Annotated in this window: 55 protein-coding genes and 1 pseudogene (1 of these 56 only partly in view); 29 read left to right on the top strand and 27 right to left on the bottom strand. The window is 70.1% G+C overall.

Annotated elements, in window-relative coordinates; genetic code table 11:
* Both Q8S40_RS08320 and Q8S40_RS08325 read left to right on the top strand, forming a co-directional pair.
* Positions 1 to 148: pseudogene (locus Q8S40_RS08320) on the top strand (IS256 family transposase); the annotation flags it as partial.
* A gap of 679 nt (positions 149 to 827) precedes the next feature.
* Positions 828 to 2279, top strand: a complete 1452-nt coding sequence (locus Q8S40_RS08325) for an FAD-binding oxidoreductase (RefSeq protein WP_305670019.1) — start codon at positions 828 to 830, stop codon at positions 2277 to 2279.
* A 169-nt stretch (positions 2280 to 2448) separates the two neighbouring features.
* On the opposite strand, the gene Q8S40_RS08330 is transcribed toward Q8S40_RS08325, so the two are convergent.
* The 4 genes from Q8S40_RS08330 to fabI all read right to left on the bottom strand — a co-directional run bounded on the left by Q8S40_RS08330 (position 2449) and on the right by fabI (position 6580).
* A complete protein-coding gene (locus Q8S40_RS08330) occupies positions 2449 to 3135 on the bottom strand; it encodes a GntR family transcriptional regulator (RefSeq protein ID WP_304810601.1) in 687 nt (228 codons plus the stop codon).
* Positions 3136 to 3267: 132 nt separating this feature from the next.
* Entirely contained in the window at positions 3268 to 4470 is a 1203-nt protein-coding gene (locus tag Q8S40_RS08335; RefSeq protein WP_305670020.1) for a hypothetical protein, read from the bottom strand.
* 112 nt (positions 4471 to 4582) lie between these two features.
* Positions 4583 to 5686, bottom strand: a complete 1104-nt coding sequence (aroC, locus tag Q8S40_RS08340; protein ID WP_305670021.1) for a chorismate synthase — start codon at positions 5684 to 5686, stop codon at positions 4583 to 4585.
* 45 nt (positions 5687 to 5731) lie between these two features.
* The gene (gene fabI, locus Q8S40_RS08345; protein ID WP_305670022.1) at positions 5732 to 6580 is read right to left on the bottom strand and encodes an enoyl-ACP reductase FabI; all 849 of its coding nucleotides are present in this window, start codon (positions 6578 to 6580) and stop codon (positions 5732 to 5734) included.
* Positions 6581 to 6693: 113 nt separating this feature from the next.
* Here fabI and pdxH point away from each other — a divergent pair, with 113 nt between their 5' ends.
* The 5 genes from pdxH to Q8S40_RS08370 all read left to right on the top strand — a co-directional run bounded on the left by pdxH (position 6694) and on the right by Q8S40_RS08370 (position 12132).
* Complete coding sequence (pdxH, locus tag Q8S40_RS08350; RefSeq protein ID WP_305670023.1) at positions 6694 to 7284, top strand: pyridoxamine 5'-phosphate oxidase; 591 nt, start codon at positions 6694 to 6696, stop codon at positions 7282 to 7284.
* Between the two features lie 10 nt (positions 7285 to 7294).
* Entirely contained in the window at positions 7295 to 8779 is a 1485-nt protein-coding gene (locus Q8S40_RS08355; RefSeq protein ID WP_305670024.1) for an AAA family ATPase, read from the top strand.
* A gap of 51 nt (positions 8780 to 8830) precedes the next feature.
* The gene (locus tag Q8S40_RS08360) at positions 8831 to 9709 is read left to right on the top strand and encodes a universal stress protein (RefSeq protein ID WP_305670025.1); all 879 of its coding nucleotides are present in this window, start codon (positions 8831 to 8833) and stop codon (positions 9707 to 9709) included.
* 136 nt (positions 9710 to 9845) lie between these two features.
* Positions 9846 to 10556: a pirin family protein gene (locus Q8S40_RS08365; RefSeq protein ID WP_304810590.1), complete on the top strand. Its 711-nt coding sequence runs from the start codon at positions 9846 to 9848 to the stop codon at positions 10554 to 10556.
* 142 nt (positions 10557 to 10698) lie between these two features.
* Positions 10699 to 12132 (top strand): calcium-binding protein, encoded by a 1434-nt coding sequence (locus Q8S40_RS08370; RefSeq protein WP_305670026.1) that lies wholly within the window; start codon positions 10699 to 10701, stop codon positions 12130 to 12132.
* Between the two features lie 10 nt (positions 12133 to 12142).
* Here the strand turns inward: Q8S40_RS08370 and Q8S40_RS08375 are convergent, their stop codons facing one another.
* The 4 genes from Q8S40_RS08375 to Q8S40_RS08390 all read right to left on the bottom strand — a co-directional run bounded on the left by Q8S40_RS08375 (position 12143) and on the right by Q8S40_RS08390 (position 16455).
* Entirely contained in the window at positions 12143 to 12928 is a 786-nt protein-coding gene (locus Q8S40_RS08375; RefSeq protein ID WP_305670027.1) for a hypothetical protein, read from the bottom strand.
* 1 nt (position 12929) lies between these two features.
* Positions 12930 to 13943 carry an NADP-dependent oxidoreductase gene (locus tag Q8S40_RS08380; RefSeq protein WP_305670028.1) on the bottom strand — a complete coding sequence of 338 codons (1014 nt, stop codon included), beginning with the start codon at positions 13941 to 13943 and terminating at the stop codon, positions 12930 to 12932.
* A gap of 24 nt (positions 13944 to 13967) precedes the next feature.
* A complete protein-coding gene (locus Q8S40_RS08385; protein WP_305670029.1) occupies positions 13968 to 14285 on the bottom strand; it encodes a CcdB family protein in 318 nt (105 codons plus the stop codon).
* A gap of 121 nt (positions 14286 to 14406) precedes the next feature.
* Entirely contained in the window at positions 14407 to 16455 is a 2049-nt protein-coding gene (locus tag Q8S40_RS08390; RefSeq protein WP_305670030.1) for a 4Fe-4S binding protein, read from the bottom strand.
* Positions 16456 to 16567: 112 nt separating this feature from the next.
* On the opposite strand from Q8S40_RS08390, the gene Q8S40_RS08395 reads away from it, so the two are divergent.
* The 12 genes from Q8S40_RS08395 (at position 16568) to glp (ending at position 27615) form a co-directional block, all read left to right on the top strand.
* The gene (locus tag Q8S40_RS08395) at positions 16568 to 17290 is read left to right on the top strand and encodes a biotin/lipoate--protein ligase family protein (protein ID WP_305670031.1); all 723 of its coding nucleotides are present in this window, start codon (positions 16568 to 16570) and stop codon (positions 17288 to 17290) included.
* Positions 17287 to 17832, top strand: a complete 546-nt coding sequence (locus Q8S40_RS08400) for a DUF6505 family protein (RefSeq protein WP_305670032.1) — start codon at positions 17287 to 17289, stop codon at positions 17830 to 17832. Before Q8S40_RS08395 ends, Q8S40_RS08400 begins: the two co-directional genes overlap by 4 nt.
* Positions 17829 to 18875 carry a DUF6352 family protein gene (locus Q8S40_RS08405; protein ID WP_305670033.1) on the top strand — a complete coding sequence of 349 codons (1047 nt, stop codon included), beginning with the start codon at positions 17829 to 17831 and terminating at the stop codon, positions 18873 to 18875. Before Q8S40_RS08400 ends, Q8S40_RS08405 begins: the two co-directional genes overlap by 4 nt.
* Positions 18876 to 18897: 22 nt before the next feature.
* A complete protein-coding gene (locus Q8S40_RS08410) occupies positions 18898 to 19419 on the top strand; it encodes a DUF3305 domain-containing protein (RefSeq protein WP_305670034.1) in 522 nt (173 codons plus the stop codon).
* The gene (locus tag Q8S40_RS08415; protein ID WP_305670035.1) at positions 19416 to 20042 is read left to right on the top strand and encodes a DUF3306 domain-containing protein; all 627 of its coding nucleotides are present in this window, start codon (positions 19416 to 19418) and stop codon (positions 20040 to 20042) included. Before Q8S40_RS08410 ends, Q8S40_RS08415 begins: the two co-directional genes overlap by 4 nt.
* Positions 20043 to 20203: 161 nt before the next feature.
* Entirely contained in the window at positions 20204 to 20803 is a 600-nt protein-coding gene (locus tag Q8S40_RS08420) for a molecular chaperone (protein ID WP_304810568.1), read from the top strand.
* A gap of 16 nt (positions 20804 to 20819) precedes the next feature.
* Positions 20820 to 21035 (top strand): twin-arginine translocation signal domain-containing protein, encoded by a 216-nt coding sequence (locus Q8S40_RS08425; protein ID WP_304810567.1) that lies wholly within the window; start codon positions 20820 to 20822, stop codon positions 21033 to 21035.
* Positions 21036 to 21053: 18 nt separating this feature from the next.
* The gene (locus Q8S40_RS08430; RefSeq protein ID WP_305670036.1) at positions 21054 to 23978 is read left to right on the top strand and encodes a formate dehydrogenase subunit alpha; all 2925 of its coding nucleotides are present in this window, start codon (positions 21054 to 21056) and stop codon (positions 23976 to 23978) included.
* A gap of 2 nt (positions 23979 to 23980) precedes the next feature.
* Positions 23981 to 24577 (top strand): formate dehydrogenase FDH3 subunit beta, encoded by a 597-nt coding sequence (fdh3B, locus tag Q8S40_RS08435; RefSeq protein WP_305670037.1) that lies wholly within the window; start codon positions 23981 to 23983, stop codon positions 24575 to 24577.
* On the top strand, positions 24574 to 25773 hold the full coding sequence (locus Q8S40_RS08440) for a formate dehydrogenase subunit gamma (RefSeq protein ID WP_305670038.1): 1200 nt from the start codon (positions 24574 to 24576) through the stop codon (positions 25771 to 25773). The genes fdh3B and Q8S40_RS08440 overlap by 4 nt, the downstream gene beginning before the upstream one ends.
* Positions 25774 to 25852: 79 nt before the next feature.
* The gene (gene mobB / locus Q8S40_RS08445) at positions 25853 to 26356 is read left to right on the top strand and encodes a molybdopterin-guanine dinucleotide biosynthesis protein B (RefSeq protein WP_304810561.1); all 504 of its coding nucleotides are present in this window, start codon (positions 25853 to 25855) and stop codon (positions 26354 to 26356) included.
* A gap of 11 nt (positions 26357 to 26367) precedes the next feature.
* A complete protein-coding gene (gene glp, locus Q8S40_RS08450) occupies positions 26368 to 27615 on the top strand; it encodes a gephyrin-like molybdotransferase Glp (protein WP_305670039.1) in 1248 nt (415 codons plus the stop codon).
* Between the two features lie 6 nt (positions 27616 to 27621).
* Here the strand turns inward: glp and Q8S40_RS08455 are convergent, their stop codons facing one another.
* The 3 genes from Q8S40_RS08455 to fdhD are packed head-to-tail and all read right to left on the bottom strand — an operon-like array spanning position 27622 to position 29325.
* Positions 27622 to 27747 carry a hypothetical protein gene (locus Q8S40_RS08455; RefSeq protein WP_304810558.1) on the bottom strand — a complete coding sequence of 42 codons (126 nt, stop codon included), beginning with the start codon at positions 27745 to 27747 and terminating at the stop codon, positions 27622 to 27624.
* A gap of 41 nt (positions 27748 to 27788) precedes the next feature.
* Positions 27789 to 28439 carry a molybdenum cofactor guanylyltransferase MobA gene (gene mobA, locus Q8S40_RS08460; RefSeq protein ID WP_305670040.1) on the bottom strand — a complete coding sequence of 217 codons (651 nt, stop codon included), beginning with the start codon at positions 28437 to 28439 and terminating at the stop codon, positions 27789 to 27791.
* A complete protein-coding gene (fdhD, locus tag Q8S40_RS08465; RefSeq protein WP_305670041.1) occupies positions 28429 to 29325 on the bottom strand; it encodes a formate dehydrogenase accessory sulfurtransferase FdhD in 897 nt (298 codons plus the stop codon). The genes mobA and fdhD overlap by 11 nt, the downstream gene beginning before the upstream one ends.
* A gap of 105 nt (positions 29326 to 29430) precedes the next feature.
* Between fdhD and Q8S40_RS08470 the strand changes: the two genes are divergently transcribed.
* Positions 29431 to 30582, top strand: coding sequence for a hypothetical protein (locus Q8S40_RS08470; RefSeq protein ID WP_305670042.1), 1152 nt, complete (start codon positions 29431 to 29433; stop codon positions 30580 to 30582).
* 9 nt (positions 30583 to 30591) lie between these two features.
* On the opposite strand, the gene Q8S40_RS08475 is transcribed toward Q8S40_RS08470, so the two are convergent.
* On the bottom strand, positions 30592 to 31050 hold the full coding sequence (locus Q8S40_RS08475) for a hypothetical protein (protein ID WP_305670043.1): 459 nt from the start codon (positions 31048 to 31050) through the stop codon (positions 30592 to 30594).
* Between the two features lie 65 nt (positions 31051 to 31115).
* On the bottom strand, positions 31116 to 33368 hold the full coding sequence (locus Q8S40_RS08480) for a fused MFS/spermidine synthase (protein WP_305670044.1): 2253 nt from the start codon (positions 33366 to 33368) through the stop codon (positions 31116 to 31118).
* A 191-nt stretch (positions 33369 to 33559) separates the two neighbouring features.
* On the opposite strand from Q8S40_RS08480, the gene Q8S40_RS08485 reads away from it, so the two are divergent.
* The 3 genes from Q8S40_RS08485 to Q8S40_RS08495 all read left to right on the top strand — a co-directional run bounded on the left by Q8S40_RS08485 (position 33560) and on the right by Q8S40_RS08495 (position 38325).
* Complete coding sequence (locus Q8S40_RS08485; RefSeq protein WP_304810545.1) at positions 33560 to 35101, top strand: acetolactate synthase large subunit; 1542 nt, start codon at positions 33560 to 33562, stop codon at positions 35099 to 35101.
* Between the two features lie 11 nt (positions 35102 to 35112).
* Complete coding sequence (locus tag Q8S40_RS08490; RefSeq protein ID WP_305670045.1) at positions 35113 to 35877, top strand: short-chain dehydrogenase/reductase; 765 nt, start codon at positions 35113 to 35115, stop codon at positions 35875 to 35877.
* Between the two features lie 213 nt (positions 35878 to 36090).
* Positions 36091 to 38325, top strand: coding sequence for an ATP-binding protein (locus Q8S40_RS08495; protein WP_305670046.1), 2235 nt, complete (start codon positions 36091 to 36093; stop codon positions 38323 to 38325).
* Here the strand turns inward: Q8S40_RS08495 and murA are convergent, their stop codons facing one another.
* The 4 genes from murA to Q8S40_RS08515 all read right to left on the bottom strand — a co-directional run bounded on the left by murA (position 38326) and on the right by Q8S40_RS08515 (position 41583).
* The gene (gene murA, locus Q8S40_RS08500) at positions 38326 to 39579 is read right to left on the bottom strand and encodes a UDP-N-acetylglucosamine 1-carboxyvinyltransferase (RefSeq protein ID WP_305670047.1); all 1254 of its coding nucleotides are present in this window, start codon (positions 39577 to 39579) and stop codon (positions 38326 to 38328) included. It lies immediately after the preceding gene.
* 163 nt (positions 39580 to 39742) lie between these two features.
* Positions 39743 to 40297 carry a dCTP deaminase gene (gene dcd / locus Q8S40_RS08505; protein ID WP_304810538.1) on the bottom strand — a complete coding sequence of 185 codons (555 nt, stop codon included), beginning with the start codon at positions 40295 to 40297 and terminating at the stop codon, positions 39743 to 39745.
* 65 nt (positions 40298 to 40362) lie between these two features.
* The gene (locus Q8S40_RS08510; RefSeq protein WP_304810536.1) at positions 40363 to 40560 is read right to left on the bottom strand and encodes a hypothetical protein; all 198 of its coding nucleotides are present in this window, start codon (positions 40558 to 40560) and stop codon (positions 40363 to 40365) included.
* 51 nt (positions 40561 to 40611) lie between these two features.
* Positions 40612 to 41583: a tripartite tricarboxylate transporter substrate binding protein gene (locus tag Q8S40_RS08515; protein ID WP_305670048.1), complete on the bottom strand. Its 972-nt coding sequence runs from the start codon at positions 41581 to 41583 to the stop codon at positions 40612 to 40614.
* Between the two features lie 107 nt (positions 41584 to 41690).
* Between Q8S40_RS08515 and Q8S40_RS08520 the strand changes: the two genes are divergently transcribed.
* Entirely contained in the window at positions 41691 to 42461 is a 771-nt protein-coding gene (locus Q8S40_RS08520; protein ID WP_305670049.1) for a hypothetical protein, read from the top strand.
* 157 nt (positions 42462 to 42618) lie between these two features.
* Here Q8S40_RS08520 and Q8S40_RS08525 read toward each other — a convergent pair whose 3' ends face one another.
* The 3 genes from Q8S40_RS08525 to Q8S40_RS08535 all read right to left on the bottom strand — a co-directional run bounded on the left by Q8S40_RS08525 (position 42619) and on the right by Q8S40_RS08535 (position 45052).
* Positions 42619 to 42984, bottom strand: a complete 366-nt coding sequence (locus Q8S40_RS08525) for a DUF3597 domain-containing protein (protein WP_305670050.1) — start codon at positions 42982 to 42984, stop codon at positions 42619 to 42621.
* Positions 42985 to 43053: 69 nt separating this feature from the next.
* Entirely contained in the window at positions 43054 to 43881 is an 828-nt protein-coding gene (locus Q8S40_RS08530; RefSeq protein ID WP_305670051.1) for an alpha/beta fold hydrolase, read from the bottom strand.
* Between the two features lie 4 nt (positions 43882 to 43885).
* Positions 43886 to 45052: an acyl-CoA dehydrogenase family protein gene (locus Q8S40_RS08535; protein WP_305670052.1), complete on the bottom strand. Its 1167-nt coding sequence runs from the start codon at positions 45050 to 45052 to the stop codon at positions 43886 to 43888.
* A 66-nt stretch (positions 45053 to 45118) separates the two neighbouring features.
* Between Q8S40_RS08535 and Q8S40_RS08540 the strand changes: the two genes are divergently transcribed.
* Together Q8S40_RS08540 and Q8S40_RS08545 are read left to right on the top strand one after the other, a co-directional pair.
* A complete protein-coding gene (locus Q8S40_RS08540; protein WP_305670053.1) occupies positions 45119 to 46219 on the top strand; it encodes an aminotransferase class V-fold PLP-dependent enzyme in 1101 nt (366 codons plus the stop codon).
* A gap of 14 nt (positions 46220 to 46233) precedes the next feature.
* Positions 46234 to 47343: a DSD1 family PLP-dependent enzyme gene (locus tag Q8S40_RS08545; RefSeq protein ID WP_305670054.1), complete on the top strand. Its 1110-nt coding sequence runs from the start codon at positions 46234 to 46236 to the stop codon at positions 47341 to 47343.
* A gap of 79 nt (positions 47344 to 47422) precedes the next feature.
* Here the strand turns inward: Q8S40_RS08545 and Q8S40_RS08550 are convergent, their stop codons facing one another.
* The 7 genes from Q8S40_RS08550 to rfaD form a co-directional block, all read right to left on the bottom strand.
* Positions 47423 to 47740, bottom strand: coding sequence for a hypothetical protein (locus tag Q8S40_RS08550; protein ID WP_305670055.1), 318 nt, complete (start codon positions 47738 to 47740; stop codon positions 47423 to 47425).
* Positions 47741 to 47843: 103 nt separating this feature from the next.
* On the bottom strand, positions 47844 to 48776 hold the full coding sequence (locus Q8S40_RS08555; RefSeq protein WP_304810518.1) for a ribose-phosphate pyrophosphokinase: 933 nt from the start codon (positions 48774 to 48776) through the stop codon (positions 47844 to 47846).
* Positions 48777 to 48922: 146 nt separating this feature from the next.
* Positions 48923 to 49858: a hypothetical protein gene (locus tag Q8S40_RS08560; protein ID WP_304810516.1), complete on the bottom strand. Its 936-nt coding sequence runs from the start codon at positions 49856 to 49858 to the stop codon at positions 48923 to 48925.
* A gap of 59 nt (positions 49859 to 49917) precedes the next feature.
* On the bottom strand, positions 49918 to 50676 hold the full coding sequence (gene pgeF / locus Q8S40_RS08565; protein ID WP_305670056.1) for a peptidoglycan editing factor PgeF: 759 nt from the start codon (positions 50674 to 50676) through the stop codon (positions 49918 to 49920).
* Complete coding sequence (locus Q8S40_RS08570; RefSeq protein ID WP_305670057.1) at positions 50673 to 51668, bottom strand: class I SAM-dependent methyltransferase; 996 nt, start codon at positions 51666 to 51668, stop codon at positions 50673 to 50675. The genes pgeF and Q8S40_RS08570 overlap by 4 nt, the downstream gene beginning before the upstream one ends.
* A complete protein-coding gene (lgt, locus tag Q8S40_RS08575; RefSeq protein WP_305670058.1) occupies positions 51668 to 52459 on the bottom strand; it encodes a prolipoprotein diacylglyceryl transferase in 792 nt (263 codons plus the stop codon). The genes Q8S40_RS08570 and lgt overlap by 1 nt, the downstream gene beginning before the upstream one ends.
* Before the next feature lie 160 nt (positions 52460 to 52619).
* Positions 52620 to 53600, bottom strand: a complete 981-nt coding sequence (rfaD, locus tag Q8S40_RS08580; protein WP_305670059.1) for an ADP-glyceromanno-heptose 6-epimerase — start codon at positions 53598 to 53600, stop codon at positions 52620 to 52622.
* 105 nt (positions 53601 to 53705) lie between these two features.
* On the opposite strand from rfaD, the gene Q8S40_RS08585 reads away from it, so the two are divergent.
* The 3 genes from Q8S40_RS08585 to proC form a co-directional block, all read left to right on the top strand.
* Entirely contained in the window at positions 53706 to 54089 is a 384-nt protein-coding gene (locus Q8S40_RS08585) for an accessory factor UbiK family protein (protein ID WP_304810506.1), read from the top strand.
* Between the two features lie 166 nt (positions 54090 to 54255).
* A complete protein-coding gene (locus Q8S40_RS08590; RefSeq protein WP_304810504.1) occupies positions 54256 to 54762 on the top strand; it encodes a YbjN domain-containing protein in 507 nt (168 codons plus the stop codon).
* A gap of 42 nt (positions 54763 to 54804) precedes the next feature.
* On the top strand, positions 54805 to 54885 hold the 5' end (the start) of the coding sequence (proC, locus tag Q8S40_RS08595; protein WP_305670060.1) for a pyrroline-5-carboxylate reductase. 735 nt of this gene lie beyond the right edge of the window; only the first 81 of its 816 coding nucleotides appear in the window; its start codon is at positions 54805 to 54807; the stop codon falls past the right edge of the window.

Below are 54885 nucleotides of genomic sequence, written 5' to 3' on the forward strand. Positions count from 1 at the left end.
TGAGGCCGCCGTCGTGCGCCTCGTCGGTGCCATCCTGCTCGAGCAGTCCGACGAGTGGGCCACCCAGCGCGCCCGCTATATGACCCTGGAAGCCATCAGCACCGTCAGCGATAATGCCACCGTCAGGCTCTCGGCCGTGCCCGCCTGATATGGCGGCCCAGCCCGCCAAAGATCATCGCGCTCCTACACCACGCGATGGGACACAATCGCGCCATGCGCACACGCCCCGCCTTCTCGGCATCGGCGTACGGGTTCGACGGTCGGGTGTGCCAGCCCTCAAAATCTCCCCGTGAGACGCCAAGGCCGGGCACTGCCATGCGCCTGGCCGCACTGTCGGCGTGGCCGGTGACGGCAACCTTCCCAACTCCGGGCCCCGCCTGATCAGCGGGCCAGGCGGCCAGAACGGCACGGAGGTTGTGATTGAAGCCCCCATGCGGCTGGACCCCCTACGCGCTGGCTGCCCGTGTGCGGTCTGGCGCCTGCAGCGCGCCTGCAGCGCGCCGGCAGCGGGATCGGCGTGCCAGGATCGCCAGGATGGCCTCCAAGCACCGCCTCCGTTCCCTCAGCACCAACCGTCCTGACGTGCGGCACGCTCGTCTTGGTGTCGCCCGCTGGTGGTTTCGTCACACACTGAAAAGTGTTCGCCGAGGCCCGCGGCTAGGCGCATAAGCAGCTACCGCACCCTGCCAGGCCGCGGGTTTGTGCCGTAGGGCGGACGCACCCCGGCCCGGTTACAACCGGGCGCCCTTGTTCAAGGAGGTTGCGATGAACCGGATGCATGCGCAGACCTTGCAGCTCTGCCGCCGGGTAGGTCCGGAAGCGTCGCGATGAGTAGCCTTGCCGCAGCTCTGGCGCAGCGGATCGGCGCCGCGCATGTCGCGACCGATGCCTCCAGTTGCGCGCTGGCGACCTCCGACCTGTTCGACTGGCCCGACGCAGCGCCGGCCGAGATCGTCATCCGCCCGGGCAGCACGGCGGATACCGCAACGGCGCTGCGCCTGCTGGCGGAATTCGGGCGCAGCATCGTGCCGCGGGGCGCTGGCATGTCCTACAGTGCCGGGGTGGTGCCGCGGGCGCCAGCGGTGGTGGTGGACACCACGCGGCTGAACGACATCTCGATTGACGCCGGGAACCTGACAGCCGTGGTCGGCGCCGGCACCACTTGGCAGGCGCTGGCCGCCGCGCTGGCCCCGCACGGGCTGCGCGCGGCGCAGGCCTCCCCGGTCTCCGGCTCGGTCAGCACGGTGGGCGGTACCGTGGCGCAGAACCTCCCCGGCGGCATGGATGGCATTCTTGGCCTGACCGTGGTGCTGGCGGATGGCAACGCGGTCTGCACCGGCGCACTGGCGCTGCGCGGTGCGCCGCCCTTCTGGCGCCATATGGGGCCGGACCTCACCGGGCTGTTCCTGGGCGATTGCGGCGCCTTCGGGGTGAAGACGGAAGTGGCGCTGCGCCTCGCGCCCGATCGCCCCGGCGCCTTCGGGTCGTTTGCCTTCGAAAGCAGCGCCGCGATGATGGCGGCGATGGTGGAGGTCGCGCAGGCCAGCATCGTCAGCCGCGCCTTCGCACTCGACCCGGTTCGCACGTCCACCCCGGGCCCGGCCGCCGCGCCGCGGCGCCGCGAGGCCCGGCCCGAGCCCGCCTGGACCCTGCACCTGACCGCCGAGGGCGCCACCGTGCCCGCGGCGGAGGCAGCGGTGGAAGTGGCGCGCGGCATCACCACCCGCCATGGCGCGGAGGAGGTTCCGGCCACCATCCCCAAGGCGCTGCGCGCCCGGCCCTATTCCATCCGCGGCCTTGTCGGGCCGGAGGGGGAGCGCTGGGTGCCGGTGCATGGCATGCTGCCGCTTGCCAATGCCCGCGCCTGCCTGGCGGCCGTGGAAGCGCAGCATGCGGCGATGGCGGCGGAAATGGCCGCGGCTGGGGTCAGCACCAGCCACATCATCTCCTCGCTCGGCGCCTACATAACGATCGAGCCGATGTTCTACTGGCGCGACGCACTGGATGCGCTGCACCTGCAGCATCTGTCAGAGGCCAACCGCGCCCGCTTCGGCAGCCAGGCGCCCAACCAGGCGGCGCGCGACCTGGTGCGGCGGGCGAGGGAGGTGCTGTCCGCCATCATGGACCAGCATGGCGCCGTGCATGCCCAGCTCGGCCGTTTCTACCGGCTCGGCTCCCGCATGGAGCCGGGGGCGGCGCAGTTGCTGCACAGTGTGAAGGCCATGCTGGACCCGCGCGGCCGCATGAATCCCGGCGCGCTGGAGGGCGTGCAGGCGTAAGTGACCGTTTGAGAATGCCGGCGGCTGAGGACCCGCAGGTGATTTTTCGTTTCTGCAAGGCGCCGGATGCCGCCGATGCTGGTTGCATCGGCAAATCCGGCAACACAGCAGGGGCGCAAAAGCACCGCGGGACCGACCCGCTGGTGTTCTCAACCGGTCACCAAGGGTTTCAGGCCGTCAGTTCGGGCTGCATCACCCCGGCCGGCAACACCACGCGCAGCGCCAGGTCGCGGTCGGCACGCAGATGCTGGCGCATCAGGCTTTCCGCATCCTCCGGCCGGTTGGCGATCAGCGCCGCGATGATCTGGCCGTGCTCGGCCAGCGCCCGCTCCACCCGCCCATGCCGCAGCGTCAGCAGGCCGAAGCGATGCACCTGGTCGCCGAGTTGCGCCATGAACTGCCGCAGCCGTGAATTGCCCGCCAGTTCCAGGATGCGGCTGTGCATGAGGACGGAGCTGTCATAGGCGGCGCGCAGCGCGCCGGCCTGCATATGGGCCACGGCATCCCGGTGGTCTGCCAGCAGCCCTTCGGCATCCGCCGGCCCCAGCCGTTCCGCCGCCACCCGCACCGCGAAGCCCTCCAGCTGTTCGCGAAGCTGATAGACCTCGACGATGTCATGCACCGAGAGTTCGGACACCACGATGCCCCGCTGCGGCAGGATCCGCACCAGCCCGCCGCCGGCCAATTCGCGCAGCGCCTCCCGGATCGGGGTGCGGCTGATCTGCAACTCCTCGGCAAGCTGGTTTTCGGACAGCAGGGCGCCCGGGGCATAGCGGGAATCGAGGATGCCCCGCTTGATCGCCTCATAGGCCTGCTCCCGCAGGCTGCGGGGCGGGTCGGTCTTGTCCGGTGTCATCGGCGCGTGGGGTCCCTGTGCATCCGGATCCGCGCGCGCGCATCCAGCTTGACAAGGTGTATACCGGCCTCTCAACGCCACCGCAAACCGAGGGCGGGCGGGCTGGCCATGTGGCCATCGCCCGCCGCCGGGTCAGAGCGAGGAGGCGACCGCCGGAGCCAGGGCCGGGTTCTTCCCCGCCGGGTGCCCAGGGTTGCGGAAGCGCAGCTCGCCATCCGGCGCGCCATCGGGCGGCGCCACGCCGAACAGCTCCATCCGGCTGGTGCAGGCCACGGCCACCACGCGCCGCGCCGCCGGTTCCGTCATCCAGCGGCGGGCGGCGCCTTCCAGCTCCAGCCTTTCGCGCAGGGCGCGCCATTCCGCGCGGTCCACATCATCCACGAACATCGCCAGCAGGCCGGGGCGGCTGCCGCTGAGGCGGCTTTCGGCCACCAGGGCGCAGCGGCGGGTTACGGCGGTGGCGATCGAATTCTCCCGCCCCGCGCGCGCCGCCATGACGAAGACGGAGCCAGCGCCCGGGCCGGCGGTGACAGCCAGATGCGCTTCCTCCCCGAACTGGGCACGCAGCTGGGCGGGCAGGCCCTGCACGCTGGCCTGGGCGCCGGCCAGCACCAGCGGGTCCAGCTTCAGCACGGCATCCGCGCTGGTATCCTGGCGCTTCTGCGCGGTCAGCAGGGCGGCGATGCGGGCATGCAGGTCCGCCACCTGGGCATCGGTGGCCATGCCGCCGGGCAGCGTCATCTTCAGCAGGTAGCGGCCGGGATGGGAGGCGAGCCAAGTCTGGAGTTCCGGGTTGACCTTGTCGACCAGCGCGCACCAGTCGCCCCGATGCACTTCCCGCCCTTCCTCGGCGGAGACGGTCTCGCACACCACTTCGGCTTCCACACCGTCGCGGCGGATCAGCAGGTCGAAAGGGGCTTCCTCGGCCAGGCCGCTGAAGGTCACCTCGAAGCCGCGGCTGCGGTGCAGGGCTGCGGTCCGCAGCAGGTGGAACAGCGGCATCAGCGTGGCTGCGCCGGTCAGGCCGGCGGCGATCTCGGCCCGCAGCCGGGCGCGCTGCGGCGTGGGCAATTGAGCGGCAAGCTTCACCGCCTCCCGCGCAAAGGCCAGGGCGTGCCGCTCGGCGGGCGTGGCGCGGGCCAGCGCCTTCGGGTCCGTCAGCCGTGCCAGCACCAGCTCCAGCGCATGGCGCTGCTGCGCGGCGCGGCCGGATAGGGAAGGGGCGGCGGCAAGCTGGGCAATATCGCCGAGCCGCTTCGCCCAGAGCCGGGCGCCGCAAAGGGCACGAAAACGATCGAGATCGGCCGGGTCCGGCCGATGGTCGGCGAAAGGCATGACTTTGGCCCGATCACGTTGATGCGTATCCCTAACGCCTTTTGCAGGGGCAGCGTCAAGCAGCAGATGCGTGATAGGCGACTAAATTTGTCGGATATACGCAATGCAACCCTTAGTTGCGGGGCAGGCGGGCCACCTCGGGCGCATCCGGGTTCTGCGCGCGGTGCCGCAGCAGGGCATCGGCGAGCACCAAAGCGAGCATCGCTTCCCCCACCGGCACGGCCCGGATGCCGACGCAGGGGTCGTGGCGGCCCTTGGTCAGCACCTCCACATCCTGCCCGAAGCGGTCCACCGATTGCCGGGGCGTGAGGATGGAGGAGGTGGGCTTCACCACGAAGCGGGCCACGATCGGCTGGCCGGTGGAGATGCCGCCCAGGATGCCGCCGGCATGGTTGGAGCCGAAGACCACCTGGCCATCCGCGCCCATCCGCATCTCATCCGCATTGCCCTCGCCGGACAGGGCGGCGGCGGCGAAGCCATCGCCGATCTCAACCCCCTTCACCGCATTGATGCTCATCAGCGCACTGGCGAGTTCGGCATCCAGCTTGCCATAGATCGGCGCGCCAAGCCCGGGGGGCACACCCTCGGCCACCACTTCCACAACGGCGCCGAGGGAGGAGCCGGATTTGCGGGCGGCGGTAAGCCGGGCTTCCCAGCGGCCGGCCGCGACCGGGTCCGGGCAGAAGAAGGGGTTCTGCTCCACCTGCGCCCAGTCGAAGCGGGCGCGGTCGATCTCGTCGCCACCCATGTTCACCAGCGCGCCGCGGATGGTGACACCCTCCAGCACGCGGCGCGCGATGGCCCCGGCGGCGACCCGCATCGCCGTCTCCCGCGCGCTGGACCTGCCGCCGCCGCGATAGTCCCGCACGCCGTATTTCAGCTCATAGGTCAGGTCGGCATGGCCCGGGCGGAAGCGGTCCTTGATCTCGCCGTAGTCCTTCGATCGCTGGTCCGTATTCTCGATGTGCAGCGCGATGGGGGTGCCGGTGGTGACGCCCTCGAAGGTGCCGGACAGGATGCGGACGGCATCGGCTTCCTGGCGCTGCGTGACGAATTTGGACTGGCCGGGGCGGCGGCGGTCCAGGAAGGGCTGGATATCCGCCTCGGTCAGCGCCAGGCGCGGCGGGCAGCCATCCACGACGCAGCCGATGGCGGCGCCGTGGGATTCGCCCCAGGTGGTGACGCGGAAGAGGTGGCCGAAGGTGTTGTGGCTCATGGTCCGCCCCGCTTAGCGCAACGAGCGGAGAGAGGCACCCCCCGTTCAGACCGTCGCGATATCCGGCGCATCCGGGTTCTTCATGCCCACCACGTGGTAGCCGCAATCCACATGGTGCACTTCGCCGGTGACGCCGGAGGCGAGATCGGACAGCAGGTACAGACCCGCCCCGCCCACATCCTCGATCGTCACGTTCCGCTCCAGCGGCGCGTTGTACTGGTTCCACTTCAGGATGTAGCGGAAGTCGCCGATGCCGCTCGCGGCCAAGGTCTTGATCGGCCCGGCCGAGATCGCATTCACCCGGATGCCGGACTTGCCGAGATCGGCCGCCATGTAGCGCACGCTGGCTTCCAGCGCCGCCTTGGCCACGCCCATCACGTTGTAATGCGGCGTCACCCGTTCCGCGCCGAGATAGGACATGGTCAGCAGCGACCCGCCCGGCTTCATCAGCGGCACCGCGCGCTGCGCCACAGAGACGAAGGAGTAGACGGAAATATCCATCGCCTGCAGGAAGGCCGGCCGCGGCGTGTCCATGTAGCGGCCGCGCAGGAACTGCTTGTCGGCGAAGCCGATGGCGTGGACCACGAAATCCAGCCCGCCCCATTCCCGGCCGAGCGTTTCGAACACCGCATCCACGCTGGCATCGTCGGTCACGTCGCAGGGCAGCACGTGCTGGCTGCCGATGCTCTCGGCCAGCGGCCGCACCCGGCGCTCCAGCGCCTCACCCTGGTAGGTGAAGGCGATTTCGGCGCCCTGGGCGGCCAGGTACTGCGCGATGCCCCAGGCGATCGATCGGTCATTCGCCACGCCCATGATGACGCCGCGCTTGCCCGCCATCAGCGTCCCGGTGGGGATCCCTGCGCTGGCGGTCTCGGACGGGACATCATTCGGCATGGGGCAGGGGCACCGGAGGCTGGTTGCGAGAGGCCCCCGGTGGTGGCACATGCCCTTGTCACGGGCAAGGGGCCTCACACCTGTCTGGCCCCGCCCGCCAGGAGTGTGCCCCCTTGGATTCGCCCACGACCGAAGACCCGATCGCCATCTTCGAGGCATGGATGGCGGAGGCGGCGAAGACCGAGCCGAACGACCCGAACGCGGTCTGCCTGGCCACCGCCACGCCGGAAGGCCGCCCCTCCGCCCGCATGGTGCTGCTGAAGGGCGTCGATCCGGATGGGTTCGTCTTCTACACCAACCTCGAAAGCCGCAAGGGTGGCGAACTCGCCGCCAACCCCTTCGCCGCCCTGTGCTTCCACTGGAAGACCCTGCAACGGTCGGTGCGTGTGGAGGGCGCGGTGCAGCCGGTGACCGCGGCGGAGGCCGATGCCTACTACGCCTCCCGCGCCCGCGGCTCGCGCATCGGCGCCTGGGCCAGCAGGCAGTCCCGGCCGCTCGAATCCCGCTTCGCGCTGGAGAAGGCGGTGGCGGAGCAGACAATGCGCTTCGGACTGGGCGAGATCCCCCGGCCGGCGCATTGGTCCGGCTTCCGCCTGGTGCCGGACCGCATGGAATTGTGGCGCGACATGCCCTTCCGCCTGCATGAACGCCGCGTCTTCCACCGTGACGGCGCCGGCTGGCGGATCGAGATGCTTTACCCATGACCCCCTGGCCATGACCGTCCCGGCCGATCAGGCCCCGGTGGCGGCGCTGTTGCGGCGCCTGGCGGGGGCGGATCCGGTGGAGACGCATATCTCGGCCGTCTTCATCGGGCCGGATACGGTGTGGAAGCTGAAGAAGGCGGTGCGCCTCGGCTTCCTGGATTTCTCGGAACTGGCGTCCCGGCAGCACTTCGTGCGGCACGAACTGGCGCTGAACCAGCCCCACGCGCCTGGGCTGTACCGGGATGTGGTGCCAGTGACCCGCGCGCCGGATGGCACCCTGGCGCTGGATGGGGCGGGGGAACCGGTGGAGTGGGTGCTCCGCATGGCGCCGGTGCCGCCGGGCGACTTCCTCGACGTGATCGCCCGCAGCGGCGGGCTGACGCCGGAATTGCTGGATGCCACGGCCGACGCGGTGGTTGCGCTGCACGAAGCGGCCCTCCCGGCGCCGCCCGGCTTCGATGCGCCGGCCGCGATGGCCCGCGTGCTGGCCGGCAACATCCGCGACTGCCACGAAACCGGCCTGCCGGAGGCGCGCGTCGCGGCACTCGGCGCGGCGATGCAGGCGCGGCTTTCCGCGCTCACCCCGCACATGGCGGCACGCGAGGCGGCGGGGCGGGTGCGGCGCTGCCATGGCGACCTGCATCTCGGCAATCTGTGCCTGTGGGAGGGCCGGCCGACGCCGTTCGACGCGCTGGAATTCGACGAGGCGATGGCGACCACGGATACCGGCTACGACCTCGCCTTCCTGCTGATGGATCTCTGCGCGCAGGGCCACCGCGCGGCGGCCAACCGGCTGATGAACCGCTACCTCGCGCGCACCGGGGATTTCGGCCTGCTGCCGCCGCTTGGCTTCTGGATGGCGCTGCGGGCCATGGTGCGCGCCCATGTCGCGGCGCGGCGGGGCGAGGACGGGTTGGGCTACCTGGCGGCGGCGGAGGCGCATATCCGCCCGGTGCCGCAACGCCTGGTCGCGGTGGGCGGGTTGCAGGGCACCGGCAAGACCTGGCTTGCCCGGCAGATCGCCCCCGATCTCGGCGCCGCCCCCGGTGCGCTGCATCTGCGGACGGATGAGACCCGCAAGCGCCGGGCCGGGGTGGCACCGGAGGCACGCCTGCCGCCGGCGGCCTATGCCGAGGCGGAAAGCCAGGCCGTTCATGCCGAGATATTCGCCGCGGCGCGCGCGGCGCTGGGCGCCGGGCACAGCGTGGTGCTGGATGCCGTGTTCCTGGACCCGGCGCAGCGCCAGGCGGCGGAAGCGGCCGCCGCGCCATATCCTTTCAAGGGTTTCTGGCTGGCCGCGCCGCTGGATCTGCTGCGCCGCCGCGTCGCGGAACGCAGCGCGGCGGGGCGCGATGCCTCGGATGCCACGGTGGCGGTGCTGGACCAGGCGGCCACTGCCGATCCGGGCGCCATCACCTGGCAGCAGGTGGATGCCGGTGCGCCGTTGGAGCCGGTACGGGCTGCGCTGGCCTTGACCCCGGTAACTGGGGCATAACGTCTCCGGGAAGGCTTTCCGCACCCAAAATCTGGATAAAGGAGAGGCGCGATGGCTTATCGCCGCCTGTTGCTGCCGTTGACCGGTACCGCGGCCGGGGAAGCCGCGCTTGCCACAGGACTGATGGTCGCGCGAATCTGGAGCGCGCATCTGCACTGTCTGCATGTGCGCGTCGATGCGCGCGATGTCGCGCCGCTGGCCGGCGAGGGCCTGTCTGGCGCCATGATCGAGGAGATGATGGCGGCCACCGAGCGCGAATCCGGCGAACGCGCCGGACGCGTCCGCGCCATGTTCGAGAAATTCACCGCCATCCATGGCGACCTGACCATGGCCGCCGACCCCAACACCGCGCTGAAGGTGCCGGGCGTGACCCTGTCCTTCGAGGCGATCGCGGGGCGGGAGGAGGATGTCGTGGCGCAGCAATCGCGCCTGTACGACATGGCCGTGGTACCGCATCCGGAGGCGGATGAGGATGTCTCCTCCTCCGACGCGCTGCATGCCGTGCTGTTCGACAGCGGCCGCCCGGTGCTGATCGCGCCGCGCACCGCGCCGGATGTGATGGGCGCGCGGGTCTGCATCGCCTGGAATGGCAGCGCCGAAAGCGCCGCCGCGGTCGCCGCCGCGCTGCCCTGGCTGCACCGCGCCCAGGCCGTCCGCATCCTGCATTCCGAGGACTACCAGCGCCGCGGCCCGGCGGCGGAGGGCATCCAGGCCTATCTGCGCTGGCATGAGATCGAGGCGGAGCTGGTGCCCTTCAAGTCGCAGACCCGCGAAGTCGGCGCCGGGCTGCTGGGCGCGGCGCGGGATTTCGGCGCCGACCTGATGTGCCAGGGCGCCTACAGCCATTCCCGCCTGCGCCAGCTCATCCTGGGCGGCGTGACGCGGCATGTGCTGGAGAATTCGGAAATCCCGATCCTGATGTGCCGGTAGGCTCCGGGGGGTCATTCACCCGCTGAATGGCCCCCATCCCGGCCACTTTGCTGTGCCGGCAGGGCTTCGAGCCTATCTCTCCGTCCAACAGAAGCGCCGCGGGCCTGGGCCCGGGCGCAGGACCGGAGAGAAACCGATGATCGATGTCCGCCCCTTCGCCAGCCTCGGCGGTGCCAACCATGGCTGGCTCAAGGCGAAGCACCACTTCTCCTTCGCCAATTACCGTGACCCGGACCGGATGAGCTGGGGCAAGCTGCGCGTCTGGAACGATGACGAGATCGCGCCCGGCACCGGCTTCGATGCTCACCCGCATCGCGACATGGAAATCATCACCTATGTCCGCGAAGGCGCCATCACGCACCGGGACAATCTGGGCAATGAGGGTCGCACCGCGGCGGGTGATGTGCAGATCATGTCCGCTGGCACCGGCGTGACGCATGCCGAATACAACCTCGAGCCGGATGTGACGAAGATCTTCCAGATCTGGATCATGCCGGATGTGCGGGGCGCCAAGCCGAATTGGGGCGCCAAGGAGTTTCCCAAGGCGGCGCGTGAGGCAGGCTTCGAGGTCCTGGCCTCCGGCCGCCCCGGTGACGCCGGCACCGGCGCGTTGCCGCTCAACGTCAACGGCGCGGTGCTCGCGGCGACGCTGGCCAAGGGACAGACGCTGACCCAGGCGCTGGCGCCGGGCCGCGCTGCCTATCTGGTGGTGGCCAAGGGCGCTGCCACGGTGAATGGCGCGGCCCTGGCCATGCGGGATGGCGCCGGCATCGTCGATGAGCCGGCCATCCACATCACGGCCGAGGAGGATGCGGAGCTGGTGATGGTGGAAGTGGCCAAGGAATGAGGCTGGGCCCGGGGCGCGGGACGCGCCCCGGGCTGTGGGATGCAGCGAGTCTCAGCTTCGTCAAATTTTAACGCTTGCATTCATTTTGGTGCCGCTTCTTTATCGGCTTGAGTTCGAACCCTGGCCGTACCGGAGCGCCGGCATGCTCATCAACACCGTATTCCTCGCTCGCGGCTTCCAGAATGGCTTCGTCACGCTGCAGCCATTCTGGCTGTTTACCGCAGGTCCCCAACAAACCGTTTCGCTCAATGTGCTGGATTGGGGCGACGGCACCAGCGAGATCTTCACCCCCGAGGTGCCCTCCTTCGCCTTCACCCATTCCTACGTCTATGCGGGCGCGCCCGGCCAGCCGCTCGAAATCGACAGCATCGCCCGCTTCAACCTGACCATCCTCGATGTGCCGGAGATTTCCGTCCAGGAAGTTTCGATCTTCCTGGCGCCGGACGCGGTGGCGGGCGTCTCGTTGAATATGGAGCCGGAACGCCGCAGCCTGGTCGTCCTGGGCGCCGGCAGCAATACGGTTGTCGGCGGCGCGCAGGAAGATACGGTCTTGGGCGGCTCAGGCAACGACCTGATCTTCGGCCACAACGGAAGTGATCAGATCGACGGTGGGGATGGCAATGACACGCTCCTGGGCGGCGCGGGCAATGACACCTTGAGTGCTGGGGGTGGCAATAATCGCCTGATTGGCGGTTTCGGCAACGATGTCCTCTGGGGTGCAGGGGGCAACGATACCCTGAACGGTGGTGACGGCGACGATGTGATGTATGCCGGTCTGGGCGCGGGCATCCTGATCGGCGGCGCCGGCAACGACCAGATATTTGGTGGTGCCGGTGACGACAGGATCCGCGGCGACGCTGGTAACGACGTGATTTTCGGCGGTGACGGCCATGATCGCATCCAGGGCAATGACGGCGACGACGTGATCGAGGGTAACGACGGTGACGACCTGCTGAACGGCGGCGCCGGCGCCGATACGCTTGATGGCGGCGATGGCAACGATACGCTGCTGGGCGGCGCAGGCGACGATGTGCTGTTTGGCGGCCTGGGCAACGACCTGCTGAATGGCGGCACCGGCAACGACACGCTTCGTGGCACGGATGGCGAGAACACGCTGCTGGGCGGCGAAGGCGACGACATCCTGATCGGCGGCTGGGGCAACGACTTGATCAATGGCGGCGCAGGCAACGACTATCTCATTGGCGGCACCGGCGATGACACGCTGATCGGCGGTGCGGGCGCCGATACGTTCTATGGCGGAACCGGCGCCGATCTGCTGCAGACCCAGGCCGATGGCGCGCAGGATGTCTTCATTTTCGTCGACCGGGCGGATGGCGGCGATACCATCCGCGGCTTCGTGAGCGGGGAGGATGTGATCCGCATCTTCTTCGGCGTCGCCGGGCCGTTGGTGCAGGGCAGCGCGCCAGTGGCCGGCGCGGAATCCACCCTGCTGTTCAACACCACCAATGGCGAGCTGAGCTTCGACATGGATGGTCTGGGTGGAGATGACCCGGTGCTGATCGCGACGCTGCGCGGCGTCACCTCCCTGGCGGAAGGTGACGTGATCTTCGGCTGAGACGGCAGGCTCAAGCCGCGGCCAGCATCAGCCCAAGCGCCATCCGCAACACCCCCACCGGGTCCCGCCCCGGGCCACGCGCGACCAGCGCGCGGTGGCCGCCAGGCAGCACCGCCTGCTGCGCGCCGGGCAGCAGGGCGGAGGCGACCGGCACCAGCCCATCATTCGGCCCGGCGCCCTGCGCCAGCATCCAGCGCGCCAGCGGACGGTAGATCCCGTCCCGCCAGTCGCCACCCTCCGCGGCGAGGTCCGTCGCCAGCGTCACAACCGGCAGCCGCGCAGTCAGCGCCGCCAGCTGCGTGGCGTTGCCGCGCATCCAGGCCTGCCGCACCGGCGTCGTCAAATCCCGCAGCCCGCGTCCGGTGCCGAGGCGCGACAACCTGGCCACATGATGCACCGCCATCAGCACCGGCCGCCGCGCCAGGATCAGATCCGCGACCGGCGAGCCGAAGAAGGGCGCCTGTAGCGCGATGAGGCCGCAGCAGCGTTCCGCCATGCCGGGCCGCAGCAGCGCCGCCAGCGCTTCCAGCCCGCCCTTGGAATGGCCGACCAGGATGGCCGGGCGCGGGTCGGCCAGCATGGCGGCGGCGATCCGTCCGGCATTGACACCAACCGGCGCGGCGGTCGGCAGCTTCACCACCTGCACGGCGACGCCCAGCCCGCTGAGCCAGGCCAATTGCGCGCCCATATAGTCCATGCCCACCGGGGCGAGGCCGGCGATCACCTCCCCCAGCAAGCCGTAGCACAGCAATACCCGGGTGCCGGCCAGCCGGTCGGCCAGCGCGGCATCCTCCATCTCAGTCGAGGGCGACGATCTGCTTGCCGAAATTGCGCCCCTCCAGCATGCCCATGAAGGCGGCCGGCGCATTGGCCAGGCCGTGCGCCACATCTTCCCGATACTGGAGGCGCCCGGCCTGGAGATGGCTGAGCATTTCCTTGCGGAACTGGGCATAGCGCGGCCAGCCGGTGTCCGAGACGATGAAGCCCTGGATGCGGAGCCGCTTGCGCACCACCGGCCCGAGATTCGGCCCCGCCGGCGCCCCGGCGGCCGCGGCACCCGAGGCGGTGTTGTACTGCGAGATCATGCCGCACATCACCATGCGGCCGAAATCGCGGAAGCGCGGGAACACGGCGGCCTGCACCGCGCCGCCGACATTCTCCCAGTACACATCCACGCCGTCCGGGCAGGCGGCATCGAGCTGCGCGTTCAGGTCGCCGCGATGGTCCAGCGCCGCATCGAAATGCAGCTTGTCCTTCACGAAGGCGCATTTCTCCGCTCCGCCGGCAATGCCCACCACCTTCGCACCGCGGATCTTGCCGAGCTGCCCCACCACCTGGCCGACGGCACCGGAGGCGGCGGAGACCACCAGCATCTCGCCTGCTTTCGGCTGGCCGATATCCTCCAGCCCGACCCACGCGGTCAGCCCGGGCATGCCGAGCACGCCAAGTGCGGTGGACGGCGGCGCCTCATTCGGATCGATCGCGATCAATGACTTGGCGGGCCGCACCGAATAGCCCTGCCAGCCGAAGCCGCCGAGCACCCAATCCCCCTCCCGGAACCTGGCATCACCGCTGGCCGCCACCTGTCCCACCGCCTGGCATTCCATGACGCCGCCGATGGCAACCGGGGCGGAGTAGGATTTCACGTCATCCATCCGGCCGCGCTGGTAGGGGTCCAGCGAGATGAAACGGTGCTGGACCAGCACCTCCCCGGGGCCGGGGTCCGGGATGGGTGTTTCCACCGTCCGGAAATCCTCGGCCACGGGGGCGCCCTGGGGGCGGCGGGCGAGCAGGATCTGCGGGTTCGTCATCGCGATGTCCTCCGGTTGCTGCGTTCAGCCATGGACGCGCGAGATCGCCTCGTCCACCGCCGCGACGATGCGTGTCGCGCTGTTGTCATCAGCGAGCGAACCGACCAGCGGGCCGGGCGCGTCGCGCGGGAAGGCGGTGGCCTGCAGGATATCGAGGGTCAGGTCGCGTCCGGCCAAGGTGAAGCGCGGTGTTCGCGTCGGGTATCCGGCCGCCGCGGCATCGGCGGAATCGATCAGTGGTGCGACCAGGCGGGTCCGGAGATGGTCGAAGGCGGCGGATTGCGGAACCACGACGAAGGGCACCGCCCGGCTCCTCGTGCGGTGCGCGTCGTATTGCGGCATCAGGCGCGGCCAATGAGAACCGGGCGTATTCTTCGGCCCAAAAGCCGTGCTTCTCGATGAAGGCAGCGGGGGGCTCCGGCCTGCGCAGGCTGCAACTAGTCATGCGCCGGCGCGGCCGCAATCACGTCGCGTCCCGCTTCGCCCGCTTCGCCCGCTCCGCCTCCCGCAGCCAATCCTCCGTGGTCTTGGCGATCGGGCGGTCAGGGCCGGCATAGGGGTCGAGCGCCGCATCCGTCGCGGCGAAGGGGCGGCAATCCTCGCACAGCCGCAGCAGGGCCAGCTGCTTCGGGTCGCGGAACATCCAGTGGCCGCTTTCGGTCAGCTTGGCCGTGACCCGGTCGATCTGCGACTTCACGCCGAAGGGCTTGGCGCAGCGTTCGCAGCAGAACGGCGCTTCCTCCTTCACCACCTGCATCCGCGCAGCCTCGGGGGCCAGGTTCAGGCGAGGTTCCAGGGTGATGACCTGCTCCGGGCAGGTGGTGGCGCACAGGCCGCACTGCACGCAGGCATCCTCCAGGAAGCGGAGCTGTGGCGTCTCGGGGTTCGCGGTGAAGGCGGCGGTCGGGCAGACCATGGTGCAGGCCAGGCACAGGGTGCAGCCGTTCACATCCACCTTGGCCAGGCCGAAGGGGGCCAGCGCCGGCATCGGCAGCACCGCCTCCCGCCGGCTCATCCCCTCCGCCAGCGCGCGCCCGGCCTGGCGCAGCATCTCCCGTGGCGTGCCGATCGCCAGGAAGGTGGCGGGCGGGAAGGGCAGGCCGCGGCGGGGCAGGGCGGCCAGCGCCTCGCCCAGCGTGAAGGGATCATCCGTCTCGATGGTGCCGGCGCGCGGCGCGCCGTGCTCCGGCACGGCGAGGCCCGAGAGGATTTCCGCGGTGAAACCCAGGTTCCGCAGCACACCCTCCACCCCATGCGCGCGGCGGCCGCGCAGCAGCAGGCGGATCTGCGCCGCACCCCAGGCGAAGCCGGCCAGGAAGAAGGCAAGGTCGAGCTGGGAGACCTCGTTCACCCGCAGCGGCAGCACGCGGGCGGGCAGGCCGCTGCCATGCCGGGCGAGCGCATCGATCAGCGCCTCGCCATGCTCGGCATCATGCACCAGCACCACCGGCGCCTCGCCGCCCGCCTCGCGATAGGTCAGCAGCAGGGCGCGCAGCCGGCGCAGCAGATTGTCGGAGGCCGGCAGGGCGTAGCTGGCGGCACCGGTCGGGCAGACCGCGGCGCAGGCGCCGCAGCCGGCGCAGATCTCGGCCGAGATCATCACGGAATCGCGCCCCGGTGTGATGGCGCCGGTCGGGCAGAGATCGAGGCAGCGGGTGCAGGCCACGCGCTTGTTGCGCGAATGGGCGCAGAGCCCGGCATCGAAGGTGATGAAGCGCGGCTTGTCGAATTCGCCCACCAGATCCTTCGCCGCGCCGATCGCGCGTTCCACCGCGGCGGCGTCGGCCGGGTCGGCGCGCAGATAGCCCTGGCGCACCTCGGCCGCCGGAAACAGGGGTGCGCCGCCGGTCAGGTCCAGCAGCACGTCGCAGCGGCTGACCGCGCCATCGCGCTTCGGGCCCCACTCATAGGCGGTGCGGGAGGAGGGGCGCGGCATGGCGTGGCCATCCACCACCACCTCGAAGGTGCCGAGCCAGCCGGTCGCGGCGCGGGCCCGGCCGCGCACGACCGGAAACTCCGCCGCCCGCAGCGGCGCGACCGGCGCGCTGCCATCCAATAGCACCGTCACATCCAGCGCGCCGGCCAGGCGTTCCGCCGCGCGCAGCGCCACCTCGTCGCGGCCCAGGATCAGCGTGATGCCCTCGCTTTTCAGCGGCACCAGCGGGGTGGCCGGCATCGGCACGGCGGCGGCGGCGATCAGGGCGGCCATCTTCGGGCCGGCGGCCTTGGCCTCCGCGGACCAGCCGGCCGTCTCCCGCACATTCACGAAATTCAGCGCCCGCGCGAAGCCGGCATCCTCCGCAACCTCCGCGAACAGCGGCGCCTGGGCGGTGCAGGCCACCGTCACCGGCACATCCTCCGCCAGCGCGGCCAGGAAGCGGTCGAGCTGCGATTGGCAGAGTTGTTCCGCCAGGCGCGGCGCCCCGCCGGCGCAGCCGCGCGCGATGGCGCGGGCATCCAGCGGCATCGTATCCTCGCAGCTGCAGACGAAGGTGATCGGGGTGCGTGTCATGCGGGCGCCGGGCGTCCTCGTGCCTGCCCAGGCCCTAGGCCCGGGGGTAAGCCCGCCATATATGCCGGGCCTCGCGCCGTTGCGAGGGATCGCCAAGGAAGACACCGCCGCCGTGACAACCGGCCTGCCCGACCTGCCCACCGCCTTCGGCCCCATCTTCGCCCTGCGTGAGGGCAAGGATGCGCTGGCCCGCGCCGTCGAACTCGCCCCGCAGCACGGGGCCGGCACACTGGCCTGGGTGCGTTCCGCCGCGCGGATCGAGGCCGCGGTGGTGCTGGAGCCGGAATTGCCGTTGGCCGCCGCGCGCCCGGCCCTGTTCGCCGCCGCCAGCGCGCTGGCCGATGCGCTGGGCGCCCACGGTCCGGCGGAGGTCGCCATCAGCATCGGCTGGCCCGCCACCATCCGCGTCAATGCCGGCCGCATCGGCCAGGCGCGGCTGGCCTGGCCGCAGGGCGCGCCGGAGGATGCCGTGCCCGACTGGCTGGTGGTGGGGATCCAGGCGCGGCTGACCTTCCCCGCCGGGTGGGAGCCCGGCCATGGCGTGCAGCAGACCGCGCTGCGAGAGGAAGGCTGGCTGGAGGAGGATGTCGCCGCCGCCGATCTCACCGCCGCCTGGGCGCGGCATCTGATGGCGGGCCTCGCCGAATGGCAGCACCCGCGCCCGCAAGGCGGCTTCGCGCGCATGGCGTCCCGCTACCTGTCGCGCCTGGAGCCCGAACCCTGGATGGGCGCGGCCCGCCGCGGCCTGGACCCGGCGACGGGCGCGCTGGTCCTGGAACAGGACGGCGCACGCCACCTGCATCCGCTGCCCGCCGCGCTGACGGAGGCCGCATGACCCGCCGCCTGCCGCGCACCCTGCGGCTCGACCCCTCCGATACCGTGATCTTCCCGGATGCGGCCGAGCCCGGCGAATGGGCGGTGCCCGGCGGCTTCGCCTTCTGGAACGAGGCGCCGGAGGCGCTGTCCGGCAAGCGTCGCCAGGCGTTTCGTGGCGGCTTCCTCGGCCTCGCCTCCTTCGGCTGGTCGACGCTGGTGGAGGTGGCGGAGGCGACGGAGGCGCAGCATGCGGCGGCCCTGGCGGCACTCGCGCAGCACATCCGCGCCCAACACGGCGCCCCGGATGATGCGGCGGCGGAGGAAGCAGCGCGGGAGGAGCTGGGCTTTGCCGAAAGCCTCTGCGACCATCCGCCCGGCACCGTGCTGGCCCTGTCCCGCAGCATCGAGGATGGCCAGGTGAGGGAGCGTTTCCGCACCCTGCACCGGCGCGAGCAGCGGCACAGCCAGTTCACCAGCCTGCCGGTCTTTGCCGTGGTGGAGACCGAGGATGAGCCCGTGGAGCACCCCGACCTGACATCCCTCGCCAGGCGCCAGCCATGAGCGCACCCCCTGGTCTGGCACCCGGCGATTTCTGGGTCGCCTCCGGCCATCACCTGTGCGACCGGGACGAGCAGGGCCGCATCCTCGGCACGCCCGATCTCTGGCGCGCCTTTTGTGCGCGGCCGGAGCTGGTGCCGCCGGAGGAAGCCTGCCCGGCCGAACGCGCGCTGCATGCGGCGCTGCTGGCCGAGCCGATGCGCGCGGTGGCGCCGGCCGAACTGGAACGCCTGGCGGATGCGGATGCGCGGGAGAATTTCGCCGTCTTCCTCGGCTTCCGCGACCGGGTGGTGGCGCAGCCGAGCCTGGAGGCGGCCTGGCTCGACCTGTTCCGGGGCGGCGTGCAGGGCGTGCCGCCGATCTTCCTGCAGATGCTGACCCATCTGGTGACCCGCGCCGCGCTGGAGGGGGTGGAGGACGCCTTCACGCTGCGCGCGGCGGAGCTGTTCTTCCGCCCGCAACGCGCCGCCATCCACCACGGCGCGCTGCTGCTGGCGGATGAGGAATTCCTGGAGGCGCGCGGCGGCGATGGTGGCTTCGGGCCGCTGGGGCAATTGCTGGTGGAGGCCGGGTCGCCGCCCCGCGAAGTCGAGCTGGACGTGCTGTCGGAGGAGATGGCGCCGCTGTACCGCGGCCGGTCGGACGCGCATGACTTCGCCCTCGACATCGCCGAGAACCGCCCCGGTCAGCATGGCCTGGCCCGCGCGCTGGAACGCTTCATCGGCCATGTCATCGGCGAACAGGTGACGATCCGCCCGGTGCCGGTGATCGAGGACCACAACTGGACCTGGCATGTCGGCCTGGATGCGGAGGCGACGGGCATCGCCAATGATCTGTGGCAGGGGAAGAAAGTGAAGCAGGCGCGGCTGGCGCGCATCCTCTGGCTCGGCGTGCTGGAATTCGCCGAGGCCTCGCGCATTTTGCCGCGCGTCGCGGGCAAGCCGGTGTATCTGGCACTCGCCATGGATGCGGCCCAGAAGCTGCGGATGAAACCGCAGAACCTGGTCGCCGGCCTGCCGCTGCGGGCGCGGGAGAGCGGCGCGTGACCCCCACCGCGGAGCGGCGCCCATGACCCGCACCCATAATCCGGACAGCCTTTTCATCCCGCTCGCCGTGCTGGTGGAACGCCGCCCCGGCGTGACCCGCTGGGCCGAATACGCCTGGCGCGCCGTGGAGGTGCTGGAGGAAGCCCCGGACCTGCTGCCCTGGACCGTGTTGCGGGAGGAGCCGGGCCGCACCGTGTTCTTCGCCGGAATCGCGGAGGTCGCGCTGTACCCGACTGACACCGACAATTACCGCCACAACCTCGCCTCCGCCCAACCGCTGGTCTGGGTGCTGCTGCGGCCGGCGGAGACGGTGAGCGGCTGGCGTTTGCAGACCGTGACCGCCGATCCGGGGGAGGCGCATCTCTATGCCGATGTCGGGCAGGATCTGCTGGAATCGCTGCCGCTGCCGCCGCGCCTGCATGCGGTGATGCAGGATTTCGTCGCCCGCCATCACAAGGAACGCGGCTTCTGGAAGCGCAAGCGCGACCAGGCGGACCCGGAAGCCCTGGCGCATCGCAGCCGGATCGCGGAGCCGGACAAGTGAGCGGGCAGGAGGATGGCTTCCTCAGCCGCTGGTCCCGCCTGAAACGCCAGCCGGAGCCTGAGCCGGAGCGGGAGCCTGAGCCGCAGCGGGAGATCGAGCCGGATGCCCCGGCCGAAGCCGAGGTCACGCCGCCCGCGCCGCAGGCCTGCCCGATCCCCGGCGTGCCGGAGATCGACCTTTCGGCCTTGCCGCGCATCGAGGACCTGACCGAATCCAGCGATTTCAGCCTGTTCCTGCGCCCCGGCATTCCCACCGCGCTGCGCGGCGCGGCACTACGGCGGATGTGGTCGCTGGACCCGACGATCCGCGACTTCATCGGCCCCGCCGATTATGCCTGGGACTACAACAACCCCGCCGGCATGCCGCCGGGCTTTTCGCTCGATATCGGCGGCAAGCTGAAGGAACTGCTGGCCCAGGCGATCGGGGATCGACCCGAGACGCCGGAGGATGCGGCACCCGAGGCGCAGGAGGCGGCACCGCCCGAGGCCGAACCAACCCTGCTGGCCGAAGCCACGCCCGCCGAGCCGGTGGACCTGGGCGAAATGCAGGCCGAACCGGCCGAGGAAATGGCTCCCGAACCGGGGCAGCCACGGCGCCGCCATGGCGGCGCCCTGCCGGCCTGAAGGGCGCCTTCCGGGCGACCGGGCCTGAGAAGTTGAGAACGATTCGCAGTATAAAATCAAAGACTTGCCTAAAGCCGAGCTTTCCGCTTGGTTGGCTATCTATCGGGGATTGCTTGTGGCTGGGGAGCTGCGCGGTCACCATTTTGGGTACATTCGGCGGGATGCAGGAAGAACAGGCGCAACTGGTTCTGGACCCCGTGGATGCGGAACGGGCGCGGCTGTTCGCGTTGCTCGGTCGCCTGCTTGGGGCCGCGCCGGATGCCGGATTGCTGATCCGCATGCGCGCGCTGCGCGGCGAATCGGGTGAACTCGGGGTGGCCTATGGCGCCCTGGCGGAGGCCGCGGGCCGCACCGATGCCGCGGCGGCGGAGCAGGAATTCTTCAAGCTGTTCATCGGCGTCGGCCGCGGTGAGTTGCTGCCCTATGCCAGCTACTACCTGACCGGCTTCCTGCATGAACGGCCACTGGCCGATCTGCGCGGCGATCTGGCCCGGCTTGGCATCCTGCGCGCCGAGGGCGTGGCGGAGCCGGAGGATCACATCGCCTTCCTGTGCGAGGCCTATGCCGGGCTGCTGGCCGGGGCGTTCCCGGGCGAGCCCGACGCGGCCCTGCCATTCTTCGCCCGTCACATCCGACCCTGGGCCGCACGCTTCTTCGCGGATCTGGAAAAGGCGGAGATGGCGGATTTCTATCGCGCGGTCGGGCGGCTCGGCCGCCTTGCCGTGGACATCGAGGCCGCCGCAGCGGATCTGCCGGCCTGAATTGGGGAGAGCCAAGATGAGCGAACAGGCATCCGAAAAGCCGGCCCGTCGCGGTTTCCTGAAAGCCCTCGGGCTTGGCGCGGCGGTGGCCACGCCGGCTCTGGCGCAGCGCGCGGATACCGTGCCGTCGCGTGAGGCCCGCAAGGAAAACCAGGCGCAGCGCGTGGCCGCGCGGTACCAGCCGGATTCGGCCCATGTGCAGGCCTTCTACCGCACGAATCGTTACGAATAAGAATCGGGAGCACGCCAGATGCTGATCAAGCGCTCCGAGGGCAAGGCCGCACGCCAGCGCCTTGCCGCGGCCTATCAGGGCCTTTCCTCCGGCGGGTTGGACCGCCGCAGCTTCCTGCGCCAGGCGGGCTTTGCCGGGGCGGGGCTTGCCGCGCTGGGCTCGCTAGGCGCCTCCCGCGCGCAGGCGGCACCGGGTGGTGCCATGGGTGTCCAGGACCACAGCCAGCCGGTCCAGCGCATCAAGAACATCTGCACCCATTGCTCGGTCGGCTGCAGCGTGACGGCGGAAGTGCAGAACGGCGTCTGGACCGGGCAGGAGCCCACCTGGGCCAGCCCGATCAACCGCGGCACGCATTGCGCCAAGGGCGCCTCGGTGCGCGAGCTTGTGCACGGCGACCGGCGCCTGAAATACCCGATGAAGCTGGTGGGCGGCCAGTGGCAGCGCCTGTCCTGGGACGTCGCGCTGACCGAGATCGCCGACAAGATGATGACGATCCGGCAGGAATCCGGGCCGGACAGCATGTTCCTTCTGGGCAGCGCCAAGTTCAGCAATGAGGGCGCGTATCTGTTCCGCAAGTTCGCCGCCTTCTGGGGCACGAACAGCGTCGATCACCAGGCGCGCATCTGCCACTCCACCACGGTGGCCGGCGTTGCCAATACCTGGGGCTACGGCGCGCAGACCAATTCCTACAACGACATCCGCAATTCCAAGACCATGATCATCATGGGCGGAAATCCGGCGGAGGCGCATCCCGTTTCGCTGCAGCACGTGCTGTCGGGCAAGGAGCGCAACCGGGCCAACCTGATCGTCATCGACCCGCGCTTCACCCGCACGGCGGCGCATGCCAACGAATATGTCCGCATCCGCCCGGGCACGGACATCCCGATCATCTGGGGCATGCTGCACCACATCTTCGCCAATGGCTGGGAAGACAAGGAATTCATCGCCCAGCGCGTCTACGGCATGGATGAGATCCGCGCCGAATGCGCGAAGTGGACGCCGGAGGAAGTGCAGCGCGTGACCGGCGTGCCCGGCCCGCAGCTCAAGAAGGTGGCGGAAGCCTTCGCGACGCAGAAGCCGTCCACGCTGATCTGGTGCATGGGCGCGACGCAGAAGACCGTCGGCACCGCCAATGTGCGCGCCTTCTCCATCCTGCTGCTGGCCACCGGCAATGTCGGCAACAATGGCGGCGGCGCCAACATTTTCCGCGGCCATTGCAACGTGCAGGGCGCCACTGATTTCGGCCTCGATGTGACCACGCTGCCGGCCTATTACGGGCTGGACGAGAATGCCTGGCGCCATTGGTCGCGCGTCTGGAATGTCCGCTACGAGGACATGGTGCCGCGCTTCGACAGCCCGGCGATGATGGGGACGCCCGGCATCCCCACCACCCGCTACTTCGACGCCATCACCCTGCCCAAGGACCAGATCCAGCAGCGCGACCGCCTGCGCGGCATGCTGGTGGTAGGCCATGGCGGCAACACCGTCACCCGCATGCCGGAAGCGGTGAAGGGGCTGGAGGCGCTGGACCTGCTGGTGGTCGCCGACCCGCACCCCACCACCTTCGCCGTGCTGGCCGACCGCAAGGAAAACACCTACCTCCTGCCCGCCACCACGCAGTTCGAATGCGATGGCAGCCGCAGCGCCTCCAACCGCTCCATCCAGTGGGGCGCGCGGATCGTCGCGCCGCTGTTCGAATCGAAGACCGACTATGAGCTGATGTACCGCCTGGCCGGCGCGCTGGATGGCGCGGCGGAACGAAAGGGCCTGCCGATCCGCATCCAGGCGGAGATGTTCAAGCCCTACGAGATCCGCAACAACGCGCCCACCGCCGAGAGCATCCTGCGGGAGATCAACCGCGGCTCGCTCAGCACCGGCTATTCCGGCCAGTCGCCGGAACGCCTGAAGCTGCACATGGAACACCAGGACAAGTTCGACCTGGTGACCCTGCGCGGCGCCGTGGGCAGCCCGGTGGAGAACGAGTTCTACGGCCTGCCCTGGCCCTGCTGGGGCACGCCGGAGATGAAGCACCCGGGCACGCACATCCTGTACAACACCAACCTGCACGTGAAGAACGGCGGCGGCACCTTCCGCGCCCGCTTCGGCGTGGAGCGGGAAGGCAAGACGCTGCTGGCGGAAGGCTCCTACTCGCTGGGTTCCGAGATCCAGGACGGCTACCCGGAATTCACCGTCGCCGTGCTGAAGCGCCTCGGCTGGTATGAGGAGCTGACGGAGGCGGAGCGCGGCTGGATCGAGGCCAATGGCGGCACCTTCTCCTGGGCCACCGACCTGTCCTGCGGCATCATCCGCGTGGCGATGGAACATGGCTGCGTGCCGTACGGCAATGCCAAGGCCCGCGCGGTCGCCTGGAACCTGCCGGACCCGGTGCCGGTGCATCGTGAGCCGATCTACACGCCGCGCACCGACCTGATCGCGCAGTACCCGACCCTGCCGGACCGCCGCGGTTTCCGCCTGCCGCATCTGGGCGTGACGGTGCAGAACCGCAGCCACCAGGTCGCCGGCGACTTCCCCATCATCCTCACCTCCGGCCGCCTGGTCGAGTACGAGGGTGGCGGTGAGGAAACCCGCTCCAACAAGTGGCTCGCCGAGCTGCAGCAGGACATGTTCGTCGAGATCAACCCGGAGGACGCGGCCACCCGCAGCATCCGCGACGGCCAGTTCGTCTGGGTGATGGGGCCGGAAAGCAATTCCCGCGTCCGGGTGAAGGCGCTGGTGACGGAACGCGTCGGCCGTGGCGTGGCATGGATGCCCTTCCACTTCGCCGGCTGGTTCCAGGGCGTGGACCAGCGCAGCAAATATCCGCAGGGCACGGACCCGATCGTGCTCGGCGAAAGCGTGAACGCGATCACCACCTATGGCTACGATCCGGTGACCTTCATGCAGGAAACCAAGGTCACGCTCTGCCAGATCAGGAGTGCCTAATCATGGCGCGCATGAAGTTCCTCTGTGACAGCGACCGCTGCATCGAATGCAACGCCTGCGTCACCGCCTGCAAGAACGAGCATGAGGTGCCTTGGGGCATCAACCGCCGCCGCGTCGTCACCATCAATGACGGCCGGCCCGGTGAGCGTTCGATCTCCATGGCCTGCATGCACTGCACCGATGCGCCCTGCGCCGCGGTCTGCCCCGTCAGTTGTTTCTACACGACGGCGGATGCGATCGTGCTGCACGACAAGGATCTGTGCATCGGCTGCGGCTACTGCTTCTACGCCTGCCCGTTCGGCGCGCCGCAGTACCCGCGCGTCGGCAATTTCGGTGGCCGCGGCAAGATGGACAAATGCACCTACTGCGCCGGTGGGCCGCAGCAGGACAACACCATCGTCGAATACACCCAGTACGGCGCCAACCGCATCGCGGAAGGCAAGCTGCCGCTCTGCGCCGAGATGTGCAGCACCAAGGCGCTGCTGGCCGGTGATGGCGAGATGATCGCCACCATCTACCGTGAGCGTGTGCAGCAGCGCGGCTATGGCGCCGGTGCCTGGGGCTGGCATACGGCCTACCGTGAGACGGTGGCGATATGACCCGCTTCGCCCCCATCCTGGTCGCGGCACTGCTTCTGTCAGCGCCGGCCTTCGGGCAATCCCAGCCCGGTGCGCCGCCTGCCGGTGCGCCGGAGATCCAGGCGCCTGTGCCGGAGGTTGGGGCCGGCCGCGGCGGGCAGCCCGGCGGGCAGGTGCCGGACTCCACCATCGTGGGCGACACGCCCACCGGCACGCAGCCATCACCGGCGGCGGAGGCTGTCACCGATCCGCAGCCGCGCCAGCCCTCCTTCGTGCCGCCGACCCCGGCACCCTTCAGCGACCGCGGCCAGCTCTCGGCCGAGGAGATGGAGCTTCAGGCGGCTCTGCGGGGTGAGCGTATCGGTGGCCGCATCACCATCCCCGACCGCCAGGCCGCCACGCTGATCCAGCCCGAGGGGCGGGATTGGCGCGATTTCCACAACCGCACGCTCACCTGGGTCGGCGGCGTCGCCGTGCTCGGGATGCTGGCGATCCTGGTGCTGTTCTTCCTGGTCAAGGGCCGCATGACAGTGGCGGCAGGCCCCGCGGGCCGCACCATCCAGCGCTTCAACCTGTTCGAACGGGTGGCGCATTGGATGACGGCGAGCAGCTTCATCGTGCTCGCTCTGTCCGGCCTGAACCTCACCTTCGGCCGCTTCCTGCTGCTGCCGATCATCGGGCCGGAGGCGTTCACCGCCGTCAGCCTGTGGGGCAAGATCGCGCACAACTACCTGGCCTTCCCCTTCACCCTCGGCATCGTGCTGATGTTCCTGGTCTGGGTGCGGGACAACATCCCGGACCGGCTCGACCTCGCCTGGTTCAAGGCCGGCGGCGGCTTCATCGGCAAGGGGCATCCGGACGCCAAGCGCTTCAATGCCGGCCAGAAGCTGGTGTTCTGGATCACCGTGCTCGGCGGCACCGTCGTCGCCATCTCCGGCTATGTGCTGATCTTCCCCTTCGCCGTTACGGACATGTCCGGGCAGCAACTGGCGCACACCGTGCACGGCCTTCTCTCCGTGCTGATGATCGCCGTGATGCTGGGCCACATCTATATCGGCTCGCTCGGCATGAAGGGCGCCTTCGATGCCATGGGTTCCGGCCAGGTGGATCTGAACTGGGCGAAGGAACACCATTCCCTGTGGGTGGAGGAGGAGCTGGAGAAGGCCCGCACCACCGTCGCGGGCCCCGCGGGTGCCCGACCGCTCGGCGCGGACTGAAGCGTCCCCCACTTGCCCAATCGGGGCCGGCCGTGGTGAAGCCACGGCCGGCCTCATTCATTTCCAGGATCCCCCGACCTTGCGCCTGATCGGACTCGCCGGCTGGAGCGGCTCCGGCAAGACCACGCTGCTGACGCGGCTGATCCCGGAACTGGCGGCGCGCGGCGTGGCCGTCTCCACGCTGAAGCACGCGCACCATGAATTCGACGTGGACCGGCCGGGCAAGGACAGCCACGCGCATCGCCAGGCGGGCGCACGCCAGGTGCTGGTTTCCTCCGCGCGTCGCTGGGCGCTGATGACGGAGCTGCGCGGTGCGCCGGAGGCCACGCTGGCGGAATTGCTGGCGCGCTTCGACCCGGTGGACCTGGTGATCATCGAGGGCTTCAAGCGCGACCCGCACCCGAAGATCGAGGTCTTCCGCGCCGCCAATGCCAAGCCCTGGCTGCACCCGGATGATCCCGCCATCATCGGCATCGCCGCCGATGTCGCGCCGCCCGCCAGCACGCTGCCGCATCTGCATCTGGACGATATCGGCGCCATCGCCGATCTGATGCTGGCGCGCGCGATCCCGTTGCGCGCGTAGGGGAGGCCGGCATGGCGCAGCTCAGCGACGATTGCTTCGCCTTCGGCGGCAAGCTGATGTCCGTTGATGCGGCGCAGGCGCTGATCGCGGAACGTGTCCCGCCGCTGCCGGGCGCGGAGCCCGCCGCGCTGCTGGCCGCGCTCGGCCGTGTGCTGGCCGAGGATCTGCGCGCGCCGCTGCCGCTGCCGCCCTTCTTCAATTCCGCCGTCGATGGCTATGCCTTCCGCCACGGCGACCTGGCTGCAACGGGTGAGACCCGACTTCCCGTCGTGGCCCGCCTGCAGGCCGGCCAGGCAACCGGCGGCATCGCCCCCGGCACCGCCATCCGCATCTTCACCGGCGCCCCGATGCCGGATGGCGCCGATACGGTGATGATGCAGGAGGATGCGCGGGAGGAGGACGGCGCCGTGCTGCTGGTGCCCGGCCTCAGGCGCGGCGCCAATTGCCGCCCGGCCGGGGAGGATGTGGCGCAGGGCGCGGTGGCGCTGGAGGCCGGGCGCCGCCTGCTGCCGCAGGATATCGGCCTGGCCGCGGCGCTCGGCCTCGGCAGCCTTTCCGTGCGGCGCCGCGTCCGCGTCGGCGTCTTCTCCACAGGCGATGAACTGGCGGAGCCGGGCACCGCCCTGGGGGCGGCCCAGACCTATGATTCGAACCGCTTCACCCTGCTGGCGCTGCTGGCCGGGCTGCCGGTGGAGGCGCAGGACCTCGGCATCCTGCCCGACCGGGCGGATGCCACCGCCGCGGCGCTGGCCGCCGCCGCGGCGACGCATGATGTGCTGCTGACATCGGGCGGCGTCTCGACCGGGGAGGCCGACCATGTGAAGGCGGCGATCGAGCAGGGCGGGCGGCTGGTATTCTGGCGGCTGGCGATCAAGCCGGGGCGGCCGGCGGCGATGGGGGTGATCGGCGGCACGCCGGTGGTGGGGCTGCCGGGCAATCCGGTGGCCGCCGTGGTCACTTTCCTCCACCTGGCGCGCCCGCTGCTGCTGCGCCTCGCCGGCGCCACGGCGGAGCCTCTGCCGCGCTTTCCGGCGGAAGCCGGCTTCGCCTATCGCAAGAAGGCTGGGCGGCGGGAATATGTGCGGGTGCGGCTGATCCCCGGTGAGGGTCTGCCGCTCGCCCAGAAATTCGCGCGCGAAGGCGCGGGTCTGCTGACCTCGCTGACCCAATCCGACGCGCTGGCCGAATTGCCGGAGGACGTCATCGCGGTCAGCCCCGGCGACCGCGTCGCCGTGCTGCCCTTCCGTGGGATCTTCTGAGGTGGCCTACAGCCGCACGCCCGACGTCGTGTGGCGCTGCTCCGCGGTCTGCTGGAAATTCCGGTCCAGCACGACATAGGCGCCGATGGCCAGGATGATGGCGGCGAGCGAGCCGAACAGGACGGACTTCATCGCGTTTGATTCCCAGTGTGACGCATCGCTTGTGTATCGGATCAGCGACCGCCGGTTGCAAGGGCCGCGAGCAGCGCCTCGGCCTCCGCCAGGTCTTCCGGGGCATTGGCATTGAAGAAGGGGTCGATCGGACCGGTCGGCCAATCGGCATGGGCGATGCCGTGGCGCGCCGTCCAGCGGTCTATCTTGCGCTCCCCCGCCGTCAGCGCCGCGCGCAGATCATGGCGCAGCGCCACCGGCCACAGGCCGATCGGTGGGTGGGTCTGGCCGTCGGACAGGGCGCAGGCCAGCGGCACTCCCGCCGCCTGACGCGCCGCATGCAGCCGCGCCACCAAATCACCCGGGATCAGCGGTGAATCGCCGGGGACGGAGACCACCCATGCAAAGGCCGGCTGCGCCTCCGCCGCCCAATCCAGCGCCGCCAGGATGCCGGCGAGCGGGCCGGGGTGGTCCGGCATTCCATCCGCCACCACGGGCAGGCCCCAGGCGGCAAAGCGCGCCGGGTCGCCATTGGCGTTCAGGATGGTGGCCGCCACCTGCGGACGCAGCCGTTCCAGCACATGGTCCAGCAGCGGCCGCCCGGCGAGCAGCCGCAGCGGCTTGTCGCCGCCGCCCATGCGCCGCGCCAGCCCGCCGGCCAGCACCACGGCAAGCGTTCCGCGCGCCTCCGGCACGACCGTTTCACCCGGCATCGCTGGACCCCATCGCCTCGGCGCTGTTCTTGCGCCAGTGCTTCGCGGATTCCTCCGGCACATGCGCGAGGTCCGCATCGAAGACCAGGCGTTGCTCGCCGGCGAGCGCCACGAAGCGCTTGCCCTTGCAGCGGCCGATCAGGGTGAGGTTCGCCTCCCGCGCCAGTTCCACCCCCCAGGCGGTGAAGCCGGAGCGCGACAGCAGGATGGGGATGCCCATGCGGACGGTCTTGATCACCATCTCCGAGGTCAGGCGGCCGGTGGTGTAGAAGATCTTGTCCTCGGGCGCCTCATGCTCCCGGAACATCCAGCCGGCGATCTTGTCCACCGCATTGTGGCGGCCGACATCTTCCATATAGACGATCGGCTGGTCTTCCCGGCACAGCGCGCAGCCATGGATGGCGCCGGCTTCCAGGTACAGGCTCGGCAGCGTGTTGATCCGGTGCAGCAGGCGATAGAGCCAGGAGGTGCGCAGCTGCGCCGTCTCCGGCAGCCGCACCCCGGCGAAATCCTCCATCAGGTCGCCAAAGGCGGTGCCCTGGGCGCAGCCGGAGGTGAGCGTCTTCTTCCGTAGCTTGGCCTCGAAATCCGTCTTCGCCTCGGTGCGGACGATGACCACCTGAAGGTCCTCGTCATACTCCACGCCGGTGACGCGATCCGCCCGGCGCAGCATGCCCTGGTTCAGCAGGTAGCCGAGCGCAAGGTCCTCCGGCCGGTCCAGGATCGTCATCATGGTGACGATCTCCTGCCCGTTCAGATACAGGGTCAGCGGCCGTTCCACCGTCACGCTGGTCTCGATCGCCTGGCCGGTGTGGTCGAGGCCGGTGACGCGCCGGGTCAGGCGTGGGTCGGTCGGGTCGGGTTGTACGCGAAGGGGCTGGGCCATGTGGCCAAGGTGGCGGCGCGCCCGCCGCTGCGCAAGCGAGCCGCGCCACCGGTCATTTTCACGCGACCAATGACACAACTTCGGCAATCTGGTAATCTCGATTCCGTGAGCGACCCGACGGGCACATCCTCGCCAGAGGCCATTGCGCTGGACATCTACGCTGCCGTGATGGACGGGCGCGGATTGGCAGATGCCATTGCCCCATTGGCGGAACGCCTGCAGGCCAGCACCCATGCCGTGCACCTGATGCAATATGAGCGCGGCGTGCTGCGGGAAAGCCGCTGCGAGGGTGGCGGCCTCGCCCCGGATGTGACCGCTGGCTACCAGCACCACTGGATCCATCGCGACCCCTGGGCCGCCGCCGCCGCCCGGCAGGGGGAAGGCGTGCTGAACATGGCCCGGCTGGTGCCGGCTTCGGCCTATCGGCGCTCGGCCATCTGGAATGAATGGAAGGCCCCGCGCGACGGCGCCTTCCACTGCCTATCAGCGGCGATGCAGACGGCGGATGGCATGGTGGGGCGCATCGCCTTTCACCGCTCCGTCCGCGCGGCGCCCTTTGGGCCGGCGGAAGAGGCGCTGCTGGGACCGATCTTCCCGCATCTGCGCCGCGCCCTGGTGATGGAGCATCGTCTGGCGGCCGATGGCTGGCAGGCGGCGCGCGCCATGCGGATGGGCTTTTCGGCGCTGCGCCAGGGGGTTGTGCTGCTGGACCGCCAGCGCCGCACCGTGGTCACCAATCCGGCGGTGGAAGCGATGGCCGCGGAGCAGGATGGGCTGGCGCTGGCGACGGAGGGCGGCCTGGCTACCCCGCATGCCACCGCAAGGCAGGCACTGGCCCGCGCCATCGGCGCCGCGCTGGCGGCGATCTCCGGCAAGGTGAAGATGATGCCCGATGCCGCCAGCGTCGCCTTGCCCCGGCCCAGCGGTGCGCCGCCCTATCTGGTGCAGGCGGTGCCGCTGCGGCGGCTGGAGGCCTTTGGCGCACCCGATGGCTTCACCGGCGCCATGCTGCTGGTGACGGATGACCGCAGCCGCAGCCGGCCCCGCGCGCCGCTGTTGCGCCAGGCCTTCGGGCTGACGCCCGCCGAGGGCGCGCTGGCCGCATCGCTCGCGGCCGGGCGGACGCTGGCGCAGCATGCCACGGTCCGGCAGATCGCCGTGGCGACGGCGCAGGACCAGCTTGCCGCCATCCGCCGCAAGACCGGCTGCAAGCGCCTCGCGGACCTGACCGCCCTGCTGGGGCGGTTCGCGGGCTGAAGCGCGGCCTCAGCCGCCGCGCAGCGAAAACGGCCGCATCAGGAAGGCCGCGCCCCAGCCGAAGGCGCCGTTGAGCAGCGCCGCCCGCGCCCAGATCAGGGTATTGCCACCGGCCCACATCGGCACGCCGCGATATTGCGCCACCAGGGTGAAGCCCACCACGGTGCAGACCACGGCGCCCAGCACGAACCCGGTCAGCAGATCCGGCATCCGCCCCCAGCGGATCAGCGCCGCCAGGACAATGCCCCAGAGCCCGCCCCAGAAGGCCATCGACAGCACCTGCGGCACGCCCCAGGGCGGGATCGGCCGCAGGCTGAAGCCGGCGGAAGCGGGGCGGAAGGCATCCGGCACGAAGGGCAGCAGCTTGATCAGCGGAAACTGATGGTACAGCACGTATTGCGTGCCCTGGTGGAACACCACCACGGCCAGCGCGCCGCAGATGAAGCCGAGCAGCAGAACCTTCTTCATCGACATCATCCGGATTCTTGTTGCGCCAGCCTACCCCGGCGCCGCGGTTGCCACCATCCGGCCGCCTAATCCTCCGCCAGCAGATCCTCCGGCCGGCGCAGCGCCTGGGTGTGGCGCACGCCGTTGTTCAGGTAGAATTCGTCGCGCGGAAAGACATCGGTCAGCGCCACCGCCGGCCGGCGCGATCCTGGCGCCCAGGCCAGCGCCGGCTCGGCGAACATCCCGGCGTAATCGCGGAAATCGCGATTGCCGCGGGCCAGGTGGGCCGTCACCTCCGGTTGCGCGAAACGCTGCGCCAGGCGGGCCGGATCGTAGGGGATCGGGGTGTTGGAGCCGATCAGCACGGAGCCGGGCATCAGCAGCAGCGTATGCGGGAAGACCGCGGCGAAGGTCGCCACCACGCGACGGCTCGGCCCCCACTGCACATAGATGCCGCCGGGCGCCAGGCGCGCGCGGACCTGTTCCAGGAACTCGGCGGAGTACAGCAGGCCGGAATGCGAGCCCTCGGGCAGGATCGCGTCTGCCTGGATCACGTCGTACAGCGCATCGCCGCGCGCGAGCGCACGGCGCCCATCGCCATATTCCAGCGCCCAGCGCGGGCTTCCCAGCATCTCCGCGATCGGGCTGCCGGGGTAGCGCCCGGCGATATCCGCATGCGCGGTCAGCACCGGGCCCACCAGCTCGATGGCCCGCACCGATTTCGTGCGGTCTGAAACGCCGGCCGCCCAGGGCGTGCCGCCGGAGCCGATGCCGATGCACAGCACCGCCTTCGGGTCCGGGTGCAGCAACGGCCCGACCGCGCCGAGGAACTGGTGGATCGGCAGGAAGGGAATACGGCCCTGGCTGAAGCCCTGGATGAAGAAGGGACCGTGCGGGCCGGCGCCGGGCCGGTTCTCGTCCCGGAAGAAGGCGATGCCCGACCGGTCCTCGGACCAGGCGACGGTCTGGCCCGGCTGTTCGGCGTGCAGGCGGGACCACAGCGTGGCGTTGCTCGGCAGCGCCACCAGCGCCACGGCGCAGGCCGCCGCCAGCGCCATTTCCGGCCGCCGCCCACGCCCGGCCCGCCACAGCCAGCCCAGCATCAGCAGCAGCGACAGCGCCGCCAGCAGCCGCAGCGTGCCGGCGGTGCCGATCAGGTGGAAGGTCACCAGCCCGGTCAGGATCGAGCCCGCCGCATTGCCCAGGATGTTGGACAGCTGCACCCAGCCGACCCGCGCGCCGACACTCGCCAGATCCTGCTGCACGGCGCGCTGCACGAAGGGGAAGGTCATGCCGATCAGGAAGCTCGGCGGGCCGACGACGAACAGGGTCAGCAGCACCGTGGTCACCAGCCCGCCATCACGCAGCCGCTGCATGTCGGCCGAGACATACTGGTTGAGCGGCCAATGCGGCAGCGCCCAGACCAGCAGCAGGATCAGCGCCGCCCCCAGCGCGAAGCCGCCCGCCTGGGTCAGGAAGAAGGCGGGCCGCGGGTCGCGCATGCGGCGCACCATGCGCGATGCGACCGCGATACCCAGCCCATCGGCCAGCAGGAAGATGCCGAGCACGGTGGGGAACAGATAGGCATGGTACTGCCCGATCTGCCCCATCAGCCGCACCCAGACGATCTCCATCGCCACGATGATGTAGCCCGACAGGAACACCAGCAGGCACCACATCCGCAGGCTGCCGAAGGGTTCCGCTTCCGCGGTGGCGATGCGTGCCGGCGGCGGCGGGGCGATGCGGGACAGGCCGGGCAGCAGGGTCAGCGCCAGCACCGCTGCCAGCACATCCAGCCCCGCCGCCAGGCCGAGGGCGCCGACAAACCCCAGATGCCCGACCAGCACCCAGCCGCCGAGCAGCGCCCCCAGCCCGGCACCCAGCGTGTTCAGGCCGTAGAGGCTGCCGATGCGTTCCGCCACCGTGTCCAGGCTGGTCGCCACCGCGCGCGCCAGCAGCGGCAGGGATGCGCCCATCAGCGTGGTCGGCAGCACCAGCCCCGCGAAGCACAGCGCGAAAATCGCCACCGGGCTGTCCACCACCCCGGCCAGGTCGGTGGCCAGGAAGTCATACAGGAACAGCTTCGAGACCAGCGCGAAAACCGCCACCCCGGCCTCCGCCAGGGCGAAGCCCAGCAGCGCGTGATAGGGCGAAAGCCGGTCCGCCAGCTTCGCCCCGATGATGGAGCCGAGCCCCAGCCCCGCCAGGAAGGCGCCCACCACCAGGGCGGCGGAAATGGTGTCGGAGCCGGCGAAGATGCCGAGCATGCGCTGCCAGACGATCTGGCACAGCAGGGCGGCGAAGCCCGAGCAGAAGAATGCAATGGCCAGGCGCGGCATGCCCGGAACCCTCCCCCAAACGCGCCGAAGCCCCCCTTCTGACGCGATCGTTATCATTGCCAATCGCGGTGGTTCGCGTAACCCACTGTTCACGCCCAAGCCACAAAATGGAGAAAGGGCAATCTTTCCCCACCCTTGCGGCTGCGCCCCGGCCCGCGCACCTTGCGGCCTTGTCATTGGGGAGGATCGCGGTGAACGGAGCCGAAAGTCTGGTGCACACCCTGCTGGGCGCGGGGGTGGATACGTGTTTCGCGAACCCGGGCACGAGCGAGATGCATTTCGTCGCCGCGCTGGATCGCATCCCGGGCATGCGCTGCGTGCTCGGCCTGCAGGAGAATGTCGTCACCGGCATGGCCGATGGCTATTTCCGCATGACCGGCAAGCCGGCGGCGACGCTGCTGCATTGCGGCCCGGGCCTCGCGAACGGCCTGGCCAATCTGCACAATGCCCGTCGCGCCCGGTCCGGCATGGTGAACTGCGTCGGTGACCAGGCGACCTACCATCGCCCGCTGGACGCGCAGCTCACGGCCGATACCGAGGGTTTTGCCCGTGGCGTCTCCGGCTGGGTCCGCACCGTGGAACGGGCGGCCGATGTGGCGCGCGATGCGGCGGTGGCGGTGCAGGCCGCCCGCACCTCGCCGGGCCAGATTGCGACCCTGATCCTGCCGTCGGATGTGTGCTGGGACGAGGCGCCGGATGGCCCTGCCGTGGCCCTGCCGGTGCCCGCCGCGCCGCAGGCGGACCCGCTGGCTATCCGCAACGCCGCCAATGCACTGCGCGGGCGGAAGGATGTGCTGATCCTGCTCGGCGGTCTCGCGCTGACGCAGCAGGCGCAGGCGCTGGCCTGGCGTATCGCCCAGGCGACGGGTGCGCATGTGCTCGCCGAGATGTCGAACAGCCGCGTCGAGCGTGGCCAGGGCCGCATGCAGCTGGAGCGCGTGCCCTATCCGGTCGATCTCGCGGTCGAGGCGCTGAAGCCCTACACCACCATCATCCTGGTCAACAGCAAGGCGCCGGTCGGCTTCTTCGCCTACCCCAACAAGCCGTCCCGCCACCACCGGGAAGACGCCGACATCCTGCTGCTGACGCGGTATGAGGCGGACCCGATCCAGGCGCTGACGGCGCTGGCCGATGAACTCGGCGCGCCGGCGGCCGCCATCCCCAGCCCCGGCGCGCGGCCGGATGCGGTGCGCGGCACGCCGACACCGGAAGGCCTGGCGCAGACGCTGGCGGCGCTGATGCCGGACAACGCGGTGATCGCCGATGAATCCGTATCCTTCGGCCGCGGCTTCTACAAATTCACCCATGCCGCGCCGGCGCATGACTGGCTGCACATCACCGGCGGCGCCATCGGCTGCGGCATTCCGCTGGCCACGGGCGCGGCGATCGGCGCGCCCGGGCGGCGCGTCATCAACCTGCAGGCCGATGGCTCGGGCATGTACACGCTGCAGGGGCTCTGGACCCAGGCGCGGGAGAAGCTGCCGGTGACCACCGTCATCATCTCCAACCGCAAATACCAGATCCTGATCGGCGAATATCAGGGCGTCGGCGCCAATCCGGGCCGTACGGCGATGGACATGCTCGACCTCGGCAATCCGAACCTGGACTGGGTGAAGCTCGCCAACGGCATGGGCGTGGAGGCCGCGCGCACCAACACGCTGGAAGGCGTGGCCGACCTGATGCGCCAGAGTTTTGCGAGTGACCGGCCCTTCGTCATCGAGATGGAGGTCTGACGCGGATGGAGATGAACCTCGCGGGAAGCCGGGTGCTGGTCACCGGCGGCTCGAAGGGCATCGGCCTGGCCTGCGCCCAGGCCTTCGCAGCGGAGGGCTGCGACCTGGTGCTGGTCGGGCGTGATGCCGCAACTCTGGGCGTGGCGGCCGATACGGTGCGGGGCGGGGCGCAGGTGCGGGTGGAGACGCTGGCCGCCGACCTGTCCCAGCCGACCGAGCGCGAGCGCCTGCACGCCGCCTTCCCGGAGGTGGACATCCTGGTGAACAACGCCGGCGCGATCCCCGCCGGCCGGCTGCAGGATATTCCCTTCGCCCGTTGGCAGCAGGCCTGGGACCTCAAGGTGCTCGGCTACATCCACATGTGCCAGCTTTACTATCCCGGGATGGAGGCGAAGCGCGCTGGCGTCATCCTGAACATCATCGGCATGGCCGGGCGGGCGCCGCGCATGGGCTATATCTGCGGCGGTGCCGGCAATGCGGCGCTGGTCGCCTTCACCTCGGCGCTCGGCGGCGCGGCGCAGGCCAGCGGCGTGCGGGTGCTCGGCATCAACCCGGCGGCGACGCGGACGGACCGGATGGAGACGCAGGCGCGCGTCAACGCCCAGATCCAGTTCGGCGACCCGGAGCGCTGGGCGGAAACCCTGACCGGCCTGCCCTATGGCCGCGCCATCGAGGCCGCCGAGATCGCCGACCTGTCGGTGTTCCTGGCCTCCCCCCGGGCCGCCTACATCAACGGCACGGTGGTCGATGTGGATGGAGGCGGAATGTTTCGCTGAGCTTCCTCGCTGCCGCGCGGCGCGGTTGCGGCGACTTTCTGCCCATGTCAACATCAATTCGACTGCGGACGTGTGGCGCGGCCCCTTGTGGCGGCATCAGGCTGTCACAGCTGGTCGTGGCGCCAAGATGGCGCCAGGCAGGGGCGGCGTGGGCCGACCCCGGGCCGGGTCGACCGGCCCGGCTTCGGACGCCGGGAAGGGGGTGGCCTGGGCATGAGCATCCGCGCTCGATTGCTGTGGCTTGTGGCCATGTCGATGATCCTGCCCGGACTTCTGCTGGGCCTGCGGTCATTCCATGAGCGCGGGGTCCAGGTCGATGCCGCGACCGCGCGGATCGTCAACGCCTCGTCCGAAGTCGCACGCGATCTCGAAGCCCGCATCCTGGCCACCGGGCAGCTGCTGTATGGCCTGGCCCGGGCGCGGGACCTGCAGAGCGAAAGCCGCGAAGGCTGCTCGGCCTTCCTGGCGCGGGTGCGCGAGCAATATCCGCAGTATACCGGCATCCTGACCACCGACCGGGACGGCCGGCTGGCCTGCGATTCGCTTCAGTCGGGGCGTGAGCAGGACTTCGCGGATCGCAGCTATTTCCAACGCGCGCAGACAACGGAAGACGGGCTGGTGCTGGATGCCGCCTTCGGGCGCATGAGCGGCAGCGCGGTACTGCAGATCGTCCGCCCGGTGCGCGACCGGGCGGGCGACCTGGAAGCGGTCATCCTGGCGGGCCTCGACCTGGAGCGTCTGGTCGGGGAGGATCTGCGGCTGCTCGTGCCCGGCATGGAAATCCTGCTGTTGGACCAGCAGGGCACCGTGCTGGTCTGGCAACCCAACCCAGCGCGCGCCACGCGCATCGGCCAGTCGATCCTGGGTGCGCCGCTCGGCCGCTTCGCCTTGTCTGCCGGCGCGGGGGACACGGTGGCGCTGCGCGAGGAGGACGGCGGCACCTCCATCTGGGCCTCCGGCACCGCGCCGCATGTGGCCGAGTCCGGGCTGCGGGTGCTGGTGGGGCAGAACCGGCGGGACCTGCTGGCGCCGGCCGACCGGCGGCTGCGTGAGGATCTCGTCATCCTCGCCATCCTGTCCCTGCTGCTTGGCACCGCGGTCTGGGTGATCGGGGAGGTGATGATCCGCCGCAACGTCGCGCGCATCGCCGCCATGGCGACCCGGCTGGGGCAGGGCGATCTCTCCGCCCGCATTCCTGCGCCCCATCCGAAGGGCGAACTGGGCGGGCTGATGGCGGTGCTGAACCGCAGCGCGGACTCGCTGGAGCAGCAGCGCGAGTCCATCATCGAGCTGAACCGCAAGCTGCTGCGTGCCCAGCGGATGGAGGCGGTGGGCCAGCTGACCGGCGGGCTGGCGCATGATTTCAACAATCTGCTGACCGTGATCCTTGGCAGCGCCGAACTGCTCGCCGAGCGGCTGGAACATGACCCGGATCTGCTGCACCTGGCGGAGGCCACCCGCATGGCGGCCGAGCGCGGCGGCGAATTGACCCGCAGCCTGCTCGCTTTCGCCCGCCGCCAGCCGCTGGAGCCGCGCGCCACGGACCTGTCCGCCGAGATCGGGCGGATCGAGCCCCTGCTGCGTCGCACCCTGGGCGCATATGTGGAATGCCGCTTCGAACTGCCGCCGGGCCTGCCGCCCGCGCTGGTCGACCCCTCCCAGCTTGAGGCGGCGCTGCTGAACCTGACGCTGAACGCACGCGATGCCATGCCCTATGGCGGCCTGCTGACCGTGGAGGTGGCGGAAAGCGAGCTGGACGCCGCCTATGCGGCACGGAATGACGAGGTGGTTCCGGGCGAATACCTGGTGATCGCGGTGACCGACACGGGCCAGGGCATGGCCCCGGAGGTGATCGCCCAGGCCTTCGAGCCGTTCTTCACCACCAAGGAATTCGGCCGCGGCAGCGGGCTCGGCCTCAGCATGGTGTATGGCTTCGTCAAGCAATCCCAGGGCCATGTGAAGATCTATTCGGAGCTGGGCCAGGGCACCACCGTGAAGCTGTACCTGCCGCGCGCCGTGGACCCCGGCGCAACGCGCACCCCGGCACGGCCCACCGCCACGCGCATCGGCGGCGGCACCGAATCGGTGCTGGTGGTCGAGGATGACGACATGGTCCGCGCCCATGTGGCGGGCGAGCTGACCCTGCTGGGCTACACCGTGCTGTCGGCGCGCGACGGGCGGGAAGCGATGGAGATCCTGCGCGGCGAGGCACCTATCGACGTGCTGTTCACCGATGTGGTGATGCCCGGCGGCATGTCCGGCCCTCAGCTTGCCGTCTCCGCCCTGCTGCTGCGGCCAGGGCTGCGGGTGTTGTACACCTCTGGCTACACCGAGAATGCGGTGGTGCATCACGGCCGGCTCGACCCCGGGGTGGTGCTGCTGTCGAAGCCCTATCGCCGGCAGGAACTGGCGGAGAAGCTGCGGCTCGTCCTCCGGACGGAGGAGTGATCAGACCCGTTCGATCTCCGCCCCGACCGCGGACAGCTTCTGCTCCAGCGCCTCATACCCACGGTCGAGGTGGTAGACGCGGTTGACGATGGTCTCCCCCTGCGCCGCCAGGCCGGCCAGCACCAGGCTGACGCTGGCGCGCAGATCGGTCGCCATCACCGGGGCGCCGGACAGCTTCGGCACGCCGCGCACGATGGCGGACTGGCCGTGGTATTTGATGCGCGCGCCCATGCGGGTCAGTTCGGGCACATGCATGAAGCGGTTCTCGAAGATGGTTTCCGTGATCATGCTGGCGCCTTCGGCCACGCACATCAGCGCCATGAATTGCGCCTGCATGTCGGTGGCGAAGCCGGGGAAGGGCTCGGTCATCACATCGGCGCCGCGCAACCCGTTCTTGCGGGTGATCCGCAGGCCGGATGTCTCCTCCGCCACATCCACCCCGCATTCGCGCAGCGTGCGGACCACGGCGCCGAGATCGACCATCCGCGCGCCTTCCAGCAGCACGGTGCCGCCGGTGATGGCGGCGGCGCAGGCATAGGTACCGGCCTCGATCCGGTCCGGGATGATCGGGTGCGTCGCGGCGCCGAGGCGCTTCACGCCTTCCACCACCAGCCGGTCCGTGCCGATGCCCTCGATCCGCGCGCCCATCCGCATCAGGCACATGGCGAGGTCGCCGATCTCCGGCTCCCGCGCCGCATTCACCAGTTCGGTGGTGCCCTCCGCGAGCGTTGCCGCCATCAGCAGGTTTTCCGTCGCGCCGACGCTGACCTGCGGGAAGATGATGGTGGCGCCGCGCAGCCCCTTCGGCGCCTTCGCATGCATGTAGCCGCCTTCCAGGTCGAAGACGGCGCCCATCTGCTCCAGGCCCTTGATGTGCAGATCCACGGGCCGCGTGCCGATGGCGCAACCGCCGGGCAGCGACACGCGCGCCTCCCCGAAGCGCGCGACCAGCGGCCCCATCACGAGGACGGAGGCGCGCATCTTCCGCACCAAATCATAGGGCGCCACGAGGTTATCCGCCGCACCGGACAGCACAAGCCGCCGCCCGGGCTTGTCGTGCTCCACCCTCATGCCGTGCTGCACCAGCAAAGCGCGCATGGTGGCGATGTCGGCAAGGTCCGGCGCATTCTCCAGCGTCAGCGGCCCGTCCGAGAGCAGGCCGGCGGCCATCAGGGGCAGTGTGGCGTTCTTGGCGCCGCCGATCGGGATGTTGCCCGAAAGCGGCTTGCCGCCGCGGATGCGGATGCGGTCCATCAGATGTGCTTCCCTGGCGTAATCATCAGAACAAAGCGGGCGCCCGCAGGGTGCCCGAGGCCCCGGATGGGGCCCGCGGCGCGTGCCGCGCGCTTCAGCACAAGGCGGGCGACTGAAGGGCGCCCGAGGCCCCGATTGGGGCCCGCGGCCCGTGCCGCGCGCTTCAAAGTTTCGGCAATGCCACGCCGCGCTGGCGCATGTACTTGCCCTTGCGGTCGGCATAGCTGACCTCGGGCGGCGCGCTGCCTTGCAGGAACAGGAACTGGCAGATGCCCTCATTGGCATAGATGCGGGCGGGGAGGGGGGTGGTGTTGCTGATCTCGATGGTCACCTGGCCTTCCCATTCGGGCTCCAGCGGCGTGACATTCACGATCAGCCCGCAGCGCGCATAGGTGGATTTGCCGAGGCAGATGACCAGCACATCGCGCGGGATGCGGAAGTATTCAATGGTGTGGCAAAGGACGAAGCTGTTCGGTGGGATGATGCATGTCTCCCCGCGCCGTGTCACGAAGCCCTGGTCGGAGAACACCTTCGGATCCACCACCGCATTGTCGACATTGGTGAAGATCTTGAACTCGTCGGCCAGGCGGGCGTCGTAGCCGTAGCTGGACAGGCCGTAGGAGATCACGCCCTCCCGCCGCTGCGATTCGACGAAGGGCTCGATCATCGCCGTTTCCTGCGCCATGCGGCGGATCCAGGTGTCGGGCATGATGGACATGGAGCGGCAGCCTCGGGCAACGGGGAGGGCCGGGTTACCCGATGCGGGCGCGGGCGTCCAATCCGTCAGTCCTCCGCCGCGGGTTCGGGCTGCGGCGGCGGCTCGGCCCGCGCCCGGGCCTGCGCCTTGCGGCGGCGCAGATTCTCCCGCAGCGCGGCGGCAAGCCGGGCTTCCCGCGCACGCTGTGCGTCCGATTTCGCCGGTGGCGATTTCACCGGCGGCGATTTCACCGGGGGCGGTGCAGGGTCCGGCGGCTTGTCCATGAGGGGCAGGAACCGCGCTGGGCGCGGCCGGTCAAGCCCGGGCTGCCGTGGTCAGTCGATGCTGATGCCCGCCGCCTGCACCACCCCGGCCCAGCGCCGCACCTCGGCCTCGACGAAGGCGCTGTATTCCGGCGCCGTCATCCGCCGCGGCGTGGCGCCGGTCTCGATCAGCTTGGCGGTGATCTCGGGCGTGGCCAGCGCGGCCAGCACCTCGGTATTCAGGCGGTTGACGATGGCCGGCGGCGTGCCGGCGGCGGCCGAGAGGCCGAACCAGGTGGACGCCACCAGGTCCGGGTAGCCCAGCTCCTTGAAGGTCGGCAGGTCCGGCCAGCCCGGCACCCGCGCATCGGCGGTCACCGCCAGCAGGCGGAAGCGTTCATTGCGTCCGGCTTCCACCAGCGTGGTGATCATGGATTCCAGCGAACCACCGGCCACGTCATTCATCATCGGCCCGCTGCCGCGATAGGGCACATGGGTCGTCTCGATGCCGGCGGAGCGTTGCAGGATCGCCTGCTTGGTGTGGGAGGAGGTGCCATTGCCCGGCGAGCCGACATTCAGCCCCGGCCGTGCCTTCGCCGCGGTGATGAAGTCCGCCAGGCTGCGGATCGGGCTGCTGACATTGACGGCGAGGACGGAGGGGATTTCCGCCATCAGGGCCACATGCGCGAAATCGGTGACCGAATTGTAGGGCAGGTTGCGATAGACGGCGGGCGCGACGCCGAAGCTCGCGATGTTCGAGACGATGAGCGTCTGGCCATCCGGCTGGCTTTTCGCCACCAGGTCGGAGCCCACCGTGCCCCCGGCGCCGGCGCGATTTTCCACCACGAAGGTCTGGCCGAAGGCGGTGGTGAGCCGGGCGCTGACCAGGCGGGCGATGAAATCCGTGGTGCCGCCCGGCGGGAAGGGCACGATCACCCGCACCGGGCGGGCCGGGTAGCCCGCCTGTGCCCCACCCTGGGCAGCGACGAGAGAGGGAGCGGCCAGGGCGCCGGGCAGCAGGGACAGCAGGTGACGGCGACGCATCGGAATCCTCCGGTCGGGCGGGCGAGGCCGGCAGTAAGCCCCGCCGGGGCCTGACGGACAAGCGACTTGCATGGCAGTCTGTGCCACGACGCGATCCAGGAGCCAGAATGACGGTCGAATACGCCCCGCGCGGGCTGGTGGGCGTGCTGACGCCGCAGGCCAACACCACGGTGGAACCGGAATTCGCCATGCTCTGGCCGCCGGGGGTCGCCATGCTGAATGCGCGGATGACCAGCACCAAGCCCACCATCATCGCCCGCCTGCTGGACTATCTGCGGGACCTGCCGGGTGCGGCCGCGCAATTCGCCAATGCGCCGATCGATGCGATCGCCTTCGCCTGCACCGGCGCCAGCTACTATGCCGGGGTGGCGGAGGAGGATGCGCTGGTGGCGCGGATGCAGGATGCGCTGGGCATTCCCGTCATCACCGCGGCGCTGGCGGTGCGGGATGCCTTCCAGGCCGTGGGGGCGGAACGCATCGGCCTGGTCTCGCCCTATCCGGACGATCTGACCGAGGCGGCGGTGGGATACTGGACCGCGCGCGGCTTCGAGGTCACGGAAGTCTCTCGCAGCGCCATGGCCGATGGCAGCTTCCACCCGATCTACGCCATGACGGCACAGGGTGCCGCGGCCGCATTGGCCGCCCTGCCGGCGGGGCGGGTGCAGGCCGTGGCGATGCTCGGCACCGGCATGCCGACGCTGGGGCCGATCCTGGGCCAGCCCTTCGTCGGCGAAGCGCCCGTCACCTCCTGCATGCATGCCCTGGCGTGGCGCAGCGTCTGCGCCGTGACGAAGCAGCCGCCAGATGCGGAAAGCTTCCTCGCCTGGGTGCGGGGGGAGGGTTGGGGCGCCCGCTACCGCGAACGCATGGGCGGCTGATACCAAATCCCGCGGATCGTGACCGATCCGGCCGCAGGCACCGGCGCTTCGCTTGGCTCGCCGCAGATGCGGCGGGCGTTAGTCGGCGCCTCGGCCGGCCTTGCCGACCGAACAGTCCGATCGACGGGATCTGGTATGAACCCGGCCGCCGCTTGCCTCAGGCGCGCAGGGAATTCGGCACCCGGCCGCCATTTTCCGCCAGCTTGGTCATCACCTGGCGGTGCAGCCACAGGTTCAGGGTGGTGAGATCCGCCATGTCGCCGTGGTAGCGCAGTTCCTTCGCCAACTCGCGCCGCGCATCCTGCGAACTGTCGAGGCCGAGCAGCTTCAGCAGGTCGACGATGGAACGCCGCCAATCCAGCTTCTGCTTGGAGGCGGAGGCCATCTTCATCAACACCACCTCCACATCCACCTGGGCCACTGGCGCCGCGGTGGAGGCACGGGCCGGCGCGGGCGCGGGGGTGGCGGCTGCGGCGTCACCTTCGCCGAAAATCTTGGCAAGGATCGATTTGAAAATACTCAAGCTGATGCTCCTGGGGCCAAACTGGCCTTTCGCGATCATAGCGCAAAAAGCGGCCCGTGGTTCGTTGGCCTAATGATTTGGCGCCAGCCAGTCCCGCAGCAGCGCATCCAGCTCCGCCGCCGCCTCATAGGCCACCCAGTGCCCGGCGCCCGGCACCACCGCCACGCGCGCATCCGGGCGTGCATCCCGCAGCGCCTCGATCCGCAGATGCAGGTTGGGCCAGGCCACGGCATCCCGCTCGCCCCAGATGGCGTTGACCGGCACGCCGACCGCCGCGGCCAGCGCATCCTTCAGATTGCCGGAGGGCGCGAATTGCCGGCTGCGAAGCCGTGCGGCCCGGGAGTTGATCTCCTGGATCTCCAGCGCCAGCGCGTCGATCTTCCCAGGGTCCGCGAACATCAGGGCGGCCAGGTTGTGGCGATGCGCGGCCACCTTCTCCGCGCCCTGCTTGTCCCGCACCTTCACCAGATGCGTCGGGCTGCGCGGCGTGCCCAGCGCGCCGGCGCCACAGATGGTGACGCTGCGCAGCCGCGGCGCCAGCAGCCGCGCCACATGGCCAGAGGTGATGGCACCGAAGGAGAAGCCGACCAGATCCATCGCCGCCGTATCCGGCACCAGCGTCTTCAGCCCCTCCACCAGCACGCCCGCGATCGTCGCCGGGTCCTGCGGCTCCGGCGGGTCGTCGCTTTCGCCGAGGCCCGGAATGTCGGGCGCGATCACCATGCGCTGCGCGGCCAGCCAGGGGATCTGCTTCACCCAATGCCGCCAGGACCCGCTGCCGCCATGCAGCAGCATCACCGGCGCGCCGCCATCCGGGTTCCAGACCCGCCAGACCATCCGGCCGGCGCCGCAGGGGGTCTCAACGCGCGTGGCCTGTGCTTCGAGTTCGGCAAGCATGCAGTCAGTAGCTCCGGGGTAGCCCGAGCACGCGCTCGGCGATGTAGCAGAGCACCAGTTGCGGGCTGACCGGCGCGATGCGCGGGATCAGGCTTTCGCGCAACAGGCGCTCCAGATGGTATTCCTGTGCGTAGCCATAGCCGCCCAGCGTCATCACCGCCTGCTGGCAGGCGTTGAAGCCGGCCTCGCCCGCCAGGTATTTGGCCGCATTCGCCTCCGCGCCGCAGGGGCGGCCCTGGTCGTAGAGCCAGGCGGCCTGCATCACCATCAGCCGCGCCGCTTCCAGCTGCATCCAGCAGGCGGCCAGCGGGTGCTGGATCGCCTGGTTCTGGCCGATCGGGCGGCCGAACACCACGCGGTCCTTGGCGTAGGCCGAAGCCCGCGCGATGGCGGCATGGCCGATGCCGATGGCCTCCGCCGCGACCAGAATGCGCTCGGGGTTCAAGCCGTGCAGGATGTAGTCGAAGCCGCGGCCTTCCTCGCCGATGCGGTCTTCCTCCGGCACTTCCAGCCCGTCGATGAACAACTCGTTCGAATCGACGGCATGGCGGCCCATCTTGGGAATCTCCCGCACCTGCACCTTGCTGCGGTCGAGCCTGGTGTAGAACAGCGTCAGGCCCTCGCTGCGCTTCTTCACCTGTTCAAGCGGCGTGGTGCGGGCCAGGATCAGCATGCGGTCGGCCACCTGCGCCGTGCTGATCCAGACCTTCTGGCCCTTCAGCACGTAGCCCGCGTTGCTGCGCGCGGCGAAGGTCTTCAGCTGCGTGGTGTCGAGGCCGGTATTGGGCTCCGTCACCGCGAAGCAGGCCTTTTCCGCGCCCGAGATCAGCGGCGGCAGCATGCGGTCCTGCTGCGCCTGTGTGCCATGCACCACCACCGGCATCGGCCCGAAGATGTTCATGTGGATGGCTGAGGCGCCGGACATGGCGGCACCCGATTGCGCCACCGCCTGCATCATGATCGCTGCCTCCGTCACGCCGAGCCCGGCGCCGCCGACGCGTTCGGGCATGCAGATGCCGAGCCAGCCATCCGCCGCCATGGCGGTGTGGAATTCCTGCGGGAAGCGGTGCGCGCGATCGGCGGCGAGCCAGTAGTCATCGCCGAAGCGGGCGCAGATGCGGGTCACCGCATCGCGCAGGGCTTCCTGCTGCTCGGTCAGGGCAAAATCCATGGCGTTGGCTGTCTCCTCGTCCGGCAGCGTGCCAAGCTGGCGGCGAAGCGCAACCCTGGGTCCGATATGTCTCTGTTCGATCCCGCCGATTTCCTGATCCCGCCCGGCCTGGTGCATGTCTGCGCCGCCGGAGAGACGCCGGTGCTGCACGCGCAGGCCATGGCGCTGTCCCGCCACGCGCTGGACAAATCCACCGGCCCCGCCGGGCGGGCGAAGCTGGATGCGGAGGTGGAGCGGCTGCGCGCGCGGCTCGCCCGGGAATGGGCGGTGCCCACGGAAGGCATCGGCCTCGTCTCCTCGGTGGCGGAGGGGATGTCGATGCTGGTCGAAAGCCTGGATTGGCGGCCCGGCGACAATGTGCTGGTGGACCGCAACGAATACGCCTCCGTCGTCGCGCCGCTCTCGGTGAAGGGCGTGGAGCTGCGCTTCGTGGCGATGGCGGACCCGGAAGCGGTGGCGGCGGCGGCCGATGCGCGGACGCGGATGATCGCGGTCTCCGCCGTGTCCTATCTCGATGCACGCCGGCACGACCTGCCGGCGCTGCGGACGGCCGCCGATGGCGTCGGCGCGATGCTGGTGGTGGACTACACCCAGGGCAGCGGCTGGATGCCGATCGAGGCAGCGGTCGCCGATTTCGCCTTCTCCGCCTGCTACAAATGGATGCTGGGCCTGACCGGCACGGCCATCGCCTTCTGGAACCAGGCACGCCAGCCCGGCTGGGCGCCGGCGACGGCCGGGTGGTATTCCATCGTCACCGGGCCGCGCCCCGACTATGCCGCGCCACTGGCGCTGCGCCCCGATGCCGGCCGCTTCACCCGCGGCAATCCCGCCCATGCGCCGTGCTACGCCCTGCATGCCGCGATGGACCACCATGAGCGTTTCGAGCGCACCGCCGTGCAGGCGCATGTGCAGGCGCTGACGGTCGCGCTGCTGGCGCGGCTCGACGCCGCCGGCATCGCCAGCATCACCCCGCCCGACCCCCGCCAGCACGGCGCCAGCGTCTGCATCGCGCATGACCGCGCCGCCCGCATCGTGGAGGGCATGGCCGCGCGCGGCGTGCTCGCCTGGAACGGCCGCGGCCGCATCCGCATCAGCTTCCACGGCTACAACAACCTGTCTCAACTTGACCCGATCATGGCCGCATTGACGGCTGCGCTGTCTGACTGAGGAGTTCCAAAAGAATGCTGCAAGCCCCGCCCGCCGAACCAGGCATGCGCGAGGAGGATGTCGAGACCCCCGCGCTGCTGCTGGACCTCGATGCCTTCGAACATAACCTCGACACCATGGCGGCCATCCTGGCGCCGACCGCGACCAAGCTGCGGGCGCACGCCAAGACCCATAAATCGCCGATCATCGCGTTGCAGCAGATGCGCCGCGGTGCCATCGGCCAATGCGTGCAGAAGGTGGCGGAGGCCGAGGCGCTGGCATGGGGCGGCGTGCCGGACATACTGGTCAGCAACGAGGTGATCGCACCGCGCAAACTGGCCCGCCTGGCCGCGCTGTCCACCATCGCCAAGGTCGCGGTCTGCGCCGACCATGAACACGGCATCGCCGCCATCGAATCCGCCGCCGAGGCGGCCGGGCTGCGGATGACCGTGCTGGTCGAGATCGATTGCGGCGCCGGCCGCTGCGGCGTGACGCCGGGGCCGGAGGCGGTGGCGCTGGCGGAGCGCATCGCCGCCAGCCCCCACCTGATCTTCGGCGGGCTGCAATCCTACCATGGCAATGCCCAGCACCGCCGCACGCCGGAAGCGCGCGCGGAGGCCATTGCGGGCGCGGCGGAAGGCACCCGCCGCACGGTGGAACAACTCCGCCAACGGGGCCTGGATTGCGCCATCATCGGCGGCGCCGGCACCGGCACCTTCCGGAACGAGGTGGCGAGCGGCATCTGGAACGAGATCCAGGCCGGCTCCTACGCCTTCATGGATGCCGATTACGGCCGCAACGAGGACCCGCCGCCGTTCCGGCAATCCCTGTTCGTGCTCGCGCAGGTCATGTCATCCCCGCGCCCCGGCTTCTGCGTGGTGGATGCCGGCCACAAGGCCGTGGCGATCGATAGCGGCCTGCCGCTGGTGCACGGCTTTCCAGGCGTCAGCTACACCGGCGCATCCGATGAGCATGGCAACCTGAAGGCGGAGGACCCGGCGATGCTGCCGCGACTCGGCCAGACGGTGCGGCTGGTGCCGGGCCATTGCGACCCGACCGTGGATCGCTACGACTGGTATGTCGGCGTGCGCCGCGGCCGGGTGGAATGCCTGTGGCCGGTCGCGGCGCGGGGTGGCATGGCCTGATCAATCGGCCCGCCGGGCGACCCGTCCGGGCGCCGGGCGGGCCACATGACCAGCGCCGATTGTGGCCCGCAGGCGCGCCTCAGCGGCAGACGCGACGTTCCACCCAACGGTGGCGGATGCGGCCGGAACGATCGCGATAGGCGACCCGGCGGCGTTCCATCCAGCACCGCTGGCGGCGGCGGCGCGGGTTGCCACGGGGGCGACCCGGCGGCGGGCCGTACTGGACCTCCTGCATCAGCGCCTCGACCTCGGCCTGCTCGGCCACGGCGGGCGCAGCCTCGGGCAGCGGGGCCGGGCTTGGCGGGCGGATGGCGCGGGCGGCGGCCTCAGCGCTGCCGAGGGTCGCCGCGGCGATGGCGCCGGCCAGGCCGGCGAGGAGAAATCTGCGGCGTTCCATGCTGGTTCTTCCTTGGTTGTTCAGGAAGACCAATCAACACCGCAATCATGGCCAGAAACAGTCAGGAAACGGCTAATAATCCGGTGTTCTGCAAGCAAGTGTTTCAGTTGAACAGCGAACTGACGGAGGATTCCTCACTGATCCGCTTCATCGCCTCGGCCAGCAGCTGGGCGATGGTCAACTGCTTGATGTTGCGGGAAACCCGCACGGCCTCGGTGGCCAGGATGCTGTCCGTCACCACCATGTGCTCGATCTGGGCGGCACCGACGCGCGCCACCGCGCCGCCCGAAAAGACACCATGCGTTACGTAGACGCTGGCGGACTTCGCACCATTCTTCAGCAGCGCCTCCGCCGCATTCACCAGCGTGCCGCCCGAATCGACGATGTCATCGACCAGGATGCAGTCGCGTCCTTCCACCTCACCGATCACGTTCATCACCTCGGAGACGCCGGCCCGGGGGCGGCGCTTGTCGATGATGGCGAGGTCGGTGTTCAGCCGCGCCGCGATCGCCCGCGCGCGGACCACGCCGCCGACATCGGGGGAGACCACCATGAGGTCGCGGCCCGCGAAGCGTTCCTGGATGTCGCGCGAAAACAGCGGCGCGGCGAACAGATTGTCCACCGGAATGTCGAAGAAACCCTGGATCTGCGCGGCATGCAGATCCATCGTCAGCACGCGGTTGGCGCCCGCCGCGGTGATCAGGTTGGCCACCAGCTTGGCCGAGATCGGCGTGCGGGGGCCCGATTTCCGGTCCTGCCGCGCATAGCCGAAATAGGGGATGACCGCCGTGATGCGCCGCGCGCTGCCGCGCTTCAGCGCGTCCAGCATGATCAGCAGTTCCATCAGGTTGTCATTGGCCGGGTAGCTGGTGGACTGCACGACGAAGACGTCCTCGCCGCGGACATTCTCGTGAATCTCGCAGAAGATCTCCATGTCGGCAAAGCGGCGAACCGAGGCCTGGGTCAGCGCGATGCCGAGCGCCGCGGCGACCGCCTCGGCCAGGGGGCGGTTGCTGTTGCAGGCGATAATCTTCATGGCGCGCGCGAACCCCGGGGGAAGGAGTACGAAAAAGACGGGCGGGACCGTGGAAAAAAGCACCACGGTGGACGGGCGGCTTGGTAGCAACGTGACGGTATGGTGTCCATCGCGCCTGGATGACGGGCGCGCATGGCCGCCACCCGTCAGCGCGCGGCCGGTGCCGCGCCCGGTTGGGCGGCGCCAGGCTGGGCCGCCGCCGCGGTGGCCGCGCCCGGAAAGCCGCCGGCATTGAACACCACGTCCCGCACCCCGCCCGCGGCCTCCTCCGCCACGACGAAGGACACATCGCCCCACAACCCGTTGAGCGTACCGGCCGGCACCTCGTTCAATTGCAGCACCCGGCCCAGATCCTCCCCATCGCGGCGGGAGACGATCCAGACAATCTCCACCCGCTGCTGGCCACGGCCCGAGGCCGCTACCGTCACCTCGCCCTGCACCGCGAACTGCGCGCCCTGCGATTCCGCCTGCACCCGGAAGCCGAGGCCAGCCAGGCTGTCGCGCATGCGGGCCGTCAGGCTGGTATTGCCATCGCCCGGCGCGCCGCGCACGGGCAGCAGCCGCAGCACCGGCGGCCCGCCGCCCACCGCGCGTTCATCCCCGGTGCGGCGCTGGGCATCGATGCGGCCCACCAGATTGGCCAGCGGAGTCGCCGCCTCGCCGGCGATGCGTTCCAGCAGCGCGGTGCCGCCCGCGGCCCATTCGCCGGCCGGCACCGGCTGGCCCACCAGCATGCCGAGCGCCTGGCCATCGGCGTCGCGCAGCGCATAGCGCGGCACCACCTGGCTCGCCTCCCGCTCCGCGGCCACCACCAATTGCCAGTCCAGCGGCAGGCCGGGGCCGGCGACGGCGGGCACCTCATTGGCCACCAGCGCCGCTGCCAGGGCGCGCGACAGGGTGGCGGCCTCGGCGTCGGTCAGCAGAAGCTGCGTCGAGTTCGGCACCGCGACGCGGTAGCCGGGTGGCAGCCGCAGCCGGCGGGCAACGGCACCGGGCCGCCCGCGGAAGGGCTGCGGCAGGCCGGTGCAGGCGGCCAGCGCGAGTGGCGCCAGCAGCAGAAGGCGGCGGCTAGATAAGGACACAGGAAGCCAGCAGGGTAATCACCATCAGGACCATGAACATGACGACGTAGGGCATCGCTTCACCCAGGGATAGCAATGGCGGAAAGCTGGTGGCCGAGCGGACCGCCGCCAGCCAGGGTACGGCGCCGATGGCTGAAGAATTTCTCCTCGAGCGTCAGGGTATCCTGGAACAGCGCATCGGCGCGGCCGATGCCGGTGGCGGCCAGGCGGGCCAGGCAATAGCCGGCCAGGTCGAACTGCCAGCGATCCTCCCGCTGGCCAGTGGCGAAGAAACGCGCATCGGCGCTGCTCCGGGCCAGAACTTCGTCCCGCAGGTCGGGGCCGACCTCGTAGCTCGCCTGGCCGATGCAGGGGCCGACCACGGCGGCGATGTTCTCCCGCGCCGCGCCAAGACCCTCCATGGCCGCGATCGTCGCCTCCAGCACGCCGGCCACGGCGCCGCGCCAGCCGGCATGGGCCGCACCGACCACGCCCTCGCGCAGATCGGCGAAGAGCACGGGCGCGCAATCGGCGGTCAGCACGCCGATTGCCTGGCCGGGGCGGTTGGTCACCAGCGCATCGGCGGAGGGGCGGGTCGCATCCGTCCAGGGGGTGCGGGCATCGGCCACCGCCACGCCATGCACCTGCACCAGGCCGAGCACGGCAGTTGCCCCCAGCACTGCGGCGCAGGCGGCCCGGTTGCGGCGCACCGCCTCCGGGTCGTCCTGGCCGGACAGCGAACAATTCAATGCGGCATAGGGGCCGGTGGAGACGCCGCCCTGCCGGGTGAAGAACCCATGTGGCGCGGCCAGGCCGCCGGTCAAAAAGCCGGGGGTCATGCGGGTTCGAATCCTGGCAAAGTGGGCAGGGCAGGGTCGCAGACGGCCAGCGCCTTGAACAGCCGGCCCATCCCTTCCGCCGCAACCAGCCGTTCGGCGCCGGACAGGATCTCGCCGGCCAGGCGCGGGCGGGCGCGGGCCAGCATGGCGGCGCGGGTCATCAGGCCGAGGCGTTGCAGGAAAAGCCCCTGCGGCAACGGCCCCTGCGCCGCCGCGCCCGCCTCCTGGGCGGCGCGGGCGAGGGCGGCGAAATCGACATGGGCGGTGAGGTCCGCTGTGCCGGGTTCGGCCAGCGGGTCGAGGCCGGTGGCCTGGCCGCGCACCGCCTGCAGGCTTTCGCCCAAGCCGGATTGGGCCGGGCCGTAATCCAGGAACAACGCCGCACCCCCCTGCGCCGCCAGTCGCCGGGCGAGGCCGGCGACCACGGCCTGCGCGGCCTCGCCCACCTCCTGCACCGCAGCTTCCGGCGCGGTGGCGGCGGGCGCGTCGGCGGTGGGCAGCTCGACGAATTGGCCCTCCGCCACATGGCGTTCGAGCCAGGCGCCGTCGCGGCGTATGAATTGGCGGATCGGCAGCGCATCCAGAAACTCGTTGCCGATCAGCAGCGTCGGGCCATCGGGCAGCCCGGTGAGGTCGTCATGCCAGGCCGTGACAGCATCCCCCAGCATGCGGCGCTGCTGGTCGCGCAGGGCAGGCGAGGTTTCCACCAGATGCAGCCGCAGCGCGGCACGGAAGGGGGCCGCCACTTCGCCCACCGCGCGCAGCGCATCGGCCATCAGCGTGCCGCGGCCCGGCCCGGCCTCCACCAGCAGCACCGGGTCGGGGCGGCCCATCAACTCCCAGCTCACCGCCGCCCAGCCGCCCAGCACCTCCCCGAACGCCTGGGAGATTTCCGGCGCCGTGGTGAAATCCCCCGCCCGGCCGAAGGGCGAGGCGGGCCGCGCATAATAGGCGGCGACCGCGCGGGCCATGAAATGGTCCAGCCGTTCCATCACGCGGGGCGGCGCGCCCGCAGCATTAGCACCACGCCGACCAGGATCATCGGCACCGACAGCAGCTGCCCCATGGTGGCGCCGGCAAGCAGGAAGCCGAGATGCGCATCAGGCTGCCGGAAGAACTCGCCGACCAGCCGTGCGGCGCCATAGCCCGCCAGGAAGGCGCCGGTGACGAAGCCCTCCCTTTCCCGCAAAGCGGGGATGCGGATCAGGATGTTGAGCAGGACGAACAGCGCCACGCCCTCCATCGCCGCCTGATACAGCTGGCTCGGATGCCGCGGCTCCGGCCCGCCGGTCGGGAAGACCATGGCCCAGGGCACGTCCGTCACGCGCCCCCACAGCTCGCCATTGATGAAATTGGCCAGCCGCCCGAGGCCGAGGCCGATCGGCACGGCGGGCGCCACGCGGTCCCCGAAGCGCAGCGCCGAAAGCCCCTGGCGCCGGCAGAACCACAGCGCAGCGATGATGACGCCGAGCATGCCGCCATGGAAGGCCATGCCGCCCTGCCAGACATACAGCGCCTCCCACGGCGCGGTGATGTAGTAGCCGGGGCGGTAGAACAGCACATAGCCGAGCCGCCCGCCGAGGATGATGCCCAGCGTCGCCCAGGTGACGAAGTCATCCAGCTGTTCCCGGCTGGCCGCCACCGGGGCCAGCGCCACCAGCCGCCGCGCCAGCATCCAGCCCAGCACGATGCCGGCGATATAGGCCAGCGCGTACCAGCGCAGCGCGAAGGGGCCGATCTCGATCAGCACCGGGTCGATGATGGGGAAGGCGATCACGAACATCGGGCGGCCCTAACAGCTTCTGCAAAAAGCCCGCTCCAGACGGAGCGGGGTTGGGTGTGCGGTGCGGGACCGGGCAAGCGTTCAGGATTCTGCGCGTCCCCCGCTGCCTGCCCTCTCCCCCGGGCGGGGGGAGGGAGGGCAGCCCCATCCGCGCGTGTTCCTACCTGTGCGGGTCGGCGTTCAGCAAAAAATCCCGCACGTAGCGGCCGACGCCATCCTCCAGCGTCGTGGACGCCCGGTCGAATCCGGCCGCGCGCAGCTTCGCCATCGGGGCCTCGGTGAAATACTGGTATTTTCCGAGTAGGTCCGGCGGCATGTCGATGAATTCGATGCGGTCCGCCTCGCCAAGTCCCGCGAACATCGCCCGAATCAGGTCGACAAAACTGCGCGCCTGGCCGGAGCCGATGTTGAACAACCCGCTGACCCTGGGGTTGTCCAGCAGCCAGAGCATCGCCGCCACGCAGTCATCGACATGCACGAAGTCGCGCATCTGCGCGCCATCGGCGTAATCGGGGCGGTCGGACCGGAACAGCCGCGCCGGTTCACCGCGCCGCACCTCGTGGAATTTGTGGAACACCACGCTGGCCATGCGGCCCTTGTGGTACTCGTTCGGGCCATAGACGTTGAAGAAGCGCAGACCGGCCCATTGCGGCGGGGCGGGCAGGCCGCGCGCCAGCATCTCCGCCACCCTTCGGTCGAAGGCCAGCTTGGACCAGCCATACAGGTTCAGCGGCCGCAGCGCCGCCAGCGCCGCGGGGCTTTCATCATCGGCAAAGCCCAGCGCGCCATCGCCATAGGTGGCGGCGGAGGAGGCATAGATGAAAGGCAGGCCGCGCTGCGCGCATTCCGCCCACAGCGCCAGCGGCAGGGTCAGGTTGGTCGCCGCCACCAGGTCGCCATCGGTTGCCGTGGTCGCGCTGATCGCGCCCATATGCAGCACGGCGGAGACGCGGGGCTGGCTCGCCCAGAAATCCGGCAACTGGTCCGGGTGCAGGATACCGGCGATGCCGTGATGCGCCAGGTTGCGCCACTTCACGCCATCCCGCAGCCGGTCCACCACCAGGACCTCCTCGCCCCGGTCACAGAGTGCGGCGACCAGGTTGGACCCGATGAAACCGGCGCCGCCGGTCACGACATACATCGGCGGTTGTCCCTTCGCGTCGCGGCCCCTATCTCGCCGCGGGCGGGGTATAGGCCGCGGAAACGCGGCCGGACAAGGCACGCAGTATTTTGGCAGGAGGTCGTGATGACCAGCGAAACCGGACCCGGCGGCAGCGGATCCAGCAGCACCGGCAGCGGGGCAGGGGCCGGAATGGGCGGCGGCATGGGTGGCGGCGGCCCGAAGCGCGGCCTGTTCGATGACCTGGCCGGCATGGCCGGCGGTGCCTTCTCCGTCCTCGCCGGCGCCCGCGCCGAGGCCGAGGCGATGGGCCGCGCGCAGCTGGAGGCGATGGTGCAGCGCCTGGACCTGGTGCGGCGCGAGGATCTCGACGCCGCCCTCGAAGTGGCCCGCCGGGCGCGGGAACATGCGGAAGCGCTGGAATTGCGCGTCGCCGCCCTGGAAGCCAAGCACGCCAACGACCCCGTCAAGCCTTCGGCCGAGCCTGGCCTGGACGCGGATGCGGGCTGAGCCTGCGGCGCCGTCTTCGTTGCCGCGGCCAGTCCTTTGACCGCAGTCACGGAACCGGTGCTTGCGGCCGCGTTTTGCACCTGCGTAATCTAGTCCTTGTGGCGATTCGGGTGGACGCCCCCAACTAGCAGGGGGTCGCCCCCGGATGGGCGAAGGAGGTGCCGCGATGTCCGCTTATGTCGGATACGAGGAACGCGACCGGTCCGCGAACCCCCTCGATGTGCTGGAACAGATCGTGACAGCCAATGAATGGGTGTTCGACCGCCGGTCGGACAGCGAGATGGCGGCGGAAGCACCAGGCAAATGGTGCGACTACGGCCTTTACTTCTCCTGGTCGCATGAGATCAGCGCCATGCACTTCTCCTGCACCTTCGACCTGAAGGTGCCGGCGGGGAAGCGCGAGAAGCTTTTCGAGCTTCTGGCCCTGGCCAATGAGAAGCTGTGGATCGGCCATTTCGGCCTGGATAGCGACGATGGCGTGCCGGTGTTCCGCCATGCGGTCCTGCTGCGCGGCGCCCCCGGCGCCTCCGCAGAGAGCCTGGAAGACATGGTGGATATCGCCATCACCGAATGCGAGCGCTTCTTCCCCGCTTTCCAGTTCGTCCTCTGGGGCGGCAAGCCGCCGGGTGAGGCGCTGCAGGCGGCCATGCTGGATTGTGTGGGCGAGGCGTAGCGGCATCTTGCCAAGCCGGCGGGCGGCGGCAAGGCTGCCCGCATGACCGATACCCTTCCCCCCCAGCTTCTCCCCCCGCTTTTGCTGATTGGCTGCGGCAAGATGGGCGGTGCCATGCTGGCC

Source organism: Falsiroseomonas sp., from assembly GCF_030695085.1.
Lineage (GTDB): Bacteria > Pseudomonadota > Alphaproteobacteria > Acetobacterales > Acetobacteraceae > Falsiroseomonas.

Excerpts from the sequence above, each read along its gene's own strand:
- Q8S40_RS08325 (WP_305670019.1), top strand. The coding sequence starts at position 828 with ATGAGTAGCCTTGCCGCAGCTCTGGCGCAGCGGATCGGCGCCGCGCAT.
- Q8S40_RS08330 (WP_304810601.1), bottom strand. The coding sequence starts at position 3,135 with ATGACACCGGACAAGACCGACCCGCCCCGCAGCCTGCGGGAGCAGGCC.
- Q8S40_RS08335 (WP_305670020.1), bottom strand. The coding sequence starts at position 4,470 with ATGCCTTTCGCCGACCATCGGCCGGACCCGGCCGATCTCGATCGTTTT.
- aroC (WP_305670021.1), bottom strand. The coding sequence starts at position 5,686 with ATGAGCCACAACACCTTCGGCCACCTCTTCCGCGTCACCACCTGGGGC.
- fabI (WP_305670022.1), bottom strand. The coding sequence starts at position 6,580 with ATGCCGAATGATGTCCCGTCCGAGACCGCCAGCGCAGGGATCCCCACC.
- Q8S40_RS08355 (WP_305670024.1), top strand. The coding sequence starts at position 7,295 with ATGACCGTCCCGGCCGATCAGGCCCCGGTGGCGGCGCTGTTGCGGCGC.
- Q8S40_RS08360 (WP_305670025.1), top strand. The coding sequence starts at position 8,831 with ATGGCTTATCGCCGCCTGTTGCTGCCGTTGACCGGTACCGCGGCCGGG.
- Q8S40_RS08365 (WP_304810590.1), top strand. The coding sequence starts at position 9,846 with ATGATCGATGTCCGCCCCTTCGCCAGCCTCGGCGGTGCCAACCATGGC.
- Q8S40_RS08370 (WP_305670026.1), top strand. The coding sequence starts at position 10,699 with ATGCTCATCAACACCGTATTCCTCGCTCGCGGCTTCCAGAATGGCTTC.
- Q8S40_RS08375 (WP_305670027.1), bottom strand. The coding sequence starts at position 12,928 with ATGGAGGATGCCGCGCTGGCCGACCGGCTGGCCGGCACCCGGGTATTG.
- Q8S40_RS08380 (WP_305670028.1), bottom strand. The coding sequence starts at position 13,943 with ATGACGAACCCGCAGATCCTGCTCGCCCGCCGCCCCCAGGGCGCCCCC.
- Q8S40_RS08385 (WP_305670029.1), bottom strand. The coding sequence starts at position 14,285 with ATGCCGCAATACGACGCGCACCGCACGAGGAGCCGGGCGGTGCCCTTC.
- Q8S40_RS08390 (WP_305670030.1), bottom strand. The coding sequence starts at position 16,455 with ATGACACGCACCCCGATCACCTTCGTCTGCAGCTGCGAGGATACGATG.
- Q8S40_RS08400 (WP_305670032.1), top strand. The coding sequence starts at position 17,287 with ATGACCCGCCGCCTGCCGCGCACCCTGCGGCTCGACCCCTCCGATACC.
- Q8S40_RS08405 (WP_305670033.1), top strand. The coding sequence starts at position 17,829 with ATGAGCGCACCCCCTGGTCTGGCACCCGGCGATTTCTGGGTCGCCTCC.
- Q8S40_RS08410 (WP_305670034.1), top strand. The coding sequence starts at position 18,898 with ATGACCCGCACCCATAATCCGGACAGCCTTTTCATCCCGCTCGCCGTG.
- Q8S40_RS08420 (WP_304810568.1), top strand. The coding sequence starts at position 20,204 with ATGCAGGAAGAACAGGCGCAACTGGTTCTGGACCCCGTGGATGCGGAA.
- Q8S40_RS08425 (WP_304810567.1), top strand. The coding sequence starts at position 20,820 with ATGAGCGAACAGGCATCCGAAAAGCCGGCCCGTCGCGGTTTCCTGAAA.
- Q8S40_RS08430 (WP_305670036.1), top strand. The coding sequence starts at position 21,054 with ATGCTGATCAAGCGCTCCGAGGGCAAGGCCGCACGCCAGCGCCTTGCC.
- fdh3B (WP_305670037.1), top strand. The coding sequence starts at position 23,981 with ATGGCGCGCATGAAGTTCCTCTGTGACAGCGACCGCTGCATCGAATGC.
- Q8S40_RS08440 (WP_305670038.1), top strand. The coding sequence starts at position 24,574 with ATGACCCGCTTCGCCCCCATCCTGGTCGCGGCACTGCTTCTGTCAGCG.
- glp (WP_305670039.1), top strand. The coding sequence starts at position 26,368 with ATGGCGCAGCTCAGCGACGATTGCTTCGCCTTCGGCGGCAAGCTGATG.
- Q8S40_RS08455 (WP_304810558.1), bottom strand. The coding sequence starts at position 27,747 with ATGAAGTCCGTCCTGTTCGGCTCGCTCGCCGCCATCATCCTGGCCATC.
- mobA (WP_305670040.1), bottom strand. The coding sequence starts at position 28,439 with ATGCCGGGTGAAACGGTCGTGCCGGAGGCGCGCGGAACGCTTGCCGTG.
- fdhD (WP_305670041.1), bottom strand. The coding sequence starts at position 29,325 with ATGGCCCAGCCCCTTCGCGTACAACCCGACCCGACCGACCCACGCCTG.
- Q8S40_RS08475 (WP_305670043.1), bottom strand. The coding sequence starts at position 31,050 with ATGAAGAAGGTTCTGCTGCTCGGCTTCATCTGCGGCGCGCTGGCCGTG.
- Q8S40_RS08480 (WP_305670044.1), bottom strand. The coding sequence starts at position 33,368 with ATGCCGCGCCTGGCCATTGCATTCTTCTGCTCGGGCTTCGCCGCCCTG.
- Q8S40_RS08490 (WP_305670045.1), top strand. The coding sequence starts at position 35,113 with ATGAACCTCGCGGGAAGCCGGGTGCTGGTCACCGGCGGCTCGAAGGGC.
- Q8S40_RS08495 (WP_305670046.1), top strand. The coding sequence starts at position 36,091 with ATGAGCATCCGCGCTCGATTGCTGTGGCTTGTGGCCATGTCGATGATC.
- murA (WP_305670047.1), bottom strand. The coding sequence starts at position 39,579 with ATGGACCGCATCCGCATCCGCGGCGGCAAGCCGCTTTCGGGCAACATC.
- dcd (WP_304810538.1), bottom strand. The coding sequence starts at position 40,297 with ATGTCCATCATGCCCGACACCTGGATCCGCCGCATGGCGCAGGAAACG.
- Q8S40_RS08510 (WP_304810536.1), bottom strand. The coding sequence starts at position 40,560 with ATGGACAAGCCGCCGGACCCTGCACCGCCCCCGGTGAAATCGCCGCCG.
- Q8S40_RS08515 (WP_305670048.1), bottom strand. The coding sequence starts at position 41,583 with ATGCGTCGCCGTCACCTGCTGTCCCTGCTGCCCGGCGCCCTGGCCGCT.
- Q8S40_RS08520 (WP_305670049.1), top strand. The coding sequence starts at position 41,691 with ATGACGGTCGAATACGCCCCGCGCGGGCTGGTGGGCGTGCTGACGCCG.
- Q8S40_RS08530 (WP_305670051.1), bottom strand. The coding sequence starts at position 43,881 with ATGCTTGCCGAACTCGAAGCACAGGCCACGCGCGTTGAGACCCCCTGC.
- Q8S40_RS08535 (WP_305670052.1), bottom strand. The coding sequence starts at position 45,052 with ATGGATTTTGCCCTGACCGAGCAGCAGGAAGCCCTGCGCGATGCGGTG.
- Q8S40_RS08540 (WP_305670053.1), top strand. The coding sequence starts at position 45,119 with ATGTCTCTGTTCGATCCCGCCGATTTCCTGATCCCGCCCGGCCTGGTG.
- Q8S40_RS08545 (WP_305670054.1), top strand. The coding sequence starts at position 46,234 with ATGCTGCAAGCCCCGCCCGCCGAACCAGGCATGCGCGAGGAGGATGTC.
- Q8S40_RS08550 (WP_305670055.1), bottom strand. The coding sequence starts at position 47,740 with ATGGAACGCCGCAGATTTCTCCTCGCCGGCCTGGCCGGCGCCATCGCC.
- Q8S40_RS08555 (WP_304810518.1), bottom strand. The coding sequence starts at position 48,776 with ATGAAGATTATCGCCTGCAACAGCAACCGCCCCCTGGCCGAGGCGGTC.
- pgeF (WP_305670056.1), bottom strand. The coding sequence starts at position 50,676 with ATGACCCCCGGCTTTTTGACCGGCGGCCTGGCCGCGCCACATGGGTTC.
- Q8S40_RS08570 (WP_305670057.1), bottom strand. The coding sequence starts at position 51,668 with ATGGAACGGCTGGACCATTTCATGGCCCGCGCGGTCGCCGCCTATTAT.
- lgt (WP_305670058.1), bottom strand. The coding sequence starts at position 52,459 with ATGTTCGTGATCGCCTTCCCCATCATCGACCCGGTGCTGATCGAGATC.
- rfaD (WP_305670059.1), bottom strand. The coding sequence starts at position 53,600 with ATGTATGTCGTGACCGGCGGCGCCGGTTTCATCGGGTCCAACCTGGTC.
- Q8S40_RS08585 (WP_304810506.1), top strand. The coding sequence starts at position 53,706 with ATGACCAGCGAAACCGGACCCGGCGGCAGCGGATCCAGCAGCACCGGC.
- Q8S40_RS08590 (WP_304810504.1), top strand. The coding sequence starts at position 54,256 with ATGTCCGCTTATGTCGGATACGAGGAACGCGACCGGTCCGCGAACCCC.